This is a genomic window from Paenibacillus sp. FSL R7-0048, assembly GCF_038004505.1.
GTDB classification, from domain to species: domain Bacteria; phylum Bacillota; class Bacilli; order Paenibacillales; family Paenibacillaceae; genus Paenibacillus_AQ; species Paenibacillus_AQ odorifer.
On sequence record NZ_JBBORF010000001.1, the window covers coordinates 4,433,547 to 4,491,217 of the forward strand.

Consider the following 57,671-nt stretch of genomic DNA (forward strand, 5'->3'; position numbering starts at 1 on the left):
TGCTGCTGTTATATGCGGTCCCGAGTAACTCCAATTTGATTTGTTCTACAGATATACGGTCAAGTGCCCGTTTAACGGCTTCCATGGATTGCAGCTACCTCCTTCTTTTCCACTAAACTCACAAACTCTTCTAAGCTACTGCAAATTCTAGGGAGACCGAGCATACGACTTAGCTCCATCAATTGGGTCTGGGCCAGACCCGCACGCCGTAAAAGAAGGCCGTCAGCGAAAATTTCATCCTTCGTCCCATCCGCAATTATCCGCCCTTGATGCATTACAATTATTCTGCTGGCCCATTCAGAGACAAGCTGCATATCATGAGTTGCTATGACGACCGTCTTCACATGATTACGAAGCGTCTCCAGCACATGTACCATTTCTTGTTTGGTCGAAATGTCCAGATTAGCTGTCGGTTCATCAAGCAGCATGATGGCGGGTTTAACCGCGGCACCAATTGCCAAGGATACCCGGCGCTGCTGCCCTCCACTTAACAGTCGGGCATCCCGTTCAGCCAGCTCGCTTAAGCGAAACGCCTTTAGCATCTCATCCACTCTTTCATCCGTATCTGGTAGTTTCCGCGCCTTCAGATAATAAGCGATTTCCTTACGCACAGAATCCTCGATAAACATTTCCTCCGGATTTTGGAATACATAAGCTACCGTACCGGAGAGACGTTCAGGCGGCAACCCGTTCACCGTCATTTCTTTAACCTTTACGGTTCCAGCTGTAGGTCTGACAATACCAGCAATCAGCTTCATTAATGAAGATTTACCTGCTCCGTTGTTGCCAATAAGAGCAATGGACTCTCCCTGCCCCAGTTCTAGCTGAATTCCATTCAGTACAGGATGCAGCACCTTATGAATCGTACGGTAAGAGAGGTGAACATTCTCCAGCTGAACGATAGAATTTTTTTCTTTTGCAGCTATAGGGAGCAGCTCTTGCATACGTCCGATTGGAAGTGTCTCCTTGGCATCCTGACGAAGCGTCATACGGGTACTGCCTTCCTCAGCATTTAAGGGAAGCAGCTTTGACTTCTGATCATCAGGCTGTAGCAGCCAAGCCGCCCGGGTCACATCCGGTGGGTAAATGCCCAGCTCTAGCAATTCTTGTACAGATGACAAAGCTTCACGCACAGGCTTCTGCCAGCACATTTTACCCTGATCCATCAGGACAACATTTTTGCAATAATCCGCAATAAATTCCGCATGATGCTCAATCACTACAATGGTCTTTCCATGCTCCTCATTCAAACGCTGCAAAATATCATAGATATGACGGGCATGCTGCGGATCCAGCTGGGCTACGGGTTCGTCGATCACCAGAATTTCCGGATCCATAGCTAGTGCTCCGGCCAGAGCGAGCAGATGTTTTTGCCCACCACTTAACTGCCAAATAAATTCATGCCTCAAGTCACTAAGTCCGGTTAGCGCCAGCGCACGCTCTCCCCGTTCCTTGTAATCCGTAAACCCATAATTTAGAGGTGTAAAAGACACATCATCAAGCACTGTCGGTCGTACCAATTGATTCTCGAAATCCTGATAAACATAACCGATACGTTTGGACAGCTCTGCTACACTTTTTCCATCCGCAGATTGGCCGCAAACTGTCACCTCTCCACTGAAATCACCAGTGTAATAATGTGGAATTAAGCCGTTAAAGCATTTGCAGAGAGTAGATTTCCCGGAGCCATTACTGCCGATGATCGCAATAAAATCCCCTTCTCCCAGTCGTAAGTCTACGTCTTGCAGTACTGGTTGTTCAGCTCCCGGATACGTAAAGTTAATTTTGTTCAATTCAAGAATTATATTACGCATCTGCTTGACCCGCTTCCTGTCTTTTTCGTGCCGAACGCCGAAGCAGTGCAATAATCGCCGTTGCCGCTACTACAGCCGCCACCAACATACTGAGCCAAATCAAGGTCTTTTCATTCGATTCCGCCCCTGCAAGCTCAAAATCACCGAAGTTCCAGCCCGATTCCGATAACAATTCCGAACCCACCGCTACCATCACTAGAAAGGTTCCGGCAATGACCAGCTTAGGAGATAGCCACGCTCCTGTTGCATATTTCATATTCCGCTCACGCGGTTTCATGCCGAGTAATGGTTCAATTTTTCCATATAAACGCGGAACCAGATACATGGTAGGAATTAGCGCGAACAAAATGCCGGAGAAAAGGACATCATTCAGGAACCCTACTCCCTCAATTACAACGATACTTTCTGCCAGCCCTTTAACAGCCTCTAGCTCTTCTACCCCTACCCACACCTTCACAATATCTATAACGGAGCTAAAAAACTGGTGAATCGCCACGCCGGTAATCGCAGCCACTCCAACTTGTCTTCGATTTTTCGGATCAGACACCATACGGCCTGCGGTATACATCGCCAGTGAGAAGGTAATGAATTTCTCCAGCTCCCCTAAACCTCCAAATTGGCCTAACATCAATTCCCCGAAGATTACCTCACCAACAGCTGCTCCGACCGCCGCATATAAGGGGTGAAACAACATACATAATGTCAAAGGAATGAAGGCGAAATATTCAATGGATAATTCAATCGGGCCCAGTTTGATCCCAGGCACTAGCTCGGTAAACATATTGGACAACCCGTAAAGCGACATCGACAGTACAAAAATCATCATTTTTTGTGACTGAGTCAGTGTGTAACGCGTTTTTATCGTGCTCATGAAATATTTGGCCTCCCAATAAGAATTTATCTTCATTATAAGAAGGCCATGTCATCACAGCTTTTTTCATTTGTTAAGTGAGAGTAATATTTTTTTCAATATTTTTAACGTTGTAAAAATATTTACAACATATTCACACGTTATATTCAATCTATCGCATCATCATAGGAGGATTGAGAGATTGTATAAAGATTGGAACCACCGCGCTTTTTCGCCTAATCAACGGATAATTGCCGACTTTATTCAAAAAAATGAGCAACGTGTGGTCTATATGACCGAACAAGAAATGGCAGACGAGCTGCATTTGAGCATCGCCTCCGTTTCACGGTTCTGGAAAGCTGCGGGATACAAACATGCCAAAGATTTTAAAAACCGGCTCCGTTTCCGCTTTGAATCCACACCTTCTGTAAAAATGCGTGATGCCATGCAGCGATCAGACGATACCTCACTCCCTCAACTGCTGCTGGACAATTGTTCACATCATTTGCAAGAAACACGCCGCTATTTAAGCGACGATGTACTAAAGCGTGCAGTAGATGCGATATCTACAGCTCGGATTATTTATGTATACAGCCCTGGCCCTTGCGCCGGATTAGCAGAGCTAATGATCTATCGAATGGCGCGTTTTGGTCTTCAAATGAAAAAAATGGCCCCCAGCGGCCATGAGCTGCTAGAGACCTTAATGCATGCTGACAAACAAGATGTCTTGCTTGTCTTTGGATTTGTGCAAATACTGCCTGAGATTGAAGTCATACTGAACCATGCACGTGAAGCAAATTACCAGGTCATCCTGATCACAGATAGACTTGTCTACCCGCGATCCCAAGATGCAGATATCGTGCTTTATGCGGGGAGAGGTGAGGTTTGGGAGTTCCATTCCATGGTAGGCCCCACTTATATTATTGAGAATTTGATCCTTGGAGTGGGATTAGCGAATAGGGACAGTAGTCTAAGCAAGCTGGATAAATTGCAGCAATTGCGCGCGCAGTATGGGGGGAAGCTCCCACGGAGTTAGGTTGACTGCAAGGATAAGGGGAATTTAATTCATTCCTAAAGCTTCTTTAATTTGTGGGATAGATAAACCGTTTGCTTTCATTTCTTTGATCCAAAGAATGCGCGCGACGGTTTCTTCTCTTTTATATCTGCGTGTTAAATTCTCCTCTGCCTGTTCAAAGGGCAGCATGCCTTCTTCTGTATAATGTTTGAGTGTACTATAACGAGCATTTGTGATTCTTACTAATTCCCCTATCGATACATATTCTGACGCCATAATATTCTCCATGGATCGTTGTCTAGACATTGATAACCAACTCCTTTACAGCGGGCGCTTCGGAATAAGACGCACACCTTGAATTGGCACTTTCATCATTACAAAATGTGGGATCGCATCGTAGAGCAAATTATCAATTTTAAGAGTCGCAATCGATCCTCTCTCCAGCACCTTAACTCATGTCCATAGGACATTAATCTTGTAATAACTGCGTCTAACCTTTGATTAGAATTATCAAACCAGGACTCTGTTTCTATAAAGACAGCTCGTGATCGCTCTAGGGCAGGGAAGATAAGATTGATACTACTGCCGATAAAGGTCTTCGCAAACTTTGTCTTCAATGCTAAAAAACGTTTGATACCTAACTCAACTCCCTGGCGAATTTGTATAGGAAACAGCGCCTTTGCCCATAAGTTACTTTGGTATAGATCATGTAATTTGATATTCACCTCTTCTAATTCGTTCAGCGAGAAGAAATCATGCATACATCCACATTCACGAAGTAGCCATAGCATACAAATGACCTCATCTGTTACTGGGCCCTCTTCCAAAATCTCTGCCCGCATATTCTCTGTAATGCTCGTGTACGCCTCCATATTACTGCGATAGGCTCTAATTTCAACTTCAGCAGAATCAAAATACATGTCGCTCCCTATCAGGCTTGGTATATCTTCAAGCAAATTCATTGCTTGAAGATAATCTGAAATCGCGGTTTCGAACTTTTTTAATTGATGGTTAGACTTCCTCGAAGCCTTCTTTAACCACCAATTTAGATCACCCTTCACCTCAGCACTATTATGAAGTAAGGATTGTAGAACAGTTTCTCTGTAGAGTGTTGAATGAGATTGATCAAGTGCTTCCTTGTGCAAAGTTAACTTGTTCTAAGATTGTGTAAAACATCCCTCTAAGTAAAGCTCCAATATAACCGCTGCTGCCATGCAGCGCAAAGACACTTTCTTGACAGTAGTCATCTGAAGACTTCTCTGTGCATTAAGCGCGATCAATGAAAAACTTGGTGCTAATTTAAGATCCATCATAACCATCCACCCCTATCCATTAATTCGTATTTACAGGATGATATTTATTCCGTATGGTGAGCGTTTGATTAACTTACTACTTACTACTTACTACTTACTACTTATCACTTACAATACACCATCTTTACAATAATTGTCAATGGTCTGGAATAACGTAAAGAAGGCCCTGCCCTTAATGGTCAAGCCCCGATTTTACAGGCACCAAAAAAAAAGACCCTAGGCTATAAGCTGCTTCCGGTAATCAACCAGGGTATCTTAGAAATAGGAGGATCAGTTCTAACGGGAATTTATGTAGCCAATGAAGCAATTGGAGCATCCGGCTGGTCACAAAAAAGAAGTCGCCTTGTAAAGCTAAATAAAGAAGGCTGGCCATGTGAGCCTGCCTTCTTTATTCACTCAGATCAATAAGTAATTTGGTTAACTCTAGATTTTCAACCTTGTCTTCTTTGACGACAAAGGCAAGGGAAGGATGATAGAATCCTTCGTCAAGCTTGATAACGTTCACCCAATAGTTAACAACACCATCTACTTTCTTTTCGCTGCGGGATGCCTCAGGGATAGCTGCAATGATATCCTTTTCACTGCTTCTGATACCGATATTTTTATCCGTCCTAAGCGAAGAAAGAGAGTTAATCGGTATATCAACTACGCCTCCGACTGGCTTAGTTTCTCACTACGGTAAAACTGATCGTCAAATTATCTTTTTCATATAACCAGCGCATGTTAAGAGGTTCCCCCACTTCCGTCATCCGTTTCGAATGAATTCCCGCTCCGCTTTTTTCAAATGCTTTAATGAATTTTCGAAAGAATATGGAATCTTAGTCCTAAGTTTAGAGAGTTTTTCAACCTCTCCCATAGCGATAGCTTCCTTAATAGCAGGAACCAACTTCGCTTGAATAATGCCCCAACTTTCTGCCTGAAGAAGTTCGTCTATCAACATATGCGGTTTGGAATATTGTTCAATTTTTGTTCTCCTCTTCTCGATTTCTACCCTCTAATAGCTCTATCTTTATTTTTTCAAGACATAGCTTCTCCCTTAGAGTGTATAAGTTCATCCTTATGTTCTAATACTTCTATTATCATAGCGGCCCCCATTCTGAATCCGAGAGTATAGGCGGAAGCGGATGAGATAGAGTTCTGCATGCCACTCAGATCCAAGGCTTGTTCAATCATAGTAAAGTCTTCTATAGATAACTTTGCTTTTAGGATGTCCATAAACTCTGAGATTAGCTTGGAGTTCTGTATATACTCGGGATCGCGTAAACACAAAAGTTCACTTGGACAGATTTTCCCGTAATATAAATCCTCCAAAAGACTCACCAGTCATCCCTCCCAAATCATCTCTTCAATCATCTTAGCGAATTTATCGCTAAAAATCAATAGCGAATAATTCGCTAAGATATGCTTGCCTTGGAGGTGTTTAGTATGTATCAACGTATCCGAGATTTGCGTGAAGATAAAGATTTAACTCAAACCCAAATGGCAGAGTATTTGCAATGCAGCCAGAGGATTTATAGTAATTATGAACGCGGTGATGTTGATATTCCCACGGCCATTCTGATTAAGCTAGCAGATTATCATAAGACGAGTACTGACTATTTACTAAACAGAACGAACCAAAAAACTCCTTACTCAAAAAGTTAAATTTAAAGAATGAGTAGATATCGCAGTTTTCAAAGGATTTCATTCTTATGCTGATGAGCATTGTACACAGGAATCCGTGATTTACGCGAAGACAAAGATCTGACACAGCAACAAATAGAGGAGCTTTTACATATTACACAAGCCACCTACTCCCGCTATGAAAATGGAAATTTGGATGTTACGAGCGCCGTTTTAATTACGCTAGCTAATTTCTATAAAGTAAGCATCGACTATATTTTAGGTCAGACAGATAATTCTAAATGCTATCCCAACAAAAAATAATCCGCAGCACAAACAAGCTCCTGTGATAATCACAGGAGCTGTTCACGTTTAGGCTAAAAATAGCCTGAAATTAGGGGATGCTCTTAGATACGCTCAGGCCAGCAAGGTACGGGCTACCTGATCCACAATGTAATTGATACCTGTCGGTCCGTAGCAGCCGATCCATGTAGCGGCATCTACCGGGTATATATACGGCCGCTCATCGGAATCCAACATCCCTCGGACGCTTTGCTCTGTCGCAGATACCCCCTCCTGCATCATCTCGTTACTAAGTAAAAAATAATGGCTGGCATGCACAGCCGGCAGTCTATCAACTGTAATATGATAAGCCGTGTCGGAAGTGTCTGCGACAAATAGAGGAGCTGGCAGACCAAGATCCCGGTACAGCACGGCACCTGTGCGATGGGAGGCAGTATGCACCCGTACCAGCGACTCACGCGGACGGATCAAGGCCACGCTCTGACCCGCCAGCGCCGTTGCAAGCTGCTCAGACAGCAATGCTGTTCGGCGCAGGTAATCCGCAATAATACGCTCCACCTCTGTCCGCTTGTCCGTCAATTCACCGAACAGGCCCAGAATCGTCTGCCAGCTCTCATTCCGTTGAAACATTAGGGTTGGCGCAATCCGGCTTAACCGTTCATAATGCTGAGCATGCACCTCAGTACAGACAATCAAATCCGGCCGCAGCCGTTCGACAGCTTGCAGGTCCGGGTACTCATAAGTTCCGAGCATTTCCGTTGTCTTAAGCCTTTCCCTGATATATTGGGGGAATTTTAACGCTGCACTGCCCGTTCCTACACTCCCTGCCGGAGATATCCCAAGCGCAAGCAAATGGTCTGCATATTGAACGTCGAGTACGGCGATACGTCTCGGAGAAGCGGTGACGCAATATTCGCCTCGCATATGACAAATTACCGGGCCTTGCAGCGTCTCGTACGATGAGGCCAGGCGATCCGGCAGCCCAGAATATGCTGAGAGAGCACCGATCCCTGAAGCGGCAGTGCGCCTGTAGATCTGCGGGGGAACTCCATGATATTTCTTAAATGCCCTGCTAAAGTAATACATGTCGCGATAGCCCGTTTTTTCTGCAATTTCGCCGATGGGAGCATCCGTATGACGCAACATCCGCTCGGCACTCTCCATCCGCAGCTGGATTACATATTCCATCGGTCCTAGTAACTTCTCCTGTTTGAATCGCCGCTGTAACTGTCTTGTACTGCATCCGGCAAGCGCTGCCAGCTCCTTAAGCTCCAGCTCCTGACGATAATGCCCCGCTATATAGGCAGCGACAACATCCACCATATCCGCCTCTGTGCCTTTCTGACCACATTCATACTCCATAATAAGCTCGTAAAGCATTCCTTGCAGTAGCGCATTCGCATGGAAACGCTCCAGCCCTTCGCCCCGGCTCCATTTGGCTTCGATTTGTTCCGCAGTCTGATGCAGTTCAGCCAGGAGCACAGGACGGTGAACAAATGAAGTTCGTAATGGGTGATTGCGCTGCGGAAACAGAACATGGGCAGCCCCCAACATTGGAAAAGCCTTGTATATAATAACAGTATAATGAATGGTTTCTGATCCAGCAGTCAAAGTAAATGCTGATCCCTTGACTGCGTGACAAGCGAAATAGGCCTGGATATGGCAAATTTCGCCATTCATCACAAGCCTACCTTCCCCGCCGCCTGCCAGCAGCAACACATTGGCTGTTAATCCGGTTTCGCTCATAACGCCGCCGGGTGGCAAAGTACCGCTACGCACATCAAGCATCTTGATCGTTGTATCACTCCATAAACTTGCCTGTTCTTTCAGCGGCATTTCTCTCATCTCCTGACAATAGCATCCTCTGTTAAACGGGCGCACTCGAATAGGATTACATGCTTTAGTGAAAGCGCGTCCGCAACATAAGTGAGTGCGTTGCTGTTGTCATTTTAATTGAGATTCATTCTCATTGTCAATTTTCGGACATTTTCCGCAATATTCCGCCGACATCCTGTAATAAAAACAGCAGGTGATACGCTTGTTTTTTGCAACCGGAGCCAGGTCATTGTTCTCTGTGAACCGGGTAAACGGATTGCGGATTGCGCCGAACAATTGTCCGGGAGCTATCCGGGTCAGGAAGGCAAAATCGGCTTGCATTCGTTGCCTCTCTTGCCCAAATTCACCTATTCCAGGAGAATACAACGGGGCAATGCGTACCATAATATTCTCCCAAAGTACTGCCATGGAGACGGGACCAATTGCAGCAAGCGTGTGCAGCAGCGGCGCAAGACGTACCGCGAAAATTTCCTCTACGATCTCTTCTCGCCACGCTTCCCTGTCTTCCGGTGCCGCCGTCGCTCGAAGCCCGTTCAGCGCAAGGAAAGGAAAACGCGTATCCCCTTTAAAAGCTGAGGAAGCCGGATTATAGAGGAAGCAGTTCTCCAGCGGGATGGAGACTTCCCGGTTATGAAGGGTCATAGCGGTCAGCATCGGCGCGATCCACAGATAACCGATCCGCTTGGCCAGCATGGAAGCGGCAACCTGCATATCAGGCGCACCGATATAACCCTTAAGCCAGCTTACATATTCGCGGCATGCAGCTTCTTCGTGCAACTGGCTAAGGGCAATTGTCCGAACGTTTCCTTCAGGCGGTTCACCTACCCACAGACGGTATTCCTCCGCCATTTGCTTCCAGGTGGCAGACGACAGATAGTTGTCCATTTTAATGCGATCCCAACAGCGCTTCCGCGGTTTGATCTACAATAATATTGAGGGCAATTGGCCCATAATAAGCGATCCATAGCGTTGAATTCATATTGTATACGCGGTTATTTTTAACGGCATCATGAGATTTCCAGACCGGACTGTTCGCCATTGCCTCTGCCTCTTTGGCAAACAATTCATCCGATAACAGGAAATAGTGATCTGCTCCGATATCAGCGATGGTCTCCATCGAAATTTCAACGGAGGTATCATCTTTGATCTCCTGAACGAATGCAGGGATATTCAATCCCAAATCCTCATAAAGAATGCTTCCGGTCCGATGTTCGGGACCGTGTACGCGAATACCTTCCGGTCTTGGGCGAATCAGAGCTACCGTTTCGTCGCCCAGCTTCGCCGACAGCTGCTCCCGCAGTCCAACGATTTTGTCCTCGTAGGCTTGACGCACTACCTTCGCCTCCGCCTGCTTGCCCGTTATCATACCGATGGTAGCCGATGTATCCCGCCAATCTTCATAGAAGTCGAGTACTATTGTGGGCGCTATTTTACTGACGCTGTCATACACCTGCTCCTGAAAGTCGGTCATCAATATAAGATCCGGATTCATCGCTACAATAGCTTCAAGATTGGGCTCATCGCGTGTGCCCAGGACCTTCACATCACCCAATTGTTCACTTAAATATTCTGGAAACTTTGCATCTTTCGCTCCAGCCACAACGCTGCCTGCCGGATGCTCGCCTATCGCTAACAATTGATCGACGAATTTCACATCAAGCGCGGCGATGACCTTCGGCTTCTCAGTCAGCGTATATTCGCCCTTCATATGCGAGATGGTAACCGGGAAGGCTGCAGTCTGAGCCTGTGTCTCAGATGTAGGTGACGGCTCGGCTGAAGCAGATGGCAGTGCGGCAGTGCCCGCATTTGCTCCACCTCCAGTACCGCAAGCCGTTAGCACAAGTACCAGCGCCATCATCCATATCATTAATAGTCCTGCTTTTTGGGCAGCTTCTACCTTTCTAACGGTTGCTTGCCTCTTCTTTGTTCTTTTCATGCTGACTCCCCCTTATGTATGATAATGATTTTCATTATCAGATCAATAAAGCGAGTATAATCTATCTTCATACTCTATTTCCATGTACTTTTGCGACATTGCAGCCGGATTAATGCGACATTGCACACCATAGGAACGACTCAGGAGAATCGCGACTGACTACAAAAATTCCACAGAAGCACCTAAATCCCTAATTTTAACAAAAATTTCTTTGCTCCTGTTCTGAAAATAGCCAACACAGTCGATGATAATCTCGCTCAATTCAAACTTTTCCTTCTCCAGAAACTGATCATCGAGCAATCTGGCTACTTCAGAAATGGTTCTTCCATTGCACTCCCTGCTTCTTCCCAAAATGAAAAAAGGTATCTTTGTATTACACAAAGATACCTTTTTTCATTAAAAGCTTACGGCTCAATCCCCCACACAAGCTGACCATTCATATACCCGGTGACCTGTTCATTGTTGATGAACTGACTGCTGGATGCCTTGAACGAATAATCATTAGCCTGGTTGTAATTGGACCAGTCGGTTTTGGAGAAACGGGTTTGAATTTCTGCGCTCTGACCTGGATTAAGTGTTCCAGCCGAACTCGGGAAACCAATTTCCAAAACATAATCGGCACTGGCAACAGGAGTCGCCAGCTTAACGAAATTGCCGGTTACATTCGCATTTCCGATGCTGGCCCAGTCGATCCAGAAACTCTGATCTTTCTCGCCATCAATCGTATAGTAATACCGGACCTTCACATCACTTAGTTGAATCGCTGAATCACCGGTATTGACTACTTTGATTTTGGGTGAAATCCCGTTGGTGGAGGCACTTGTGTTGCCATTAAAAGCTTGGACCGTCAAATCTCCAGTGGGTACTGGAACACTACTATCCGCTACGTTCACTGTAAGAACAGCATTATTTCCTCCATTAAAATGAAAGGTTAGGGTATTCTGTCCCAGCGGCAGCGTGGAAAGATAGGATTTTTTCAGAACAACAGCAGCGCTTGATGCCGTATAATCCTGACTCGCTAAAAGTGTGGAATTTCCATTTGTGATACTTGCAAGCTGGTGTCCATTTAAAGTAAGGGCTACGGAAATATCCTGGGCTAGATTCGCTGCTTTATCAAATGCAGCGCTCACGGGCGCAATGGATGCGCTTGGCGTGGAATCGACAATTTTCACTTTTAATACGGGATCTTGTCCTTTATTAAAATCAAAGATGATCGAATGCTCGCCAACCGGCAGTGTCGCCAGAAATGCTTTTTTGAGCAGCAGCGTATTTCCACTCAAGGTATAATCCTGAGTCGCTGTCAATGCATTGGCGCCTGTCCGGAGAGCGGTTAACGTATTGCCGTTTGAATTCACGGTGATGGCTTTGTCATTCTGATTGGAGGCATTTTTATCAAATTCGACGTTTGCAGGTGTGATAGACGCACTTGGAATTGGATTGTTAACCTTCAAATCAGGCAGCTCATCGAGCGTGATTACATAATTGCTTTGGTACAGCGTTGTTAAGGTGGCCGGATAATTAAAGGCGGAACTCATGAGATGCTCACCATACCACGGTAAGAAATAGAGCCAGCCCGATTTTTCCTCTGTCAGATTCTGAACGCTTGGAACAGTGTCGTTCTCCGTCATGGCTACCATTTTCGTACCGCCGGTTAAATCAACAAGCTGATAGAAAATCGAGGTAATCGCGTCCTCATTGGGCACACCAGACAAACCGTCATAGCGGTTATAGATCGTGTTGTATTTATCATAGCCTACAATATCCACCTGATCATCGCCGGGATACCATGCGGGAGAAGTGCTGTACACATAGCTGTTGTAGGTCCAGATCAAATTGTGCAGACCGTACGTTTCTGTAAGTTCAGTATAGAGCAGGTCCCACAACTGCTTGTACACCTCCGAGCCTGCCGAAGCCCACCAGAACCATGCACCTTCTCCATTCAATCCACCGTTGCCCTCCGCCTCATGGAAGGGTCTGAAGATAACCGGCACATTGTTATTTTGCAGAATCTGCAGTTGCTCCGCCAAATCCCCAATGGCCAGTTGTACATATTGGTATTCTTTCGTACCTGGAACTACCGCATTGGCTGTATTAAAATTGGTTTCTGTCGGCTTGTAGGTGGCTTTCTTCCAATCTACAAATTCCCCGAGCTGATAGGCGGTGAAATCTCGGGGTACAGTGATATGCCAGCTGTTTGTCGCGATCCCGCCCCGGTTATTCACCCAATCGATCATCCGGGCGGTCGTACCATCCTCCCAGCCGTAAAGCGGATTGTAATTCATCAGATCAAATCCGCGGATCGCCGGATACTTTCCCGTTAAATTGTGAATCCAATCAAACTCCAGCTCGGAATTGCCGTCATTTCCGCCTCCGTAAATCTCCTGCTGACCAGAGATCATATGATTGCCGTAAACCTCCGTTAAATAATTCATCAGAAGCTGAGTTTCCGGAGTGGCTTGAGTATCGCTGAGGACAGGTTGCACATCCAGGGGATCAAGATCGGCATAATCCACCGTGAAGGTATCAAAATAAGCGAAACCCCAGCCAGCCTTCAGTTGAATAGTGTTGCTGCCTTGATTCAGCTTGTGATAGCCAAAATCGAAATTCGACCACGTGGTCGTATAGGGCAGCATATACGACCCCTTCGTAACGCCGTTAGCGGCCAAAGATTGAAGCCTGCCGTCAGCACTGAGCTCCTGCATATAACGTGTGGAGATCGTATACATGCCAGTTTCCGGAACAGTCACTGTGAAGGAAATTGCACCGGAATTCTGCATCCAGACAAATCCGCTTCCAGAGTATCCGGGTTTGGGCTGTCCGTAAATTTGGGTCGTCACTTGAAGATCGGAGGTGAGCTGAGCGTTTTCGCTTTCAATTGTGAAAAGTGCGTTGTCTGCATGAACGGGCGGCGCTGTCATCAATCCAAGTAGCAGAGTAAATGCCAGCATCATTGTGATTGCCTTCTTGAGCAAATTTTTCATTTCCACCTTTCCTCCCTATGTTAAATATGGTAAATAAAAGTTCAATATACCATCTCTTGGATGCGCTTTCATAGATAAGATAGCATATATTCCATATTTTGTAAATCTATCAAATCGAGAAAATTTCCACAGGCAAAAAAACTCCCACCAATATTTATTAGGAGGAGTTAAATAACATTGGCTTCTTACAACTTAAAGTTTCGTAGCGGCTTTCCGTACCGTACCAAAACATGCCATAAGAGTTTTAATTCTTGAAGTACTTCTTTTTCGGTTCCTCGGTCCCGCCATGCTGAAGGATCATGCTTTAAGTGCATAGCAGCAGATCCAATCATGCTCGCATCAATATAACCGTGATGAGCAATACGCTTAGCCAAGGAGGGCATCGAAGGCCCTCTAAAATCTGAAGGCACTTCGTCTACCCACATCGCGAATCCCATGTGCCAATAGAGTTGGATGGCATACTGTAAACATATTTGCTCCAGGACTCGCCCTGTTGGAGTACCCTTGAATGAAGGATCGGCAACTAAAATTTCCACATCTTCCTTTAGACGGATGTTTCCATGAACTTGCGCCTCAATATAGTGGTTAAGATTACGTTTAGCTTCACCCTTTGAAGGGTCTGTAAACGGCATTGTGAGGTTGACCCGAAGATGGTCAACTAATTTTTGTGATCGAAGATTTTTTTCCCCTAGAGCGGAATCTCTTAAGAAAATCTCCTCTAGTAATGCCGCCATCATATCATCAAATTCTGCATATGTCCCTTTCTGTACAGGGTTTTGATGCGAATCCATATAGGTGTATGTACTGCGATAAGAAACCTCAGGGGATAGGAGGAAATAGCAGGAGCCAAAGCGCGGAGCTGGCCCATCCGAATGACGCATCAAATCAAGAGCGCCATATTTAGGGCGTTCGCTATTCGAAGCACCCTCTTGTTGGTATGCCCCTCCAAATAGTCTTTCCTCCCACAAATCACGTGGACCGCCAGAATAGGCTGATACACTACCACTGGATAACAAGGTCTCAAATTGGCTCTTGTACACGCCTTGCTCCAATAGCGCCTCTGCAACACTTTTCTTTACCGGATCTAGTCGATCTGGATGGAAATGTAGAGCAATCTTCGCATGTGACTTTATTTTGACCACAGCATCTTCAAACTCTTCCCGATCCACATTAGACATTTGAAGAATTTCATGGATGGTCTGAACTGCTTCACTTTTTCGAGTTCGCGCGTAATTCGTAACATATTCTAAAGCCGATAATTGTGACTCCGATAGTTCCTCAGTGAACTGAGACTCTCTTTTTTTATTGGCATTTGCATCGCCTTTCCACTCCATTGCTTATTCACTCCTTTCTAGACCCAGTACATAAGAAAAGAGACTTGATTTCTCCTCTCACTGTATCAAACGCTTCTTCACTTAAAACTTCATATCCTTACCATCGCAGATTCCGATAACTTTACATGGATCTCGAATGATATAAATTCAAGATCGAATGTTGATGGCTTGAACATCGTATGCGCGTTATGCGTAATCTTCCTTTTTCGCAGGAGTAATCAACTCGATTTGCTCGTAAGGTGCTGTCAAATAGGGACTCAAAACAAATACCATTTAGTTAACCGTCAGTGTCACAACCACTCAACCATAATTAGAGCGTCTCAGCCAATTTCTGAATCTTTGAGTGGGAAATTAAATATACATTGCCTATAATGTCGATTTTGCTGCCCTTCACACGTACAGCACCATCTTTGTCTGCCGCCACATAAATATCCATTTTATTCGATAAAGGAAAACGCCCCTCAATTAGCGCGGTGTTATCATGATCAAAATGAGCTTCAAAAGAAAAGTGATTAAGAGCCATACCTTCACAAACAGTGCATTCATCCACATATTCATCAGACATGTTCATCCCACCAGCACTTGTTCCCATTACAACAGCATTGCTTTTTTTAATCAAATCCGATAATTCATATTCCGTCAAAAGGTGCTTTTGGTCCCGAGCGCTTCCACCACATAAAAAAACGACAGAGGCGTTTTGAATTAATCGCTGGGCATCTTCCTTCTGCGTGCGGTCATCAATGAAATGATATTCATCAAAAAAAATGTTAGCCTGATTAAACCATGTCCTTTCAAAAACACTATCAATATTAACTTGTTCATCACTAAAATCAGACGATTCAGCGCTAATCATAACAAGCGATTTTCTGTCTGTTATATCCTCATGCAACACATTGACTAGCTTCTCAGAAAAGCCCTTATCATAAAACCAATCTAAGTAATAGTGAGTTTTCATCCGTAATTACCTCCATATGTAATATCTAAATTTATCCATTATGTTTATCAAAATTCATAGCGCCAGGCAAGAGAAAAATGTCTATAGTAATATAAATTTAGAGGCATAATCAAGGTTTTTTATCTGCGCTAGATCCACATTAAGCCTATCCGGCGAGGAAATGGGCCACGTATTTTTGTTCTGCACCGATTATCTTCACCTCCTTTTATATCATGGACATCGTACCATATAATGAAATTCAATAAATCTTACAAATTGATTAAAACAAAAAAATGCCAGCATCATTAGTACCTTCGGTGAATAGCAAAAAGACTTACTCGAGGTATCGATCCCTTCAAGTAAGTCTTTATTTCTAAAGTTATAAAGATACTAGTCCCTTAAACGAAAACATACTCCCCATCACCAATCGAAATCGTCTTCCCTTTCAGCTCTAACGAATCCGTTTCAAAAACCACCTGCTTGAATTGGTTCTCGTCTCCTTGCACGAAAGCAAATGATCTATCGCCAATCTTAAGGCTGAAGGTATCATCCTCTGACTTCGTAACAGGCAGTCCGAATATGGTTCCCCAATGGTTGGCTGCAGCTTCAGGATCGGAGACATGGAATACAGCACGCACGATTTCGACTTCTCCCGCAGGATGAGGTTTAATGACTCCAGATGATGTTAATCTTTCCACTCGCTCTGTATCCGTTCCGCTCCATTGAATGATGAACGGATAGACCAGTCCCCCAAAGTCACCAGCAATGGTCATCATCCGCCACTCTATTAATCTTCCCTCGTTATCTAGACGCTTACCATCGATAATTGGAGATAATGATAAGCCTGCTGCTTTCAGGGAAGCCGCTACTTCTTCAATATCATCCGTCCGGATGACTACTCTACTTAGAACTTCATGTTCTGGTAGAAGTTTTACTGCATCTTTCACCACTAAATTATGTTCAGTTGCCTTTGCCAGCTCAAGATTCTCAATGCCCAGAAATTCGAGATAGGTTAGCCCAAAGTAACTTAAGGCATTATAGGTTCCCCAATCTTTATGAGAGCCTCCCTTAAAAGCAACCAATCCATGAGCTCCAAAGAGCTCAACCGGTTTGGCCAAATCATTGACATAGTGAACTAAATGATCCCATTTCATCGTTGCCATGCTTACTTCACTCCCAGCTCAGTAGTACGTTTTACGGCTGCCAGAACACTTCTTTGCAGACCCGCTGCGAAATCACTGTTGTTTAATTCGTACAAGCCATGCATGCCGACACCGCCAGGTGAATTATTAATATCCAGCAGCTGTCGTGGATGCAGCCCTGTCTGTTGCAGCATTGCTACCGAGCCCATCATATTCTCCAGTGCAACCTTCCAGGCTTGCTCACGCGGCAGTCCGGCAAGTACACCTGCATCCACGAGAGATTCAATGAAATAATAGATATAGTTAGGACCCGCCACACCAAATCCAGTGAAAACATCCATTAACGCCTCATCCAGATATTGTACTTTTCCAAAGCCGAGTAGGAAATGCTCCACTTGATCACGAGTAGCATAAGCATTTAACGCTACACCACTATAGCCATATCCTGTATCGGTCAAAGTATTGGGGATAACCCGGATAATGGGCCGTTCAGCTCCAAAATGACCAGCTAACTGATCATTCGTCACACCCGCCACAATCGATACGATTGCGGCAGAAGCTGTAGCGAATTGTTGTACGTTTTGACCAAGGGTAGTTAAATCATCCTGTGGGCGAACTGCCACTACAATCACATCTGCTGTAGACAGGTTATGCTCTTGCGAACTCTCCGTATCTACACCGTATTTGGTATTCAAAAACTGCAGACGCGTTTCATTAATATCCGATACACTAATTTGATTTACAGACAAGGTGTTATTCGCTATACATGCGCGGATGATCGCTTCCGCCATCTGTCCGCCACCAATAAAATGAATCTTTTCTTTGGTCACTCCGTTCACTTCCTTAATTAATTGTTGTCCCAAGCTTCAGGTAGAATGAAACCATCATATTTTTCTAATCCAAGAATATATTCTTCAAACTCTTTGGATTCATAAGCAGCTTTCAAATCTTTAGCCCACTGAGAATTTTCATCCTTTTTATTAACCGATACGATAATTCTGTGTTCCATAGGTGTGTTTTCTATTTTCAAAGCATCCGTAATCTTTCTGTCCGAATTAGCAATATAATTACCATTTACAACGCCATAATCAACATCTTGAAGGGAGACAAGGATTTGAGCGGGGTCCAATATTTTAATATCAATATTATATTTATCCGGTTCCATACTATTAATATTAAAATCCGCTACGCCTGCCCCTTCTTTAATTTTGACCCAACCCAATTCTTCCAGAATACGCAGTGCACGCTCTTGGTTTACCGGATCGTTCGGAACAGCTACGGTTGTACCGTCTTTAACATCGTCTAGCGTGGTATGATTTACAGAATAAAGACCTTGTGGAGCACCTGGAACATAAGCAATTCCGACCATATCTGCATTGATTTCTTCGTTAATGGCCTCCATATAAGCTGTACTTTGGAATATGCTTGCGTCAATGGAGCCTTCCTTCATTGCTGGATTGACCTGCATGTTTTGCGAGAAGGTTTTAATGTCAACGGAATACCCTTGTTTCTCTAGAATCGGTAGAATCGATTGGCGGAATTGTTCCTCATAGGTTCCGACACCAAATCCAACGGTAAGCTTTTTCTTATCTCCAGAATCCCCCGCCTCTTTATTGCCACAAGCCGTCAACACTGCAAGAACACCTATCATCATCACTAACATTAACTTTTTCATACTTACTTCCCCTATTCCAATATAGATTTTTTAAATTGTGCCAACGCTTCATCCGTCACATTGAGTGGGATTGCGCAATTTGGAGATAGAATAAACGGCTGGTCTTTCATTAACTTTAATGCATCTTCAGCCTGCTGCTTGATTTGGGCAATATCGTTTACCGCAAACAACCCATGATCGACTCCACCCACTTTAGTAGCCTTGAGATTTGCCTCTAACCCTGGATTCCCCTCGGCTACCGTATCCCAACTGATCCCGTCAATCCGATAATCGTTAAACTTCTCAGGCTGGGCGTAGGCTCCACAAGTATGAAGAATGTTTTTTCCATAGCTCGCTGCTTCTAAAACAATAGAATCATAAGGTCTGGACAGTTCGTCAAACATAGCTTCATCAAATAATCCTGGGTGAGCTGTGCCCGTCACTGCGTAGAACAAACCGTCAGAACCCGCTTGCTGTAACTCTTGTACATAATCGGCTAAGGTTAAGGAAATCGCATGTAGCGCATGATGTGCTGCCGCTCGATGTTCTTTAAACAAGGATTCCAAAGTTACCGGGTGCTCAATACCAAACACCGTTTTAGTAACGTAAGCAGAACGCCCTACAATAAATAGCAACACTGTTAATGGTGAAAATACAGTTTGGATTAGCGGGGTGTCTGGTAACCCTTGACGAATTTTTCTAACCGCATCTAAATGCTCTGCCAAAGGGGCTGACTGGACTGCCTTTTTGACGTCGATATCCCACAGACTAGCCGCTGTTGGAATAGCCGTCGTTTGCTGTCTCGGAAATACGGTCTGATAATCCGTAAAATCGTATTGATTCCCCCAAGCTTCCGCCAGATAAGTCGCTCTTGGATTAATCTTGACCCAATCCCAATCATATTTTTTCGTAAAAGAAATCGTAGTTTCTGCTAAATCATCTGCAGTTTGTTCTTTGTCGATAAAATGGCGCCAACCACTTCCGATTGGACGATCCGCCCGTTCTCCAGATAATAATGCGTTAAAACGATCTTGCTTACTCCATTCACTCATCTGTCGAGTCCCTCCCAGAATATGTAGTAACTAGTAACGGCGAATTTTTCTTGCTAGCGTGTTGCCTAAAGATTGAATACCTTGCACTAAAATAATCAGGATAATCACGGTGGCTACTACGACAACAGTGTCAAAGCGTTGGTATCCATATACAATCGCCAAGTCTCCCACGCCGCCTCCCCCTACCGTTCCAGCCATTGCAGTTGCACCTATCAGACCAATCGTCGCTGTAGTAAGAGACAGGATTAAGGATCCAACCGCCTCTGGCAATAAAAAGTACCAAATGACTTGAAAAGGAGTGGCTCCCATCGCCTCAGCGGCTTCAAGGATTCCCGGATTCACTTCAAGCAGTGAGTTCTCTACCAACCGTCCTATATAAGGTGCGATATAGATAATCAAGGGTACGATCGCTGCGCTTGTCCCAATTGAAGTATGAACAATCAATCGTGTGAAAGGCACAATCGCAACCAGTAAAATAATAAAAGGCAATGAGCGAATGATGTTGATAATTGGATTTAGTACGGCGTAAAGCGCTTTGTTCTCCAAAACCCCACCCGGACGAGTGATGACAAGCAATATCCCAAATGGGATCCCAATCAGGGAACCAACAAACAAGGAGAACCCTACCATTTGAATTGTTTCTATAATCGCCTGCAGAAATTGATCACCTGTTACTGTGGTCGAAAACATTAGATTCTACCTCCTCTACACCGACTCCATTTCTTGTTAAGAAAGATAATGCATTGTTAATCTCTGCTGCCTCACCATCGAATTGAATGATCACTGTTCCCAGTGTTGTTTCTTGAATCTCCGTCGTATTCGCAAATAAAATATTGACCTTTATATCGCAGGAGCGAATCATTTCAAACAGGATAGGCTCAGAGGCACTTGCTCCCACAAAATTAAGCTTGTACAGCTGACTTCCGGGTTCTGTTTTGATAGATTTCCGCACGCTAGAGGTCATGCTATTTTGAATAACCGTCTTCACGAAATTTTGCGTGGTCAGATGTTTTGGACTTCCGAATACATCTAGAACACTTCCTTGCTCAATAATCCGGCCTTCTTCCATGACCGCTACCTTGTTACAAATTTCTTGAATCACGGACATTTCATGTGTAATGATCATCACGGTAATGTTGTATTCAGCATTGATTTTTTTTAATAGCTGTAAGATAGAATGTGTGGTCTGTGGATCTAAGGCAGAGGTCGCTTCGTCACATAAAAGGATAGACGGATTCGAGGCAAGCGCTCTGGCAATCCCGACACGTTGCTTCTGACCACCTGATAGCTCACTCGGGTAACTCCCCGCTTTGTCACTTAATCCAACAAACTCTAGCAGCTCCATTACCCGCTGGCGGATTTCATTTTTATTCTTTTTTAGGAGAACTAGAGGGATCGCCACATTATCAAATACTTTTTTAGATTCTAATAGATTAAAATGTTGAAAAATCATTCCGATATTTTTCTTAGCGGTACGCAACTCTTTATCGTTGTATGTTCCCAAATCACGTCCAGCGACCATAACTTGTCCTTTGGTGGGTCTTTCCAAATAATTGACTAAACGAATTAATGTACTTTTCCCAGCACCGCTATAGCCGATAACCCCGAATATATCGCCTTTTTCGACCTTTAAATCGATTCCTTTAAGAGCATCAATAGTGGTCCCTTTCCGAGTGAACGATTTGTAAACATTCTTTAATTCAATCATTTCCATTCCCCTCAATCATCTTTAGGATTAAGCTTCCTCTTGCAGCTTCACCAGCGCTTGTTCTGCCAATAAAGCGAAGTACTTAGCAGCTGGCAATATCGCAGCTTCATCAACATCGAAACGAGGGTGATGTAAGGGATAGGCTGGACCTGATCCTATATTCACAAAAGCACCCGGTATCTGTTGTAAATAAAAAGAGAAATCTTCTCCACCCATCTGTGGAGGAATATCATGTACTTCATAGCCAAAATCTGAGGCGATCTCTTTGGTAAAGTCCGCCCATTCCCCATGATTTATCGTTGCGGGTGGACCTGGATACCAGTGTAACTGGGCCTCTGCCCCAGCTCCCGCAGCAATCCCTTCGATAAGACGAGTCATTTGTATTGGAATATTGCGGCGAATCTCTTCATTGTAAGTTCTTACTGTACCTTCTAATTCGACTTTTACCGGCAATACATTCCATGTGAAGCCTCCATTAATTCGGGTAACACTTAACACTACTGGTTCCGTGGTGCTGTTTTGGCGACTTACGATGGTTTGTAGTGCGGTAATGATCTGAGCTGCAGTTACAATCGTATCCACACCTTTTTCAGGATAAGCAGCATGAGCGCCGACACCTTTTATTGTAATTTCAAACCGGTCAACACCGGCTGTTAAAGCTCCTGTTCTTGTTCCAAAAGCTCCAGTAGGCAAGTCAGGTGAATTATGGAGACCAAATATAGCCGCCACATCCTGGAGTCCTTCCGAGGCTAAGACGCTTTCCGCCCCATGCCCTGTTTCTTCCGCGGGTTGAAACAATACTCTAACCTTTCCAGGTAGTTCATTTTCACGAGCCTTTAATAATAATGCAGCACCTAAAATAGTAGCCGTGTGAAAATCGTGACCACAGGCATGCATCTTTCCTGGGATCTCTGAGGCAAAGGACAATTCAGTTTGTTCCTCTATGGGAAGTGCATCAATATCACAACGAATGGCCACTATGGGTCCGTGACCCTGCCCGATCTCTGCGATGAGTCCGGTTTGTAAAGGCAAGTCAAGGATGTGAATATTGGCTTGGGTCAGCCATTCCCGTAATTTTGTTGTGGTTTTAAACTCTTCATACGCTAATTCAGGCTCACGATGCAGGTTTCTGCGAACCTCTATTAATTGATTAGCTAAAGATTGCTCAACCTCATTTAGTGGTTTCATAGGTGATGTCTCCCCTTTCGTTATGCTTCCAGCTTTTCTTCAATCCCTTTGATGCGATCAAGCGCAGTCGATAGACTGCTTAAAATATGATCTTGCATGGCTTTTTCAGCACCATCTTCATTTTTAGCAGCGATCATTTGTAAAATAAGATCATGTTCTTCATCCGCTTGTGTGTTCCAATCCCCATGCATAGAGACGAATCGACAATAACGAAGCGAATGATCTCTTAATTGATTCAGAACCTTCTCGAAGGTTTTTAGTTCGCTGATTTCTGATAAATAATCATGGAACTCAAATCCATATGTAACAAAATTCTGATTATCACCAAGCTGGAACGAGTGTTTCATTTTTGTAATCATCGTCGTTAAATTCACAATATCTTTCTCTGTGGCATGCTTAGCTGCACTTCTTGCAATATAGCCTTCAAGCATGCTGCGAATAAGAAATATTTCTTCAACCTCTTTAAGGGTTACTGAAGCTACCCGCAGTCTTCCATTTGGCTGTCGAACCAGAAAATCCTCGTTCTCCAGTCTCTGTATCGCCTCTCTAAGAGGTGTGCGGCTGACCCCGAGCAAGGCCGCCAAATTTTCTTCATTTACAGGTTGATTCGGTTCGAACTCGCTATCAATAATTTTTTGTTTTAATTCGTAGTAGGTATTATCCTTTGATAACCTTCGTGATCGTATCGCCATTTCTATACTGCTCCTCATCGATAATCTGTGGGGTCCGAATCCCAATAATATATTTGTATAATTGTATACAATTATTAGTTAAGAATGGATTGGTAGTTACATTCCCTTCCATACCGTTCAAGCTTTTTTATACTATATTCCAATTATTCCACCTAGTCAAGTAGGAATTAAAAATCAATTTAATCCCCTCTTTTCAACACAAAAAAACCCTACAACCCTCAGGGGTTGTAGAGCTATTTTTGGATAAATAAATTTCAGAATTAGAAGGAAATAATCCCCGAGGTATGGAGCAGCACTAGGAACACTAGGATCGGCGCCACATAACGGAGCATAAACAGCCAAACACGGAACCAGCGCGCCTGTAGTCCAGCGGCTTCCGCTGCACCTTTCCAGAAATAACCGGCGAAGATGGTAATCAGCAGACCTCCAAGCGGCAGCATAATGTTAGAGGTGATAAAATCCAGCCCATCAAATAGAGATTTGCCACCAATCGTTAGCTCCGGGAACATCCCCAGTGACATCGCTAAAGGAATACTAAGAAGGAAACAGATCAGCGTCAAAATCCAAACCGAACGTTTCCGGCTCCAATTCCAGCGCTCCATTGTGAAGGATACAGGCACTTCAAGCAGCGATACAGCTGAGGTTAGAGCAGCAATCGCCAGCAAGATAAAGAACAAACCGCCGAAAAGCGCACCAAAAGGCATAGCCGAGAAAGCGGCTGGCAAAGCGATAAAAATCAGCGAAGGCCCCTGATCAGGAGCAATACCAAATGAGAACGTCGTCGGAAAAATAATCAAGCCTGCGATAAACGCGTATAACAAATCTCCTGCACCGATTGCGATTGCAGCGGTACCCAGCGATTGTTTTTTATCAACATAAGATCCGTAAGTCAGGAGAATCCCCATCCCGAGCGATAATGAAAAGAAGGCATGTCCCAATGCAACTAGCGCAGATTCCGCTGTCAACACTGAAAAGTCCGGTTTTAGGAAAAAAGATACCCCTGCGGATGCACCCGGTAAGGTTACTGCGCGAATCATTAACACTACAAGGAGTACGACCATACCAGGAATTAATACTTTGTTAAATTTCTCAATCCCGCCTGATACGCCAAGGATGACTACACCCGCCGTAATCAGAATGGCTATCCCCTGCCAAACGATTGGCATATATCCGGAGACAAACGAATTGAATTCGCCTGCATAATCAGTAGTGCTGAATAGTTGTCCATTAAAAGCAATCATCGAATAGTTCAGCGTCCAGCCAGCAACAATAATATAAAAAGAGAGAATTAGAAACGGCGCAAGTACCTGCAACATTCCAGCTGCAAACCAACTTTTCCCGCCTCCAGCCCGCATAAAAGAGGTCGCCGCGCTACCACGCCCGCTGCGTCCGATAGCCAGTTCTGCCAACAGCACCGGTAACCCTATCAGCACTAAACAGACGATGAAAAGCAGGAAAAAAGCTGCCCCCCCATTTTCTCCTGTAATATAAGGAAACTTCCACATATTCCCTAGCCCAACCGAGCTGCCGATGGCGGCAAAAATAAAGCCCGCGGAAGAGAAGCGTTCCTCCTTCTCCGAGAGAAGATTTTTGTTACCCTTCATTTGATTCATTATAACGCCCCGTTTTCTTTTTTAGACCTCATTATAGCTTAAGTAACAAAGCACGTCATATGGAAATTTTCTGACTATTTTTATAACCACTCGAATTTTCTGTTTGTAAACGCTTATATTATTCATTCGGCCCTTGAATCTCATTATATCCACTAATGTCGTGCCCCATTGCTTCAATGAAACGAATTGTCTATATCCTGACAATATTTTCAACGAAAAAGACTCCCACTAAGGGAGCCTTTTCTAAACATTATTTGCGGACAGAGAGAATGAACCTCTCAAGCTTAGCTGTATCGGTTATGCTCCGATTACATTCCAGATTATCCAGACATACGTATTGACCCACAGCAGAAATATTATCCGGCGAAACGTTCACATTCTTGGTCTTAACATAAAAGAATGCAAGCTCTTGATGCCGATTGCAGAACATGCAGTACCCTTTTTTGTGCGTTGGTGTGATTCTACCCTCAATACCAATGAACTGTCCTTCGTACGGATAGATAATGAATAATTTATTACTGGCAATATCTATCCAACTCAAATACGTTATGTTGCGATAGTCGATGAGTTGTAGATCAGGTACTTTCAGTTTCTTATTCTTAGGGAATAGCTTCTGAATCTGCTTCAGCGTAATCGTCGGATATGACTCTAGGTATGGTTCTAATTCACTAAGATATCTCTGGAAATCTTCTGCAGTTTCGAAGGTCGATATTTGTTCCAGCATCTGCTTGTGATTCTCCGTAAGAGAAGGAAATGCCTCAATAATGTTCGTAGCAGCACTATATCTTACAGTCTCCAAGACTCTACGATCCGCAACGGTTCGCAGGGTATGCAGAACAAATTTCGTTTGTTTCTTAATTAAGTTATATTGATGGTTTCTAATAAATGGTGTACACATCGCTTTTCAGCCCCTTATTTATATTAAAAGTTCATAAGGTGCAAAGCCCATTTATAGAAACGATAAAATTAAGTTGGGCGATATATCCATCCATCGCACCTCACGCAAAGTATCGCCCTATATTAGGCTTTGCGTGAGGAACTTCTAGCTAATGGGCATTTCAACATTAGCACTGTACCACCTCCGAGCATATTTCATGCCAAAAGTATAGCACCGTATTTTAGAAGGCGCAATTCATCTCGGGTTGCTTATTTGCATGCCATACCTACAAAAAAAAGGGAGCTACATGGACTAGTCCAGTAACTCCCTCTTTTTTGACTATTCTTTTACAGCGCCGACTACGATCCCTGTCACAAAATAACGTTGCAGGAATGGATAAACTAACAATATCGGTAGCGCACTTATGAAAATCTGTGAAGCCCGTATGGTCCGTTGAGACAAGTTAGCTACAGCTGACGGATCAAGCTTGGACATATCTGCCTGAACGATAATGGTCTGCATAAACGTCGCCAGTGGCAGCTTATCCGAATCTCTGATATAGATTATACCGTCAAAGTAAGAGTTCCAATGGCCCACCATCATGAATAGGGAAACTGTTGCAATGACTGGTAAGGAGACTGGTAAATATATTTTCAAAAAGGTCTTAAAATGTCCTGCTCCATCAATAAAGGCTGCTTCCTCAAGGTCCTTAGGTACACCACGGAAGAAGTTCAGCAGCAAAATGATGTTAAACACGGCTACCAATCCAGGTAAGATAAGTGCCATCAAAGAATTCATCAGCCCGAGCTTTAGAATCAGGATATATCCCGGAATCAGACCCCCACTGAACAGCATGGTTACGACAAAATACCAAAGATAGATATTACGCGCCCGGAAAACTCTAGTTTCCTTAGAAAGAGCATAGGCTGCAACCGTATTTACTACCAGTGCAAGTGCTGTTCCTAGTATTGTCCGCTCTACCGACACCCACAGGGATGTAAGAAAATTAGTGTTGTTAAAAGTTTTTGCATAGGCCTCCAAAGTGAAGCCAATTGGCCAAAAGGTGACCAACCCAGCATTGGCTGGGGCGGACGCACTAAGAGATACCATGAGTAAGTGATACAATGGCAGCAAGCAGAGCACCGAAAGGATAGTTAGGAGCACATTATTGAATATGCTAAATATTCGATATGGAAGGGTTTTATGGTACATTTGTTGTCATCCTTTCTAGAAAATTCTGTACCCTGCAAATCTATAGGCAAGTCGGTATGAAATAACGATTAGAATTAAACTAATTGCTGATTTAAAAAGATTAACTGCGGTCGCAAAGCTGAATTGTCCGCTGAGAAGACCTTCTCTATACACAAAGGTATCAATGATATCCCCTTGTTGATAGATCAAAGGACTATATAGGTTAAATACCTGGTCAAAGTTGGCGTTCAATACATTGCCCAGTGCCAAGGTCGCAATTACAATAGCAATTGGAATAAGTGCTGGTATGGTAATATACATCGTTTGCTTCCAGCGACCTGCCCCATCCACTTCAGCAGCTTCATAAAGTGATGGATTAATGCCGGATAGCGCAGCTAGGAAAATGATCGTGTTGAAACCAAATTCTTTCCAAACATCACTGGCTATGATGGTAAATCGGAACCAGTTGCCGTCCCCTAGAAAAAATATCGGTTTTATGCCGAAAACGGACGAAATAAACTGATTCACAATCCCTGTTTGAGCTAGGATATCGATCAGAATTCCGGAAAGGGTAACCCATGACAAGAAATGCGGTAGATAGACGAGTGTTTGAATCGATCTTTTAAGGCCCATATTCCTTACCTCATTAAGCAACAAGGCGAATATAAAAGGAATAATCAGGTTCAAAACAATTTTGGAGCAAGCAAAAAACAGTGTGTTCCAGGTAATTTGCAGGAAATAATCGTTCTCCCACATGTACCTAAAATGTTTAAGTCCGACCCATTCGGAATCAAAAAATCCTAATGCAGGCTTATAATCCTGAAATGCCATGAGTATTCCTGACATGGGGATATAAGAAAAAATAAAAACCATAATTGCCGCCGGTAATACCATGAAGTGGAGCACCCATGGTTGTTTATAGCCTTTTTTTCTTTTTCTTTTTATACTTGGTTTATTTTCCAGGCCTACCTGCTGTATTGAATTAGCCTCCATAGCTCTCTCCTGTTCCCAAAAAAAATATTTTGTGTGTGATGGGGATCTCTGCTATAAATAGTATCAGGCGTTTCTCAGGTTTGACTATATAACATTGTTAGGCTTGATATGGTTTTATTAGGACATCATCTGGAGGGTACATTTATGAATATTTGGAAGCGCTTTACATCCCTGAGAGAATTAACACAATCCCGGTTTAGTTTGTTTGCCAAAATAAACTGCCTGATCATACTCTTGTTCATCCCCATCATTATCATGTATACCTTTTCAAATAACGTCACATACGATGTTGTAAGCAAAGAGCTGCAGGTGTCCAATACGAAGCAGCTCACTTTTCTGTCCAGTCAAATTGATTCGCGTATTAATCAGATGATGGACTTCACCCTTATCCTTTCTAGAGATCCCAATGTCAGAGCCTTCAACGGATTAAACATTTGGGCTGATCGATATGATCAGATGCAGACCCGGTATGTCATTCAGGAAAAGATGGTGCTTCAATCTGGGGTTGCAGATATTTGGCCTGCCAGATATGCCGTACATTCACAGCAAAATAAAGATGTCATCTCCAACTACAATCGAGCATTTGGGTATGATGAGGATTACTTAAAAAGAAATATGAGTGGAAAATGGACGTATGGCGATCACAGCTTGGAATCTAAAGATGAGTTAAAATCCTTCTACTGGTTCTATACAGATTCCTTAGCTCAGCCGGGGATGTTGACGGGAAGCAACTTGGTGATTGAGGCCAGCTTCAGTTATGAGAATATTCAGAACATGCTGGATACGTACAAGGAAGGTGGACAAGGTGATCCTTTTCTCTATCATAAAGGGAACTCGCCAATTCTGAATCGCAGTGCGGACAAGCAGCTATCTGAAGAACTCATTCGTTACCTGGATAAACACTCACCTGAGAATACTACCCAGGATGTAGTCAAACTCAGTGGCAAGAACTACCTGGTCAGCTCTGTGAAGTCCTCCTATTTGGATTGGAATTTAATAGATGTTGTCCCTCTATATCAAATCCTAAAACCCATTTCGCTCAGTCAGGATTTGTTCTATATCTCGATGATTTTGCTGTTTGTTATGGGAATTTCCGCTTCCATATTACTATACAGAAATGTTCAATATCCTATCAAAAAGCTAATTAAAGGCTTACGGCGCGTGCAGCGTGGAGATTATTCTGTACGTCTTCATAACGAGGGCCGGAACGAGTTTTCGTTTCTATTCCATCGCTTTAATGATATGTCCCATCAAATTCAAGACCTGATAGAGAATGTGTTCAATGAGAAAATCCGTGCCCGCGAAGCTACACTTAAGCAACTGCAGGCGCAAATCAATCCGCATTTTCTCTATAACTGCCTTGGTTATATTATCAATATGGCCCAAATGAAGGATGAGGACGCTGTCGTCTCCATGGCTTATAATTTAAGTGCTTACTACCGTTATACTACCCGAATGGAACGGGAAACCGCGTCACTGGATGAAGAAATCAAGCTGCTCGTCAACTATTTGGATATTCAAAAGCTGCGCAATGCCAGAATTGATTATCATATCGAAATCCCTGAGAACATGTTAAGCCAGTCTGTGCCACGTCTAATGCTACAACCTATTGTGGAGAATTCAGTCATTCACGGAGTGGCAAAATCGTATTCTTCGGGTGAGATCAGCATTACTGGTGAGATTTCGAACGGCTTCTGCAAGATCTACATTGATGACGACGGACCTGGCTTGAATCCGGAGCAGCTGGAAGCTTTGAATCGTAAAATGCAGGAGCCATTGCAGGAAGAAATGGGCTGCGGGCTCTGGAATACGAATCAGCGGATCATGCACCTGTTCGGTAATCAATCCTGTCTAACCTTTAAACCATCCCCTCTTGGAGGTTTCCGAACAGAGATTATCTGGGAAATCCCTACGGAGGATGAATATTCTAAATTTAAGAATCATCAAGGAGAATAACAACATGCAAATGATTATAGTAGACGATGAAGCACACTGGGTAGATAATCTTGCCATGACTAAACCCTGGCATACGCTAGGCATTGAACAGGTGCATAAAGCGTATTCGGCACGTGAAGCGCTACAAATTATCGATACCAACCCTATTGATATTGTGATCTCGGATATCCAAATGCCCGAAATGACGGGAATTGAATTAATAGAGCGGATAAGAAAACGTGATAAAAAGATTAAATGTATTATTTTATCAGGCCATTCGGAGTTCGATTACGCCAAAAAAGCACTTCAGCATAATGCCGTCGATTACTTGCTTAAGCCACCTACCGATGATGAAATTATCGGTGCAGTCAAAACTGCCATCGAGCAATTGAACACAGAATGGGAACTTATCAGTTCGCTTAAAAGAACCCAGTTTACCCTTCGTGAGAATCTGCCGCTTTTACGTGGTCAACTGCTGCTTGATGCCTTGCAAGGTCATCAATTTCAAGCTGGCGAATGGGAACGGAAGCTCGTAACTTATGATTTGCCCTTCCATTCTGGCGATTGCGCTTTGATGCTTGTACGCATGGAAGAAGAATTTAGCCATTATAACAATAATGATCAAACCTTAATTGAATATGCCATCATCAATATGGCTGAAGAGATTATGGGTGAGTTTATGCAGGTCTGGGGCGTTAAAGAGGAACATGGATATCTTGTGTTTCTGCTTCAGCTTAAAGAGAAAGGATCCGACATCGGCAAAGAAACCATCCTAGAAAAGCTTTCTTTACAGCTTCAGTATAAGGTTAAGCAATTTCTGAAAGGTTCCCTGTCCATAGTAATCACCGAGTGGTTCCAGTTTCCCGAGAAGGTGTCGAGCCGTTTCCGTCAGGCTACAGCTTATTTCCGGCAGATCGTGGGAGACGAGCGCGAATTCGTAATGCGGGTCAGCGAATTTGAACCTTCCACTACCCAAGGACCTTTGGATGCCCTTTACACCCCGCCGACACTAATACACCTGCTTGAAAGTGGGCATTGGGATGCTGCGCAAGAGAAACTACTCGCTGTCTGCGCGGAGCTGGATGAGAAATGGTCTGAATCGTGGGAGCATTGCATGGAGGCCGGTTTTTTAATCACTGCATCCTTCACGAATCTCGCACACCGAAATGGGCATACTCTAGCTAACTTAGCGGGAGACGATCTCGGTTGGTTGCAAAGCGGTGAAGCGTTCTCGACCATCGGTAAACTTAGAAAATGGTCCCTGAGCATTCTGAGCAAATTGAAAGAGGGAACGTCTAACGAAATTAAAGACATCAGGTCTGAATATGTGAAAAAGATTCAAGATTTCACAGACAAAAACCTGCATTTAGATGTTTCATTACGGGTTCTGGCTGACCATGTAAACCTCCATCCGACTCATTTATCAAAAATTTATAAGATTGAAACGGGTGAAGGAATAAGCGATTATATCTCGCGCCTGCGCATGGATCGCGCCTGCCATAAGCTGAAGACTACCTCTAAAAAAGTCTATGAAATCAGCATGGAGATTGGCTATATGGACCCTGCTTATTTTATAAAAGTGTTCAAACGACAGTTCGGAGTAACGCCGCAGGAATATCGAGACAATAATAAATAGCATGATAGAGTCCTATCGAAACTAAAAATCTCATATAGATGCCATCCCCGACTAGTTGTTAAAGTTACACTTGTAAAGATCATACACAGTAGGGGGAATTAAAGAATGATCAAGTTCAAAAAAATGTGGTCGTTGTTAACGGTCACAGCACTTATCACACTCACAGCCTGTGGCAGTGGCGGCGGAAATAATGAAAACGCCAAACAAAACAATACCACATCGTCTGAGACTAGTTTATCTGAAGCAGATGCTGCTTTTGAAAAAGGTAAATACGATCCACCCATCGAGTTCAGTTCGGTATTGATGCCGAAGAAATATGTTCAAGGTGATACCAAAGAAAACAATGTTCACGATCGCTGGATGCTGGAAACACTGGGCATGAAGCATAAAGATACTTGGTATCCTGCCAATGACGATCAATACAGACAAAAGCTTCAGCTTGCCATTGCTTCTGGCGAAAAGCTGCCTGACTTCGTTTCTGTACCAACCAATGCAGTATTGACCAATCAACTGATTGATTCCGGTCAGTTCATTGCTATCGATGAGTTGTTCGACAAATATGCTAATAAAATTCTAAAAGATCATGCTGCAGCACACCCAGAACTTTGGTATCCATTCACAAAAGACGGTAAGAAATACAATATGCCGATCCTTGAATATACTGATAATGACGATACTCTTCTCTGGTTACGTGAAGATTGGATGGAAAAGCTGAACCTTCAGGCTCCAAAAACAATCGCCGATCTTGAGAATATCATGGACAAATTTAAGAACGAAAACCCTGACGGTCTAGCACCTAAAGATGTTTTCCCACTTGCGATTTCTTTGAAAAATAATACAAACACCTGGATGGGCCAACTCGACTGGTTATTCGGTGCTTACGGTACGATTGAGGAACAATGGAATAAAGATGCCGACGGCAATCTAGAATACGGTTCCATTAACCCTGGTGCTAAACAAGCCCTTGCTAAGCTTAGTGAGTGGATGGACAAAGGTTATATTCACACAGACTCTGCACTTTGGGATGAAGGTAAATCTGCTGAAAGCTGGACAAAAGGCGCCGCAGGTATTCTACCAGGGGCAAACTGGGTTCCAGACTGGCCGGCTCCCGATCTTATGAAAAATGTACCTGGAGCGAAGATCAAAGCTTATCCGGTTCCAGCAGGTCCAGACGGACTCATCGGTACCAAATGGCAGAACTCTGGGGTAAACGCTAGTATCATGATTAACAAAGATGCTAAGCACCCTGAAGCAATTTTCTTATACTACAACTACTTGCTTGATAACCTAGCTAATCCAGCAGCTGGTAGTGAATTTGAATACGGCTTTGCTAAAGGCTACGATTGGGACATGATTGATGGAAAGCCTACTAGTGATAAAGAGAAGATTAAAGACTTCTCCAATGAGTTTCCTTTCTTAACTGGACCGGCTCGTATTCCTGATCTGTTCATGAAGACATTGGTTAAACTTGCTGATGGTGAAACCCCTGTAACTCCTTATGAAAAACAAATGGCTGAGTTCCGTAAACCGGAAAACTGGGCCGCTGCAAAAGTTGTTATGTCACAAATAGACATTCGTAGACAGAACTATTTCACTGGCGCTGCGACACCAACGATGGTATCCAAATGGAATCTGCTTCGTCAATCCGAAATGGAAACCTTCAACAAAATCATTTACGGTAAGCTTCCTGTAGATGCCTTTGACTCCTTTGTTTCCAACTGGAAAGCAAATGGTGGTGATCAAATCACCAAAGAAGTTAACGAATGGTTCAAGTCTGTATCCACCAAATAGACTAAAGTAAATAAAAACAAGCCAGAGCGTGATCCTTTCGCTCCGGCTTATTTTTTTATGAATTCCTCATTAACTTTCGCTCGCTAGAATCCCTTTCAAATACCCCGTCAACTCTTTTGCCGCTTGTTCATGAGCTAATGCTCCCGGATGACTTCTTGCCCCTATGGTCTCATCCGTCATATTTGGAAGCTGCAATACAGAAACCTGCTTGTCCCCTGTTTTCTTGCTATAAACATCGACCGCGCGGTAGATCGCTGGCATCATCGGGATACCAAGCATCCCATATGCCCATACGAGATGTGCATGTTGATTATTTTTTCTAAGCTTCATCAGAAATTTCTCAGCGGCATCGACAAAAGCTTGTATATCATCCTCATGATAGGTCCCGTCTTCATTTAAGCGTTGTTTATGGCTCTCCCCTGTTACCTCATCTTTCCATTCTGGCGATTGAAAGGCGCCCCCATCATTTGTTCCTAGATTAACTACCACAACATCTGGCTGCCAGGTTTCAAAAGAATGTTCTTGAAAAGCTCCTAAAGCTTCGTTTTTTGCTCCAGTTAGAAGACCACAAACCTGCTCATAACAATCAGGGATATTACCGTGCGGATTATTATCCCAGCTAGTAAGGACTCCCCAGCCACTTTGAGAAATAACTCTATATTCTGCATTTAAAGCATCTGCTGTCATTCTGGTATAGTTGTTGATGGCGCTAAACCACATTGGAATCCAATCTTCTTCAGCCTTGGCACCTATACTTCCTTCTCCGGATGTGATGCTGTCACCTATGAACTCTATCTTGTGGGGTTTGTCCGCAACAGGCAGGAATTTTCCATCCATCTTCACCGCATGTATCTGCAAAGAGCAGCCAGGGTCTCCACTCATTGCCTGCACATCTTTTACAATACGAATATTGTTGACAACACGATCATTCATGCCTCTAAATACACAAATCCAATACCTGCCTGCTACTAACATTTGTCTGCTAACAGGAACGGAATTGATCAGGATGCTAATCCAGGGTTCATAAACATCATAATCTGCTTCTACTTCAAGCCATAGCTCAGAACTTTTAACATTTAATTCGACCGCACTGCCTGTCCAAAATAACGTTAGTGGAGAAAGTGACCCTGTTGTTCTGCCGTGAATTTTCAGATGTTCGATATCAGCTAATGTATGTACCTTTAAGTTTGTATTCTGCTTCATAAAATCCCTCCTAATTTACCGCTAGAATCCTAATCTATACTTCTACTTCACTACTTCTTCAATACTATCTTATAATCCTTTTCCAAATAGCATATACTCTTCCTCTGGTACAATAGAATTAAATGAGGTCATGAACAAAGGTGGGATTGAAGTTGAAAGTTATACCTAACTGTATTACACTTGGCAGAATTATTTTGGCAATAATGCTGTTATTCTTCGAGCCGCTAAGTTCGGCCTTTCTTGCAATTTATATCCTTTGCGGAGTCACCGATCTGATAGATGGTCCAATTGCCCGAAAATCAGGCACAACAAGTAATCTCGGAGCAAAGCTGGATTCTGCTGCCGACACGATACTAATCGGGATCTGCTTATTTACTTTGTATCCATATCTGGGTCTTACCCTCGAATTCATCCTATGGATCTTCTTGATCGCGGCCATCCGCATAACATCGACAGGGATTGCCCTCCGCAGATTCAAAACTTACGCAAGTATCCATACCTACGGCAATAAACTCACCGGGCTTCTCTTATTTGTAACTCCTATATGGCTTTCCCATAGTAACCACACCATTTGGACAACCATTGTCTGTATAGTTGCAACCTTATCCGCTGTGGAAGAATTGATCATCCAAATCACATCCACTCAATTACAGCTGGACAGAAAAGGATGGTTTTATAACCCTCCTAATCAGGAATAATGAAAGATACCGTAGTTCCCACCCCAGAAATACTTTGAATCTTCAAGCCTTGTCCATATAATTGTGTTAATCTCCGATCTGTATTAAGGAGCCCAATTCCTTGATCCTTAAGACTTTTTGGTTGCAATAACTTACTGACTTGAGCTTCATCCATTCCAATCCCCGTATCAGCAATGATAAAATGAACAGCCTCCGCATGTGTCTCGATGTGAATACGCAAGGTTCCACCTTTTGCCCGACTTAAGATCCCATGCCGGACGGCGTTCTCGACCAGTGGCTGAATGGTCAGCGGAGGAATTAGAAGCTGTAGATTCGCGTCTACCTCCCATTCAACCTGCAGCCTCTCCTCAAAACGCTGCTGCTGGATATATACATAATTCTCGACCAGCTCCAGCTCTTGCGACAGCGAAACAAGTTTGCCTGCATTTAAGAAGTCAAAGCTGATCCGCAGATAAGTAGTGAATGCATCTGAAAGATCTTTCATTTTGACAGTGTCAAAATCACTCAAGGACATAATCGAATTTAATGTATTAAAGAGAAAATGTGGATGGATCTGCGCTTGTAAATAAGCAGCCTCCATTCTCAAACGATCATTGACTGCTTGCTTCATAGAAGTGAGCGACGAAGCACGATACTTCAATTCCATGGCATCTACTGGCTTGGTTACATAGTCATTAGCGCCAGCCAAGAAACCTGCATAGACATCCTCCTGCTCACTGCGAGCGGTCAATAGAATAATAGGAAGTTCATACATCGTGAACCGCTCGCGTATCAATCTTGTCAATTCATATCCAGACATGCCCGGCATCATCACATCAGCGATAACCAAATCGAACTGCTCATGATGCAACATATCCAGCGCCTCACGGGCTGAAGTCGTTGTATCAATCCGATAGGCTCCATCTGATAAAATATTTTGCAGAACTTTTAAATTGACCGAATCATCATCAACCGCTAGCACATGTATGATGTCAGCGTCTGTATCGAGCTTCGAGAGTGCCTCTACTTCCTTTGTGTTATAGGTGGCAGCCACCATAGCTGATTTCTCCGCAGTTATCCACGTACTGAATGGTGACAATGGATCCGAATCTTTTTCTGTATCAACATCTGGAATAGATGACTTCAGGCTCCCTTTAGCTACAGGTAATTTGAAGCTGAACTTACTTCCCTGACCCGGCTGCGATTGCAGCAATAATTCACTGCCATGCAGTTCGACCAGCTCCTTACAGATACTAAGCCCCAACCCAATGCCGCCTTGACCGTAAGCCCCTTGTTCATAGCGCATAAAAACACGCTTTTTCAAAGCTTCATCCATACCTACTCCTGTATCCGTAACATGTATCCATACATCCCCACCCACTTGTTCTGCGGCCAGTTCAACACTTCCCTGTTCGGTGTACTTTAGTGCGTTATGAACCAAATTAATCAGAATCTGCACCAATCGCTCCTCATCAGCATAAACACGCGGCAGATTCTCATCTATAGACATTCGAAGCTCCACCTTCGTCCCACCGGTTAAGAAACGTAACATATCCAGTACACCTTCAGCCAATGACCTCACTTGCAGCGCCTTTATTTTCATCACAATCCGCTTATCCTGCAATCGCACAACATCAAGCAAGTCATTCAGCATAAGCGACATCCGGCGACTGACCATAATTAGCAATTCCATGTCACGCTGGCTCTCTTCATCCAGCACATGTTTTTTTCTTGTTAACACACTTTGGGCAATATTCATAATCCCATGCAGTGGAGTGCGCAGCTCATGTGACGTATTGGCTAGAAAACGGTCCTTTAATTTATTGGATTCCGCCAATTGAGCGTTCAGTAACACATTTTGATGGGATTGATGAAAATATCTCCTAAACCAATAGGCGGAAAATGCGGCAAGGGCAGCAATTAAATCTACGGGATAAAACATAAATTGTGAGCTACCGGCATAGTAGACAGCCCCCCACAACATATTATTTAGTACTGCTAACACTGAAAACAATAAAAATAGAGCACCTTCAGCTCGTAAGGCTACCATCTTCCAAAAATAATATACCGTCCAACACACTGGAACGTAATACAGGATCATGTAATACCCTTTTCCGATGATATATAACACTGCCTCTTCAGGACCTACAATAATAAATAAAGTAAAAATGAGAACTGACAGGATGTAACTATAAAACGCCTTGCCTTTCCGTCGATTCCCCAATAGTTCTCTTCCCATCAATAAAAGGAATAAACAAAACCCTATATACGAAAGAACCTTTAACCTCAGCATCCAGGCAAAATCAACATGAAGAAACCTGAACAACAGTCCATTATGTTCAACCCCAATGGATACAGCCGCAGCGACCATCATTAGGAAAAAAATAATCAGCTCTGTTTTTCGTACATCCATCAGATAGATAATCAATAAATACAACCCATGTAGAAGAAGCATGACCCCTACGACTAGCTGCAAGCCAATGGAATTCCAGTATATAGTGTCTACCCCATGTTGAATGCCAAACTCCACGGACCGAATTATGCCCCCTTTTAGTGGAGACTCATAGTTTGACGTCCGAACAAACAGATCCAGATGCTTCTGATCTGTAGGTGTATAACTGATTAAGAATGCTTTCGTCACATAAACATGCTCTTCCTTCTCGTCAGATAACACTCCAAACCGTGAGAGAATTGTTCCATTAATCTCCACTTCAGAAGAAGTATAGATGGATTGGAACCAAAAGCTAAGTGGCTCAGACAAGGGACGATCTAGCAGAATCCGCAAATGATAAGTTCCGTATCCATACGCCTTCTTTTGCTCAGCAGAATTGAATACAGAATTCCAGTTACCCGGCACCTGAAGCATCTGGCCTTTTAAAACACCATCCACATTGGCGGCATTCACCCATTGTTCAGGATAAAACTCCCATTCTCCATCCAATGGAAAGGAGCTTAGTGATTCAAGGTCTACTCCCCGCAAATCGAGCACACCTTGCTCCACTACAGGAGGATTGGACAGAGTAAAATGATTGTACCAGCTCCAGCGTATTGCAATCAGCAGGCAGATGAATACTACTATGTACAACATATGACTTAACTTAATTTTATTCTCCGAAGTTCTCATAGACTCCTCATTCGTCAATAGTATTTAATAGTGCTATATCCCTATCTCCAACTTTGAGCAATACAGTATGATTATACTATATTAAGAGGCCTATAGACGTATGTAATCCTATGTTCAGAGGAAAAAAACCAACCATCCCAAAGAGCAGATGGTCGATTCCTTTATTGTGATTTATTGATTAAAGCAGATCGCATCGCCGCGAACTTACTAGGCATTACTCCCACATTTGTTTTGAACGTCCGACTGAACAGATGAATACTAGAAAACCCCACATCTTCGGCAATCTCCGTTAGATTTTGCTTTCCCTGAATGATTCTCAATTTAGCCTGCTCGATACGAACATGCTTCAAATAATTATGAATGGTCACCCCAAGCTGAGTCTTGAACACATACGACAAATGATTGGCAGTCACACCAACATGCCTACTGATAGATTCATTACTTAACTGCGGATCTTGATAACACTGGTGCATGTGATGAATGGCGCCTTCAATTAAAGGCCATCCTTTGGTTCTCTTCCCTTCCGTTCCTTTGGACAGGTTCTGATTTCTAAAGAACAGAAACAACAATTCCAAACAGATAGACTTGTTGATTAATACCCCGCCGTACGTTGGATCTAGCAGCTCTTTTTGCAGTTGCATGAATCTTCTCTTCAATTCGATTCGATCTGGGAGCTGCAGATGAGATAGCGGATAAATATCAGCAAGCTGCATTTCACTTGGCATGATATCCTGGATCCCGGGCCTAAGTCCATCCGCTTGATCCGATGAGCTTTTATCCTCGTTATCATACAAATCAAAATGAAAGATATACTGCACTAAGGGTAAAGCCGAGGTGGACCTAATTATATGGGGCAAGCATGGATGCATGAGCAGCACATCCCCTTCTCGAACCAGGAACTTCACCCCATTCAAGAAAAACTCCGCCTCTCCCTGATCTATATAGGTATACACGTGATCTTGATCCAACCATTCACCTGCTAGTAAGGAGGATTCCATGACTTTGGCTACTCGAACATAAGGGGAAATGCAGTTCATCCACGACTCATTCACCTCGAATCTTCTCCTTCTTCTGACATTTTATTGATCTTATTTTATATCCTAACCGGAATCTTTAAGTGATCTTCTACATAATCTCGGCAGATTTCCATGGTATTGTACGGGCTATTTAGCGATTCGTCCACTTCGAGTGTCATCCAACCGGAATAATCAATTTCATTCAGCGCTTCAATAGTTGCGTGTAGATCAACAGATCCTTTGCCTAACTCACAAAAATGAGGAAGCTGTGTATCAAGTGTAGCGGCAGACCTGTCTGTCAGGTCCTTCAAATGAACATAAGCTACCCTGTCCTGATACGTTCGGATGATAGATGCCGGGTCCATCCCCGCTCCGAGCAGATGTGCTGAATCCGGGGCAAGATATACCACCCGCGGATCTGTCAGGCTCATCACAATCTCAATTTCTTTCTCGTCTTGCAATTCCGTCCACAAATGCGGATGAACACATGTCTTTACCCCTAAGGCATAGGTTCTTTTCGCCACTTCATTCATCGTGGCTGCGGCAACCTTCAATTCTTCCAGCGATGAGGGTTGATCCCGAGTGCCACCTGGCCCTAGGACAAGGATGTCTGCTCCACACTTCGCTATGATTTTAGCAAGTCGCACATTGTAGTCAATGATACTCGAAGTGTTCGCGGCATTGCCGAATTTTTGCTGCTGTCCCCCAGCCGTACCTCCATACAACGCAGTCATCTCCAGCCCGTACCCAGCCATGAGCTCTTGTAATTGTTCTGGACTTTCTTCATATTGAAGTGCAAAAGACGCCCACGGCTCAATCCCTGTGAAACCCAGTCTGGAGACTTCCTCCAACGCTTTGAAATGCGCTTGCCCCCAAGTGATGGTGTGTGCAGCGATTCTACCTTTGAACAGACTCATCCTTAACGCTCCTTCCAATGTGGGATTCGATGGGGTTAGATTTCCAGTGATGAGAATACTTTATCGAAGCCTGCTTTGGAACGAGAAAATAGTTCAGATGAACTTTGTGATGAAGCTGGCGCTAGCACTTCTTGAGCGATAACGCCCTTGTATCCGATCTTTTTCAAGCTTCCCAAGAATCCAGTAAGATCAATGGATCCTTCCCCTGGATACAATCGATCGGAATCTAGCAATTCCTCTATCAGCAGAGGTTTAGCATCATTAATATGGACATACGCAATTTGATGCGGTTGTAATTTCAGCAGGTCCTCACTCGTTAATCCATTCGTATGCCAATGATAGGAATCCAGTAACAAACCGATATTTCTCACTTGAATTGTATCCATCCAGTCCAACGTATCTTGCATCGTCCAGATTAGCGGATTTGCCCATTGTGTACGTAAGTGATGAGGACCAACGAACTCTAAGGCTAGCGAAATACCATAGGCGCCTAATATTTCTGCACATAGTCTTAAACGTCTAGTGGCTGCAATCATGAACGGTGCGACCGGAAGATCTGTCGAAGGCAAAATATAGGTACAGCATGTGGTGCAATTTAATGCAGCAGCGGCCTCAGCCATCAGCGTAAGCGATTTCAGACTTTCCCTAAAGCTTTCCTCTGTCGTGCGCCAATCTACCTCTAAACCAAATGATCCTAGCATGATGCCATGACTTTCCAGTAATTGGACAGCCCCATCCTTGCCATACTGCTGTACCAACTCTAATGGATTGACGTCTATGGCCTGAAACCCGAATTGGCTCGCAAGTCTGATATATTCTTCATTAGAAGCAATTTCTCCCAATCCCGCTGTTGTTAATCCTCTTATCATCGTCGTTCTCCCCCTTTATGACCAATCAAACAGTACGCCATTGTACTGATCTTTGTTGGTTCTTAATCCCTCATAGGCTTCGCTAGCTTGCTCCGGCTTGATGACATGGCTAATCAAAGGTTCGATGTGCAGCTTCTGTTGTTGCATAAGCTCGAAGACAATGCCAGAATTACGCACCAAGGAATGTTTCACAAACGAATTAGGCTCTGTTGGATAACGCCATTCGTGAGCGCCTTTAAATGTAATGCATCCCCGGTTATACAGATGGCAGTAATTAAGCACATCCGTAATATCTGTATTGTATTCTCCACGCGGGCTGCCCAAAAAGATGATTTCTCCCTGTGAGCCGATGTATTGAAGACTATCAACTCCAACTTTGGAAACACCGGTTGCCTCAATATGACTGGAAACACCCTTGCCCTTAGTTAACGTCATAATCTGCTCTTTCATCAATCCTTCGCCACTGTCCAGGGTGTAATCCACACCGCATTGACGCGCAGTCCGCAGCCGTTCTTTGGACAAATCCATACCAATTACCGTAGCCCCCTGCAAACGCGCCAATTGAGCTGCAAGATTGCCTACCAATCCAAGACCTGTCACACTCACTTTGTCTCCAAGTTCGATATCTGACACACGTATCGATGTAAAAGCTACCGTAGCCATCCGGGTAAACGGTACCCATGTCAAGTCTAGCGCATCCGGCACTCGAATGAAAACATCATGAGCCCCGACAACTTGATATTCGCTATGATTCCCGTAATGAAAAACCACATCGCCCGCTTGAAATTCCTGAACACCTTTACCACATTCTACGATACGACTGACGCTTGCATAACCTGGACACAGCGGGAGTTTTGCCCAATCCTCTTTGCCAGATAACATTGCCATCTCCGTTCCCGGACTAATCAGCGAATAAATCAATTTTACGAGTACCTCATGGTCACCTAAAGCCTTAAGTACAAGCTCCTCTTCAACCGTTTCCACATGGTGTGGGCTCATAAACATTATCTTTCTATTTTTCATCCTCATTACCTCCCATGATCCTCAAACTTTCTATTTAAATGTATGCGTTTTTACACATCATGTCTTTGACTGCAAAAATGTTTTTTTGTCTAAAAGTAAGATGGGAGGTAGAGTTTAAGTGAGGAGACGACATGTCATTCCTTTCATTTTTCTTCAAAGATCCTTATACTTGCTTGGAGAAGCATTTCAAGGGAGAATGAAAAGTATGGACATAAAAAAATTACAATACTTTATCGCAGTAGCAGAGGAACTGCATTTTAACCGTGCAGCAGAGAAGCTAAATATGACGCAGCCTCCCTTAAGCCAGCAAATTCAAGCTCTGGAGAATGAGATTGGTGTGAAACTATTAGAACGGAATAAAAGACAAGTTCGTCTCACGTCAGCAGGGGCGGTATTTCTAGAGGAAGCTAAATCCATTCTATCTCAATTGGAACGCTCTATTAAAACAACACAATTAGTCGATCAAGGAATTATCGGACATTTGAACATTGGATTTATAGATTCTGCAGCTGGTGGAGTACTGGTTGATATGTTAAAAATGTTTCGGGAACGTTATCCACAAGTCCAACTCACATTACATGAGATGACGTCTGCTCAGCAGTGGCAGGCTTTACATGAAGGAACGATTCACATTGGATTTGTACGTTATACAGAGTCGGGCAAACATATCGAGCATCGTCCCTTAGTCAATGAATCGCTTATTGCCGTTTTGCCAGAGCAGCATCACCTAGCTCATTTACCGGTGTTATCCATTCGCTCTTTAGCTTTAGAGCCGTTTATATCGTTCCCACGTCATTTAGGAGCTCCTTTTCATGACCTCATTATGAGCTTCTGCGCCCAACACGACATGTATCCGAATGTTGTACAGGAAGCTATTCAGATGTACACCATTGTAAATTTGGTAGCTGCAAATCTTGGAGTTTCCATAGTGCCCTCTTCAGTTGCTATTTTTCAGCGTGAAGGTGTCGCATTTCGTCCCTTTGAAGAAAGCACACCATCGATTCCCCTTTATGCCGCTTGGAGAACCGATTGCGATCGTGCCTCCTTATCCGCGTTACTAGAGATCATAGGACAAATGAGTTCAGAAGCTATTAATGGTGAATAATATAATATTCAGCCCGTTTTTCTAGGATCACGTTCAACGAGTCCTTCTAGCACCCTATCGATTTCCAACATCACTTCCCTATCCAGACGAAATCCCGCAGCTTTGGCATTTTCTATAATCTGCTCAGGTTTGGATGCCCCAATAATTGCAGATGAGACTTGTGGATTTTGCAACACCCATGCTATAGCCAACTGCGGAAGCGTCAACCCAACTTCACTGGCGATGGAAGAGAGATTCGAGACCGCCTCAAGCACCACAGTCCGAAGCCACTGACCCGCCAATTTATTCATAAATGGTGAGCCCGCAGCTGTTGAAGCACGAGAACCCTCTGGCAATGGTTGACCTGGCATATATTTGCCTGAAAGAATCCCTTGAGCAAGCGGCGACCAGACCACCTGTCCAATCCCTTCCCGCTCACAAGCTTGAACTACCTCCGTCTCCATCACGCGCCATAACATCGAATATTGAGGTTGACTAGCCACTAATGGCACCTTTAATTCTCTCGCCAAAGCAGCACCTTCTGCTATCTGATCCGCCGTCCACTCACTTATCCCGACATAGAGAACCTTACCTTGACGTACCAGATCCGAAAAAGCCAAAAAGGTCTCTTCAAGGGATACTGATGCGTCAAAGCGATGCGCATAATAGATATCAATATAATCGGTCTGTAATCTGTTCAGTGAAGCATGGCACGCCTCCATAATATGCTTGCGAGACAGACCTCTTGCGTTACGTCCCGTCCCTGTGGGATGGCACACCTTGGTACACAATTCGATATCAGCTCTGTGCACTCCTTTTAATGCTTGGCCCAGCACCATCTCAGCTTTCGTATCGGAATATACATCTGCAGTATCAAATGTTGTGATCCCTACATCCAATGCAGCGTGAACACAAGCATGGGCAGTATCATTGTCCACTTGAGCACCATGTGTAATCCAATTACCATAAGCAATCTCACTTAGATGTAAGCCACTCGTTCCTAATTTGCGATAGTTCATTTTATACCCTCCTTTAGATAACAATCTGATTGTAACAAAGAGATATTAATACGAGAAATACTCTTTAATATGCGGTTTAATTCAAAAAAGATATTACTGAGATCCTTAAAGATAATAAAAAAAACGCCCTTTAGGCGTTTTTTTCGGTACATATTCTGTTTCGAAACTCTAACTTCGCCTATACTCCGGTGAGTATTAACCACCAAGCTTTGTTACCGCACCACAACTAACAGTACAATAATTCCGAGCCAAAACAGCCAGCTTACTGGGTGACCGAAATTTAATCCCCAGCCGACTCCGAGCCTTTTCTTGACGATTAGGTTTGGATCTTTACGATTGAAATAAATCATACCTAATCGCCATTTATCATCATCATGGACAGGTCTGACATTGGAGCTATCGGCAGATCGCTCCAAGCGGCTTTCGCCCTGACCAGCCCAGAACGTTAAGGCCAAGGCGTATAGGATGACAAGGGCTATTATGATTAGGATAATAGGGATAGCGAAACTCATGTTAAGCAGAGATATCATGTTTAGTTGCACGACGGAAAACAGGATAACCATTAAGAAGCTTGCTGTAAGCATAAAATATGACCAAGTACGGCGGTAAGTTGCGTCTTGTCTGATGGAACGGTTAGGATCATTGGGTTGAACCTGCTGCTTTACTCTGCGAATACTCCAATTCTCAAATATGAACAAAATTGTTATGAACACTTGCATGATCGTAGGCATAAACACAGAACTAAAAGATTTAGCTGCATAGCGGTCTACGTTCCAACTGCTGTTGTAATGGATCGGAATCTGATCAGGAATCAGATCGTAGTTGCGCAGCACAGTTACAATACTAACAACAGTAATTAAAACATGAATGAGGAACCAATTATTAGACAAGCCAATGTTTCTTTTCCGAAATCCAGTGTCCACTGCCATGATCGATGGTTCCAGAGCAATAGGCAGCATAGGTAGTAAACTTTTCATTTTGAAATAATAGCTAATGTTTATGACTAGGGAGATTCCGACCATGGCGAGTGAATAAGTGATAATGATCCAACTTTGTTGCTTGGAATGTTCATCACCGTATATTAGACAGAGGATACAAACAATGAATAGGATGGTATGCACGGTAGCACTAATCCTAGCATATGACTTCCGCATCTGGCGCAGAGGCTCACTATGGAATTGTACAGGGCTGACGGTGACCCCAAAACTAATCGTCTCTCTTGTTAAATAAGGCATGCTTACCATGAGTACAATGGCAGGTACAAATACAAAGATCATTACTATAACAGGCATTATCGTCATATCATTCGCCTCCTCTTATACATAAGTGTGTATTTAAAAACTCTATAACCCTTATAGCATAGGCGATTCAGCGCTATGCCTTTTTGCGTATGATGATCCTATTAACTTAGATAGGTGATCGACTTGAACATAAATTTTATTATAATCGATTTTAGTGACTATAGGGGTGAAATTAACAATTTATCCAGTTTTTTTGCTGCGCAAAGCTACTCATCTGAAAACTGAATTATGGCAAGTACATCTGTTTGAAATTCTGTGTAGGTAAAGGACTCGCCTCGTATCTGCAATGGTGCGGATCACTGCGTCAGAGTATAAATAAGTCCGTCCATGCAGGAATCATTGGTATGAAAATATTTCCGATTTTTCGCAAAAAGTTCTTGAACGGTTTATCATTCTTCTTTTTAAGCTGCGCCTTCATTTGTGCGCTTTGTGCTTGTAATTGCTCAGCCGAAGTCGCTATTTTCCTAATACTCATTTGACTATATTGAGCAATCTAAATTTTGTATCACTTCTATGATTCCACACGTTCCTTTTATTGACGAATTTTTCTTTCAATATTAAACTATAAATAAGAAATTAAATTCCAAAAAATCGTTTTTTTCATTTATTAAATTTATCCCAACATTACGGCGCAGGAGGAAATGAAGATGACGACGACACCAAACATCATCGTAATGAACCATCCAACTAGAGAGCAGCTTGAAAATATTTACGATATTTTAGATGAATGCTTTTCCGTAGGCCGAGCTTATTTCCAAGAAAGATTAGACCTAGACACCACATATGATCCAGATACAACATGGTTTGCGATGGTTGACGATAAGATTGCATCTAATGTACAAATTTTTCCGTTTCATATTAGAGTCGGTCAAGCGATCTTGAAAACGGGTGCAATGGGGAGTGTCGGTACAGATCTAAATTACCGCGGGCTGGGGCTTGCACACAAAATTCTTCATGCGCAGACCAACTATATGAAAGAAACCGATTATGATATAAGCTTACTTTTGGCTAGTAAGCATGCGTTTTATGAAAAAGCTGGCTGGAGACTTATTCCCGAGACTGCTTTCGCAATTGAAAAACCAGCAAGTTTGGAGCAGCAGCAAAACAGTGATGAAATCATTCCTTTTGAAGCCTGTTATCTCGATGATATCCGTTTCATCTATGAACAATTCAATAAGAATCGTACCTACACCGTGATCCGAAGTAAAACGTATTGGAATGATTTATTGACCTGGCCGGAATGGAAGAAAGTTGACTGCTTGCTCCTTCGCAGAAATGGAAAAATCGTCGCTTATGGCATCATTGAAAAGAAAGATACTGAACAAGTATTTATTAATGAATTATTGTATTTGAACGAAGCCGAAAACGGCGTTGAAGCTTTGTTTCATGCCTTATGTCAGCTGCGCCAAAATGCAAAGCAAATATTAGCGATGCTCCCAGAGGACCATAAGCTATATTCCTATTACCAACAGCATCAAGCAAATTCAATTCAAATCAATATGGCGATGTGGAAAATGATCAATCTCAGTTCAACTTTCCATAAGCTTCAGCCTGAATTAGAAGATCGCCTAAACCGTAGCAACATAATTGCAGGCCAGGAGCTGCATATTGCACTTCGCAGCAATGAGGACTGTATCTACTTGGATTATAAGCAAAAGCAGCTTTCTGTCTCCGATGCTAGTAATCATACCAATCCCTATACTTCAATAGAAGTAGATGAACGCGAGCTAATGACTTATATCATGTTCGGCTATAATGAAGCAGGCGCAGCAAAGGACAGTACGGAGCACGCTAACATCCTTCAAGCTCTATTTCCGAAACAACAAGCCGTGTTTTATTTGACCGATAAATTTTAAGCCATTTTTGATTCCTACCATTTTAAAATAAGGGTGTGTCGCAAGTCCAACTGCTCGGACTTATGACACACCCTTATTTTTCCATAGCGATAAAAACTAGTCGTTGTTCATTTTTGATCTTCCTAACAGGACAGCACCGTAGGCTGCATCCTTAATCGGCAAAATCAGCTTTGTTTGCGGGTAGCTCTGTGCGAGCTTTCGCTCCAAGGCTTCTTTCACAAAGCGAGACTTTTGCAGCACACTTCCTGCAATCGCAATCGGACTTTCATATAGCTTAAGCCGTTCAATAACAGGCACAACAAGCTCATATAGATTGGCTGCACATTTCTCCGCTAACGCTATTGCATGTGCATCGCCCTTCTCGCATGCGGTTGTCATAATCGGTGCGAGCTGCGCAATATCTTTTTTCGTCGTATTTTTATCATAAACAAAACCAATAATCTCTTTCACAGTGCTTAAGCTAAGCTGATCATATACCATCGCTGGGATGACCGTATCGGTTATTCTTCCGTCCTCCACTTGAACTAATGCGGATAATAGATCGCGCCCAATGCTATAACCGCTTCCCTCGTCATCAATCAAATGACCAAAGCCTCCTGTGCGATGCTGCTCTCCTTTTTCATTGACCCCGAAGCAAATCGATCCTGTACCGGCAATGAGAATGATGCCTTGCATCGCATTTTGTGCCCCGTATAATGCGGTTTCTTGATCGCCTGTAATCGTTAATGGCCCGATATAACCGTTATTTCTCACATGCTGCTCCAAAAAATTGATGACCAGCGGATTACTTATTCCTGCCGCACCTATACATATATGAGCAACTTCTTGTAAATAACCGCAGTAGAGCTTCGTTTGACTAAAAATTTCCTCAAAGGAGGCGGCAATAGCATCAGCATCACCACCGTTATAATTAATAGGCCCTACAGTAAAGGTGAATAAAGAGTCTTCCTGGTCATGCGTAATGGTGACAGCTGTTTTCGTGCCACCCCCATCAATTCCAACGATAAATGCCATACCTATGTCCCCTTGTTGTACTTTTATCTACATCTGTATCGTAATCTTGGCGGTGGGTACAACCTCACCATTTAGGATTGGAAGGAGTGATTTGAATGCATCAAGTGTATACTCAAATGCCGCAATTCCGCAGAACTCGCCTTCGATTAACGGTAAATCATACGGGCGACCTAATGTAATGGCCGTTACTTTGCAGCCTGCTGCCAGCAGCTTCTGAACAAGCGCAAGCTGACCTTTGTTTTCACGCGCATTGAACAAGCCGATAACAATATGCTTGTAGCCTTGTACCTTTGGCAGCGCAGCGTTGATTTGCTCCTCGCTCGGGTCAATGTCGATAATCTCATAAGCTGTATTGAAATGCTCCCCCATATATTGCGGAAAGCTAAGAGCTTGATTCAAGCTGCTGGACGCAAGATCGGTGCGGTATGAATAGGAACCCATAAATAACACTTGCTCGTCACCGGTATGAATGGGCTGGAGCTCACCTTTCATGAGGCAGATCGTTTCCGTACGCATTAGCTCATTTGCTCGGCGATGTACATCGCAGCCAACTAGTTCATAATCCAGCTCCTCAATCGTCGCATATTGTGCTTTATAAGCTAAAATTTTTGTAACAGCTGCATCAATCAGCGCTTCATCCAAATCACCGGTGGCTACAGCTTCTTCGATCAAATGAATCGCTTCCTTCACTGTCTCAGGAGTATGACTAATGAATATCAAATCAATACCTGCTTTAACAGCTCCTAACGCTCCTTTTGCCGTACCATAGTATCGTTTGATCGCGTCCATTTCTAAACAATCCGATACAACTAACCCTTTATATCCTAATTTTCCTTTTAATATCTCTGTAATAATGGTATGAGACATAGTTCCGGGCACACCGGATTTTTCAATTTTCGGAAATAAAATATGTGCACTCATAATCGCTTGAGCGCCTTGCTCAATTGCGGCCTTAAACGGCAACAGCTCAAGCTGCTCTAATTCCTCAAGTGTTTTTTCAATGGTAGGCAAGCCAATATGTGAATCGACATTTGTATCACCATGACCTGGAAAATGCTTAAGTGAGGACATGACGCCTCCATCGAGCAATCCCTTCATCATTTGAATTCCATACTGGGATACTGTTGCAACAGAATCACCATATGAACGAACATTTATGACTGGATTCAATGCATTATTGTTAACGTCCATAACTGGAGCTAGATTAAAATTAATACCTAATGCTTTCAATTCTCTGGCAGTCATTCTGCCTGCTGCATACGCATTTTCAGGTCGTCCTGAAGAAGCAATTGCCATGGCTCCAGCAACATTGGTCGCGTCTTTAGGCATACGAGTGACTCGACCGCCTTCTTGGTCGATCGTAATAAAACCCGGGATACCAGTATGTGTCGTGTACCATTGCTGCAGCTCAGTAACAAGCTCGCCTAATTGATATTTATTGTCGATATTATGTGAGAATAAAATAATATTGCCGACTTTATAATGCTCAATAACTTCCTTCAGCTCAGGAGTGATCTCGGTTGAAGGGAAGCCTGTTACGAACATTTGTCCAATCTTTTCGCGCAAGCTCATATGTTCTATTGTTCTCATCAATTATTCACCTTCCTCTAGCGATATAAATGATACTGCTGTGTTATTTCTGCAAATTGCTTGCTTTCCGCTGCAAACTGTTCAAGCAGCTGCTTGGCTTGCATATTGTCCGTACGATACATGTTGTCTCCCCCCAGCAAATCGATAAATGGACGAGAGCCCTCCTTCACAGGAGGCAGGAATGAAAATTGCTCGTACAAATCTCTTATCGCAAATAATAAGGTTACCCCAACTTCTAAAGGCCTCAGCACTTGGAGATCTGTAATGTGAATTTGTACCCCGCCGCATAGCTCGCCACAATGTTTAGATGACGTTGGCTTGAAATGAACTGGACGAAAAAACACACCCGGGATACCTTTTGCATTCATCTCATCTGCCAATTGCTGCGCTTGAATGAACGGAGCACCAATCATTTCAAAAGGGAACGTTGTTCCACGTCCTTCGGAGCAGTTTGTGCCTTCAAATAAACATGTTCCTGTATATAATAACGCCGTTTCATATCGTGGTATTCCAAGTGAAGGATGAACCCAAGTTAATCCTGTATCCGGGAAGGACATGCTCCGTTCCCAGCCTTCCAAACGAACGACATGCAGCGATGCATTCCAATTCATTTGATCATTTGCCATCGTTGCTACCTCACCTGCTGTTAAGCCGTATCGTACGGCTAGCTCGTAATTTCCAACAAATGATTTGAAGCCGGGCTTCAAGACATTCCCTTCTACCGTTACCCCGTTAAGCGGATTAACACGATCAAGAACAACAAATTCTACACCTGCATTTGCACAATCTTCAAGTGCATACAGCATCGTATAAATAAATGTGTAATAGCGAACACCAACATCTTGAATATCGTATACAATGATGTCTACTTCATTCAGCATTTCTTTTGTTAAACGCTTGGAGTCTTTACGGTACAAGCTATAGACTGGAACATTCGTAAAAGGATCCATGTAAGTGTCTACTACTGCCCCTGCATCCAAATCTCCGCGAACGCCATGCTCAGGTGAAAACATCGCAGCAAGATTAAAATTTTCATGTAAAATAGTAATCGTTGATGCAAAATCCTTCGTAAGACCTGTCGGCGCTGTAATCAATCCTACGCGCTTACCTTCGAACAAATAACGATAATTCGTTATAGAATCAATCCCATTTAACACCATATGAAGCTGCCTCCTAGCTGCTTTTTCGCATAAATGGATAGAACAAGGGAATGTTTCCTGCAATACATAGAAACACTCCCTCTTAGCTAGTTGAATAGTTACCAAAGACTAGACTGCCTAACCTTCACCGTTTCAGCTGGCACCATAAATGCTTCTGCATATGTCTTTCTTGCTTCACAGCCGCGAACAACTGCTAGTGCTTTATAGTAATCCATGTATTTGAAAGATTTGCTATTCGTCACAAACCAATGCTTGCTTAAAGCATCTATCCATAGATCAAATGCCGCTTGATCGAAATCCACATATACGTAAGGGACATAATCAACCGCATCCTCCCAGTTTTCGGAGTAATATAATCTTGCTGCAAAGTGCGCGGGGAGCGCTCGTTCAAAGGATGATAGACTTGCGAAGAAACGGGCATCATTTACGATATGATGCGTTAGCGCATGGTCCTTATGCATACTGTTTTTCCAGTGTGTAATAATAATGTTAGGCTTCACGCGACGAATTACATCACAAACCTCCATACGAATTTCTTGATTGTCAGGCAACTCTCCGTCACAATAATCATCGAATACAATGGCTTCACCACCTAGCATATCCGCAAAAACCTGTGCCTCTTTCACTTTTTGCTGACGATATTCCTTCATATCCTGTCCTGCCGGGACCCCTCGTTCACCCGCAGTTAACGCTAATGTCACAATGCGATCTCCCTTTAAACTATGACTAGCGAGCACACCACCAGAAGCTAGCTCCACATCACCAACATGCGCTCCAATTGCTAATACTGTGAATTTTTCGCTCATCTTTAAAGTTCCCTCCGCAATATAGAAAATTGTTTTTCAATAGTAAAGCCCGCTTTTTGATAGATTCGAAGAGCCGGATTATTATTTCCAGTGAATAGAGAGATATATTGACAGCCCACATTTTGAAAAGCTTCAACCATTCGGAAAAACAATACACTGCCAAGGCCATGCCCCTCATGCTCTGGGTGCACTCCGATACCGCAAAAAAATGCTCTTCCATCAGGCTGCGAAATAATTGGACCTGCAAAGCCCACAACCTCGTTTCCGTACACAGCTACTACAAGTGGTGCGCCAACCTTCACATAAGTAACAACATCCTTCTTCCACTGCGGATTTTGCAGGGCAGCAAGCGTTGCTTCAAGCCCTGTATGTAAATCAGGGACATAGGACGTAATGTAATAGTCCTTGCTATTTGCATTGGTTTCCTTATCTATAATATCTTCGGGAACTATAAAGCTTCCGAGTTTTAAATACATGCCGCATTGCGTCGCTCGATCTTCGTAGCCTCTAGCCATTAAAGCTTCATATAATGGCTGATCCTTACTGATGCCCGGGGCATTATTATGCTCATGCTGAGGTGCACTTGGTATACTCCACTTCAGCTTAACAGGGTTGAAAAACAATACATCCGCTTGTCTTTTCCCAAGTTCTTGGAATCTTTTTTCTAAACGCAATAGAAAAGCATCGTAAAGCTCCAGAGAAGCCACATGGTTATCTATAATAACACTCGTAATATAACCCGCCACATCTCCAAGAGGGAGATCGTCACCGCAGCAGCCAGCTGCAAAACCAACAATCCCTTTTTCGTCACAGCCTACCCATATACAGTCAGCGTCAAAATAAGGATGGTCGATGAATGTATCTTGAAACTCTCGCTCTGTAAATGGCTTATAATCATATTTTGTAGCCTCACGATTCCAAAGCTCTACAACTGCAGAGTGATCTTCAATTGAAAAGGGTCTGATTTGCAACATTTAAGCCTCCTGTGAACGTCCAATATAGGGCCAGGAAATTTTGCCCATTACTACTGGCTGTGAAGCTCCAGTTACTAGCGGGATATTGTTGGGTAAGCGCTCCATCGTGTAATACGCTAGCAGAGCAAAAGCAATCGCTTCCTTAGCATCACTATTACCACCGATATCCTCCTGCGTCAGCACCTGCACGTTATGCGGTGCAAATAAGTGCTGTAAATCACGCAAAAGCGTCTTGTTATAGCTTCCACCGCCGCCAATTAGCAATTGCTCAGCCTGATGCTGCGGTGCAATATACCGTTCATAGCTATCGACGATGCTCCAGGCAGTTAAAAACGTAGCTGTTGCAACAACATCTTCTGCTTTCCAGTGATTAACCTTCATCATTTCAATAATTTGTGCCACGTATTGTTGGCCAAACCGTTCTCTGCCCGTCGATTTTGGTAACGGCATCGTATAATATTTATCCTGCTGCATCCATTTCAATAGCTCATCAATCACTTGACCGCCCGCACCAATTTCGCCATTAACATCCATTGTCATTGGTATAAATAATTGCGATACAAGGCCATCGATAATCATATTTCCAGGACCCGTATCAAAAGCAAATACCTCATCCGGTGAGGCATTTACAGGCAAAACAGTCACATTGCCTATTCCGCCAATATTTTGCATCAGAAGTGTTTTCTTTGGATTGTTAAACAATAAGTATTCGGTAAATGGTACTAACGGAGCTCCTTGTCCACCCATTGCCATGTCAGCAACTCGAAAGTCTGATACGCAAGGAATTCCTGTGCGATTGGCGATAACTGCACCATCCCCAATCTGAACGGTACAATGCAGATTATAGCCGCCCATAACATTCTCTTCCGGAGCATGATAGATTGTTTGACCATGCGATCCTACTGCGAATATTTGCGAAGGCGAAAGGCCGCATTTCCCTATAACGGATAATGTGGCTTGGGCGTATAATTCGCCAAGCCACATATTCATTGCGCCAACCTTATCAATCGTAGCGCTAGCGGGATCAAAAAGCTCAAATATGGAGTTTCTAACTTGCACCTCAAAAGGAGTGTTTTCAAAAGCCAGTAATTCAATCTCTACTCCATGCTCTTTTTCGGCTGATGGGAAAAGCTTAACTACTGCTGCATCAATACCATCTACTGATGTACCTGACATCAAGCCAACAAAGTATGTTGCATCCACTTTTGATTGTTTGTCCATTAACCTTTCACCGCTCCAACTGTTACCCCTTCAAGGAAGTATTTTTGTAAACTGAAGAATAAAATAAACATTGGAACTGCTGAAATGGTTGCCCCCGCCATCATCGGTGCAAAGTAAGTTGTATTCGCAAAGCGAAAGTTTTTCAAGCCGACCTGAATGGTTTGCATATCCATCGTATTCGTTACTAGGAACGGCCAGAAAAAGTCATTCCATGCCGCCATGAACGTTAGGATTGCTAGTACTGCCATAATTGTTTTAGATAGAGGCATAATGATATACCAGAAGATTTTAGGCTGGGAACAACCTTCGATTTTAGCAGATTCAATAATTTCACCTGGAATGGAGGACATGAACTGCTTAACCAAGAAGATATTGTATACCGTTACTATGCTCGGCATAATCAACGCAGTGTACGTATTTTGTAATTCAAAAATATTTACGATCAAAATATATAGTGGAACCTGAGTAACTTGAACAGGAATCATCATAGATCCCAGCAAAATAGCGAACAAAATGTTTTTCCCTTTAAATTTCATTTTTGCAAAAGCATATCCAGCAAGAGTAGCAAAAAATACGTTAGATACCGTGATACACGCTGCCACTATAAAAGAGTTCAATAACCAGTCCCATGTATGTGGGCTAAAGTTAAAAAAGAATTTATAAGATTCAAATGAAATCTTCTTTGGTAGGATAGAATAGCTCATTGCACCAGCTTCTACCGGATCACCGAACGAGGAAATGACCATAAAGTATATCGGGAATATGGTAGCTGCGGCGAATAGGATAAGGAACGTAATGTTTGCACCATTACGTATAAACAGATACCCTTTGCTTCTTAAGCTATTGTTGTACAAACCCATAGTATTCTGCTCCTTTTCCTAGTATTCTACATCTTTACCTATAAACTTGAATTGAAGGAATGAGATAAATCCGATAATCGCTGCTAGAACTAATGATTGTGCCGCTGCCTCACCAAACTCAAAATATGTGAACGCATTGTTAAAGATTAACAAACCTACCATTGTTGTTGCATGGTCTGGTCCACCGCCTGTCATAAGATAAGCGTTTTGGAATACTTGGAAGGAACCGATAACACCCGTAACAAGTAGGAATAGCGTTGTTGGCTTAAGGAAAGGGACAACGATAAACCAAAGCTTTTGCAGGAAAGACGCGCCATCAATTTCAGCTGCTTCATAATAGCTGTTATCAATAGCGAGTAATGCGGCTATATAAATAATAATTGCTGTACCATGACTTGATAACCATGACATTAACACAAGTGAGAACATTGCAGTTGCACTGGAACCAAGCCAGTTTTGATTTTCAATACCTAAAAAACTCACGAGCTTATTGGCAATACCTGATTTTAAAGGATCGAAGATCCACAGCCACACAACAGAAAGCGCTACACCAGATGCTACGGCTGGCAAGTAATATAGTGCTTTAAAGATCGTTTGTGTTTTTTTCTTGAAAGGAATAATCAAAATTGAAATTAAAAATGATAGAAGAATATTAAACGGAACAGTTAATAGCGTATATACTAACGTGTTTTTCAGTGCTTTCCAGAAAAGTTCATCTGAAAACGAGTTAACGAAGTTATCCATGCCGACAAAAGTGGATCCTAATGGACCATATTTTTGTAAGCTGATAATAAAAGCATTGATGACTGGATATGCGGTAAATAAAGAAAACGCAATAAGTGCTACTGCGATAAACGCGTATCCCCAACCTGAGTCACTTTCGAGCTTCAATTTTTTTCTTTTAGTCAACGTTTGATTCATTGGGTCGCACCTCTCTTCTAAAAACAGTACAAGCTCTAGCTAATTTAGAAGGAAAGCTGTACGTTCTAGCTACGCACAGCTTTCACATGTCAGCCTACGACAGACTAGTCAACTACAATACCATCTTTACCGAAAGATTTAATTGCAGCTGCTTTAACTGCATCATACATTTCTTGTGGAGCAATCTCATTAGCAAGTAAGGCTTGTAGTTTAGGAATAATAACTTCTGTTTCAATTTTTAATGCTTCAGCAGCCAGATCAGTAGGAATATCTGTACGAGCCGGAAGCGCTTTGGCCATCATAGCTTTACCTGCAGCAACGTTATCTTCGTTACGAGGGAATTTTTCAAGTACTTCTGCATTACGTGCAGATTCAGTAATTGGTGATAAGAACAGCTCATTACTGTAGTTAGCAGCAATTGAACCAGAAGACAAGAAATTCGTTGCTAGGGCAATATTTTTGATGTGCTCTTCAGATGGAGCTTTTTTACCACGAAGTGCGATATAACCATCAACGATTGAAGTAGGGACATAATCGGCACCGTTGAATGTTGGGACTGGAAGTGAAATATAATCAACTTCAATAGAATCTGCAACAGCTGAACCATCGTTCGCTTTAATCTTCTCATTGTTTAGACGAGCAGAGTTTTCAAATGCAGATAAACCTTTACCTGTGATCATCGTTTGGCCCGTTAGGAACATGTTCCACCGTTTGCCAGCATCGATAGAGCTTAGCTCTTTAGGCATAGAACCATCGTTGATCATTTCGCGAATAGATGTAAGTAGCCCCAAGAAGTTTTTGCTTGTATACGTATATTTAAGATCTTTATCGAAGTAATCTGGTAAACCTGCAGTTTTAGCAAGAATAGCTAGATAGTCTTTAGATGCTACACCAGATGTTGCGAACACGAAACCATAACGAGTAGTTTCACCTTTATCATTTTTCACTACGCCTTTAGAAATTGCATTACGGAACTCTTCATAAGTCCAACCGTTTTGTTGAATGCTTTTCCAATCAATTCCGGCTTCTTCAAGGAATTGTTTGTTACCACCGATAGTGTGGATTTCCATATATGCTGGTAGGCCGTATTGAGCGTCACCTAGTTGGAAATATTTCAATGGAACTTCGTCATAATCGGCCTTGGCTTCATCAGAAAGGGCACCGTTAAGGTCGATTAGTACATTAAGTGCTGCATATTTCGAAATTCCTGAAGCACCGATAAAAGCAATATCTGGAGGAGAACCTGCATTTACTTGAGTATCAAGTTTTTGCGTCATATCTTCCCAGCTCGCTGGTTCGATTTTCAAAGTCAAGTTAGGATGTAGTGTATTAAATTCTTTTTCCATATCAGCAAAACGTGTTTGATAGTTCGCTGATATCGGAGGTAAAAGTGCTGTAATCGTATCCTTTTTAGGCTCAGAACCACCGTTACTAGTTCCTGTATTACCGGAATCTGTAGAAGTTGTAGCGTTATTTCCGTTTCCACCGCAAGCCGATAATAGTGATACCATCATGATTCCTGACAAAAACAGAGTTAATCCACGTGATCTTTTTTTCATCGAAAACAGCCTCCTCAATTATTAATAGCATCCATCCTGTTATTCCACTTTTCACACCTAAACCATTGATGCGATTGCCTGTTTCAA

51 protein-coding genes (2 of these 51 cut by a window edge) are annotated in these 57,671 nt (G+C 43.1%); 9 read left to right on the top strand and 42 right to left on the bottom strand.

What is annotated here, in order from left to right; all coding sequences use genetic code 11:
• The 3 genes in view from NSQ91_RS19790 to NSQ91_RS19800 are tightly spaced (each overlapping or abutting the next) and all read right to left on the bottom strand, a layout consistent with a single transcriptional unit that may run on beyond the window.
• Positions 1–85: the start of an energy-coupling factor transporter transmembrane component T family protein gene (locus NSQ91_RS19790; RefSeq protein WP_339187586.1), read on the bottom strand. 749 nt of this gene lie to the left of the window's left edge; the window shows 85 of its 834 coding nt (coding positions 1–85); its start codon is at positions 83–85; its stop codon lies off the left edge, out of view.
• On the bottom strand, positions 72–1,814 hold the full coding sequence (locus NSQ91_RS19795) for an ABC transporter ATP-binding protein (RefSeq protein WP_340919482.1): 1,743 nt from the start codon (positions 1,812–1,814) through the stop codon (positions 72–74). The genes NSQ91_RS19790 and NSQ91_RS19795 overlap by 14 nt, the downstream gene beginning before the upstream one ends.
• The gene (locus tag NSQ91_RS19800; protein ID WP_076127114.1) at positions 1,807–2,685 is read right to left on the bottom strand and encodes a cell division protein FtsQ; all 879 of its coding nucleotides are present in this window, start codon (positions 2,683–2,685) and stop codon (positions 1,807–1,809) included. Before NSQ91_RS19800 ends, NSQ91_RS19795 begins: the two co-directional genes overlap by 8 nt.
• Positions 2,686–2,866: 181 nt before the next feature.
• Here NSQ91_RS19800 and NSQ91_RS19805 point away from each other — a divergent pair, with 181 nt between their 5' ends.
• Positions 2,867–3,700, top strand: coding sequence for a MurR/RpiR family transcriptional regulator (locus NSQ91_RS19805; protein ID WP_076127116.1), 834 nt, complete (start codon positions 2,867–2,869; stop codon positions 3,698–3,700).
• Positions 3,701–3,724: 24 nt separating this feature from the next.
• Here NSQ91_RS19805 and NSQ91_RS19810 read toward each other — a convergent pair whose 3' ends face one another.
• From NSQ91_RS19810 to NSQ91_RS19820, 3 genes are all read right to left on the bottom strand, one after another.
• Entirely contained in the window at positions 3,725–3,985 is a 261-nt protein-coding gene (locus NSQ91_RS19810) for a helix-turn-helix domain-containing protein (RefSeq protein ID WP_036688642.1), read from the bottom strand.
• Between the two features lie 68 nt (positions 3,986–4,053).
• Positions 4,054–4,824, bottom strand: coding sequence for a hypothetical protein (locus NSQ91_RS19815; protein WP_340919485.1), 771 nt, complete (start codon positions 4,822–4,824; stop codon positions 4,054–4,056).
• Between the two features lie 1,185 nt (positions 4,825–6,009).
• Positions 6,010–6,312 (bottom strand): DUF6809 family protein, encoded by a 303-nt coding sequence (locus NSQ91_RS19820; protein ID WP_076127124.1) that lies wholly within the window; start codon positions 6,310–6,312, stop codon positions 6,010–6,012.
• A 105-nt stretch (positions 6,313–6,417) separates the two neighbouring features.
• Here NSQ91_RS19820 and NSQ91_RS19825 point away from each other — a divergent pair, with 105 nt between their 5' ends.
• Together NSQ91_RS19825 and NSQ91_RS19830 are read left to right on the top strand one after the other, a co-directional pair.
• Positions 6,418–6,636 (top strand): helix-turn-helix domain-containing protein, encoded by a 219-nt coding sequence (locus NSQ91_RS19825; protein WP_076100339.1) that lies wholly within the window; start codon positions 6,418–6,420, stop codon positions 6,634–6,636.
• Between the two features lie 60 nt (positions 6,637–6,696).
• Positions 6,697–6,918: a helix-turn-helix domain-containing protein gene (locus tag NSQ91_RS19830; RefSeq protein WP_340919490.1), complete on the top strand. Its 222-nt coding sequence runs from the start codon at positions 6,697–6,699 to the stop codon at positions 6,916–6,918.
• Positions 6,919–7,011: 93 nt separating this feature from the next.
• On the opposite strand, the gene NSQ91_RS19835 is transcribed toward NSQ91_RS19830, so the two are convergent.
• The 18 genes from NSQ91_RS19835 to NSQ91_RS19920 all read right to left on the bottom strand — a co-directional run bounded on the left by NSQ91_RS19835 (position 7,012) and on the right by NSQ91_RS19920 (position 28,028).
• Positions 7,012–8,733, bottom strand: a complete 1,722-nt coding sequence (locus tag NSQ91_RS19835; protein ID WP_340919493.1) for a helix-turn-helix domain-containing protein — start codon at positions 8,731–8,733, stop codon at positions 7,012–7,014.
• A gap of 108 nt (positions 8,734–8,841) precedes the next feature.
• Complete coding sequence (locus NSQ91_RS19840; RefSeq protein WP_340919496.1) at positions 8,842–9,618, bottom strand: IucA/IucC family C-terminal-domain containing protein; 777 nt, start codon at positions 9,616–9,618, stop codon at positions 8,842–8,844.
• A 1-nt stretch (position 9,619) separates the two neighbouring features.
• Positions 9,620–10,669, bottom strand: a complete 1,050-nt coding sequence (locus tag NSQ91_RS19845) for an ABC transporter substrate-binding protein (RefSeq protein WP_340919498.1) — start codon at positions 10,667–10,669, stop codon at positions 9,620–9,622.
• A gap of 404 nt (positions 10,670–11,073) precedes the next feature.
• Positions 11,074–13,650, bottom strand: coding sequence for a glycosyl hydrolase (locus NSQ91_RS19850; protein ID WP_340919501.1), 2,577 nt, complete (start codon positions 13,648–13,650; stop codon positions 11,074–11,076).
• Between the two features lie 185 nt (positions 13,651–13,835).
• Complete coding sequence (locus NSQ91_RS19855) at positions 13,836–14,984, bottom strand: DUF3626 domain-containing protein (RefSeq protein WP_076304581.1); 1,149 nt, start codon at positions 14,982–14,984, stop codon at positions 13,836–13,838.
• A 310-nt stretch (positions 14,985–15,294) separates the two neighbouring features.
• Positions 15,295–15,939: a Type 1 glutamine amidotransferase-like domain-containing protein gene (locus tag NSQ91_RS19860; protein ID WP_076304580.1), complete on the bottom strand. Its 645-nt coding sequence runs from the start codon at positions 15,937–15,939 to the stop codon at positions 15,295–15,297.
• Positions 15,940–16,316: 377 nt separating this feature from the next.
• A complete protein-coding gene (locus tag NSQ91_RS19865) occupies positions 16,317–17,081 on the bottom strand; it encodes a VOC family protein (protein ID WP_076304579.1) in 765 nt (254 codons plus the stop codon).
• Positions 17,082–17,083: 2 nt separating this feature from the next.
• A complete protein-coding gene (gene proC / locus NSQ91_RS19870; RefSeq protein ID WP_076304578.1) occupies positions 17,084–17,890 on the bottom strand; it encodes a pyrroline-5-carboxylate reductase in 807 nt (268 codons plus the stop codon).
• Positions 17,891–17,907: 17 nt separating this feature from the next.
• Positions 17,908–18,735, bottom strand: coding sequence for a MetQ/NlpA family ABC transporter substrate-binding protein (locus tag NSQ91_RS19875; RefSeq protein WP_076141012.1), 828 nt, complete (start codon positions 18,733–18,735; stop codon positions 17,908–17,910).
• Between the two features lie 11 nt (positions 18,736–18,746).
• Entirely contained in the window at positions 18,747–19,766 is a 1,020-nt protein-coding gene (locus NSQ91_RS19880; RefSeq protein ID WP_076304577.1) for a uroporphyrinogen decarboxylase family protein, read from the bottom strand.
• Between the two features lie 30 nt (positions 19,767–19,796).
• Positions 19,797–20,456 (bottom strand): methionine ABC transporter permease, encoded by a 660-nt coding sequence (locus tag NSQ91_RS19885; RefSeq protein ID WP_036688669.1) that lies wholly within the window; start codon positions 20,454–20,456, stop codon positions 19,797–19,799.
• Entirely contained in the window at positions 20,431–21,474 is a 1,044-nt protein-coding gene (locus tag NSQ91_RS19890) for a methionine ABC transporter ATP-binding protein (RefSeq protein WP_036688670.1), read from the bottom strand. Before NSQ91_RS19890 ends, NSQ91_RS19885 begins: the two co-directional genes overlap by 26 nt.
• Before the next feature lie 27 nt (positions 21,475–21,501).
• The gene (locus NSQ91_RS19895) at positions 21,502–22,662 is read right to left on the bottom strand and encodes an amidohydrolase (protein WP_076304576.1); all 1,161 of its coding nucleotides are present in this window, start codon (positions 22,660–22,662) and stop codon (positions 21,502–21,504) included.
• A 20-nt stretch (positions 22,663–22,682) separates the two neighbouring features.
• Positions 22,683–23,354 (bottom strand): GntR family transcriptional regulator, encoded by a 672-nt coding sequence (locus NSQ91_RS19900; protein WP_052097124.1) that lies wholly within the window; start codon positions 23,352–23,354, stop codon positions 22,683–22,685.
• Between the two features lie 260 nt (positions 23,355–23,614).
• Complete coding sequence (locus NSQ91_RS19905; RefSeq protein WP_076127152.1) at positions 23,615–24,967, bottom strand: sodium-dependent transporter; 1,353 nt, start codon at positions 24,965–24,967, stop codon at positions 23,615–23,617.
• A gap of 250 nt (positions 24,968–25,217) precedes the next feature.
• Positions 25,218–25,865 carry a FusB/FusC family EF-G-binding protein gene (locus NSQ91_RS19910; protein WP_076179940.1) on the bottom strand — a complete coding sequence of 216 codons (648 nt, stop codon included), beginning with the start codon at positions 25,863–25,865 and terminating at the stop codon, positions 25,218–25,220.
• Positions 25,866–26,183: 318 nt separating this feature from the next.
• On the bottom strand, positions 26,184–27,056 hold the full coding sequence (locus NSQ91_RS19915; RefSeq protein WP_036688680.1) for a carbohydrate ABC transporter permease: 873 nt from the start codon (positions 27,054–27,056) through the stop codon (positions 26,184–26,186).
• A 15-nt stretch (positions 27,057–27,071) separates the two neighbouring features.
• Complete coding sequence (locus NSQ91_RS19920) at positions 27,072–28,028, bottom strand: ABC transporter permease (RefSeq protein WP_036688682.1); 957 nt, start codon at positions 28,026–28,028, stop codon at positions 27,072–27,074.
• 144 nt (positions 28,029–28,172) lie between these two features.
• On the opposite strand from NSQ91_RS19920, the gene NSQ91_RS19925 reads away from it, so the two are divergent.
• The 3 genes from NSQ91_RS19925 to NSQ91_RS19935 all read left to right on the top strand — a co-directional run bounded on the left by NSQ91_RS19925 (position 28,173) and on the right by NSQ91_RS19935 (position 33,390).
• Positions 28,173–29,984, top strand: coding sequence for a sensor histidine kinase (locus tag NSQ91_RS19925; protein ID WP_076304575.1), 1,812 nt, complete (start codon positions 28,173–28,175; stop codon positions 29,982–29,984).
• A gap of 4 nt (positions 29,985–29,988) precedes the next feature.
• On the top strand, positions 29,989–31,599 hold the full coding sequence (locus NSQ91_RS19930; RefSeq protein ID WP_076182774.1) for a response regulator transcription factor: 1,611 nt from the start codon (positions 29,989–29,991) through the stop codon (positions 31,597–31,599).
• Between the two features lie 105 nt (positions 31,600–31,704).
• Positions 31,705–33,390 (top strand): ABC transporter substrate-binding protein, encoded by a 1,686-nt coding sequence (locus NSQ91_RS19935; protein WP_076127158.1) that lies wholly within the window; start codon positions 31,705–31,707, stop codon positions 33,388–33,390.
• A gap of 69 nt (positions 33,391–33,459) precedes the next feature.
• On the opposite strand, the gene NSQ91_RS19940 is transcribed toward NSQ91_RS19935, so the two are convergent.
• A complete protein-coding gene (locus tag NSQ91_RS19940) occupies positions 33,460–34,593 on the bottom strand; it encodes an SGNH/GDSL hydrolase family protein (protein ID WP_076182776.1) in 1,134 nt (377 codons plus the stop codon).
• Positions 34,594–34,745: 152 nt separating this feature from the next.
• Here NSQ91_RS19940 and NSQ91_RS19945 point away from each other — a divergent pair, with 152 nt between their 5' ends.
• On the top strand, positions 34,746–35,291 hold the full coding sequence (locus tag NSQ91_RS19945; protein WP_076304574.1) for a CDP-alcohol phosphatidyltransferase family protein: 546 nt from the start codon (positions 34,746–34,748) through the stop codon (positions 35,289–35,291).
• Here the strand turns inward: NSQ91_RS19945 and NSQ91_RS19950 are convergent.
• The 5 genes from NSQ91_RS19950 to NSQ91_RS19970 all read right to left on the bottom strand — a co-directional run bounded on the left by NSQ91_RS19950 (position 35,278) and on the right by NSQ91_RS19970 (position 42,219).
• A complete protein-coding gene (locus NSQ91_RS19950; RefSeq protein WP_076304573.1) occupies positions 35,278–38,394 on the bottom strand; it encodes an ATP-binding response regulator in 3,117 nt (1,038 codons plus the stop codon). The genes NSQ91_RS19945 and NSQ91_RS19950 overlap by 14 nt on opposite strands.
• A gap of 161 nt (positions 38,395–38,555) precedes the next feature.
• Complete coding sequence (locus NSQ91_RS19955; protein WP_076304572.1) at positions 38,556–39,446, bottom strand: AraC family transcriptional regulator; 891 nt, start codon at positions 39,444–39,446, stop codon at positions 38,556–38,558.
• 41 nt (positions 39,447–39,487) lie between these two features.
• A complete protein-coding gene (locus NSQ91_RS19960) occupies positions 39,488–40,327 on the bottom strand; it encodes a sugar phosphate isomerase/epimerase family protein (RefSeq protein WP_076304571.1) in 840 nt (279 codons plus the stop codon).
• A gap of 35 nt (positions 40,328–40,362) precedes the next feature.
• Positions 40,363–41,196 (bottom strand): sugar phosphate isomerase/epimerase family protein, encoded by an 834-nt coding sequence (locus NSQ91_RS19965; RefSeq protein WP_076127166.1) that lies wholly within the window; start codon positions 41,194–41,196, stop codon positions 40,363–40,365.
• A 15-nt stretch (positions 41,197–41,211) separates the two neighbouring features.
• The gene (locus tag NSQ91_RS19970) at positions 41,212–42,219 is read right to left on the bottom strand and encodes a zinc-dependent alcohol dehydrogenase (protein WP_076304570.1); all 1,008 of its coding nucleotides are present in this window, start codon (positions 42,217–42,219) and stop codon (positions 41,212–41,214) included.
• A 205-nt stretch (positions 42,220–42,424) separates the two neighbouring features.
• On the opposite strand from NSQ91_RS19970, the gene NSQ91_RS19975 reads away from it, so the two are divergent.
• Positions 42,425–43,324 carry a LysR family transcriptional regulator gene (locus NSQ91_RS19975; RefSeq protein ID WP_076127169.1) on the top strand — a complete coding sequence of 300 codons (900 nt, stop codon included), beginning with the start codon at positions 42,425–42,427 and terminating at the stop codon, positions 43,322–43,324.
• Positions 43,325–43,332: 8 nt separating this feature from the next.
• Here NSQ91_RS19975 and NSQ91_RS19980 read toward each other — a convergent pair whose 3' ends face one another.
• Together NSQ91_RS19980 and NSQ91_RS19985 are read right to left on the bottom strand one after the other, a co-directional pair.
• Positions 43,333–44,322 (bottom strand): aldo/keto reductase family protein, encoded by a 990-nt coding sequence (locus tag NSQ91_RS19980; protein ID WP_076304569.1) that lies wholly within the window; start codon positions 44,320–44,322, stop codon positions 43,333–43,335.
• 212 nt (positions 44,323–44,534) lie between these two features.
• Entirely contained in the window at positions 44,535–45,623 is a 1,089-nt protein-coding gene (locus tag NSQ91_RS19985) for a DUF1648 domain-containing protein (protein WP_076304568.1), read from the bottom strand.
• A gap of 647 nt (positions 45,624–46,270) precedes the next feature.
• Here NSQ91_RS19985 and NSQ91_RS19990 point away from each other — a divergent pair.
• On the top strand, positions 46,271–47,479 hold the full coding sequence (locus tag NSQ91_RS19990; RefSeq protein WP_076304567.1) for a GNAT family N-acetyltransferase: 1,209 nt from the start codon (positions 46,271–46,273) through the stop codon (positions 47,477–47,479).
• Positions 47,480–47,575: 96 nt separating this feature from the next.
• Here the strand turns inward: NSQ91_RS19990 and NSQ91_RS19995 are convergent, their stop codons facing one another.
• From NSQ91_RS19995 to murQ, 10 genes are all read right to left on the bottom strand, one after another.
• The gene (locus NSQ91_RS19995) at positions 47,576–48,493 is read right to left on the bottom strand and encodes an N-acetylglucosamine kinase (RefSeq protein WP_076304566.1); all 918 of its coding nucleotides are present in this window, start codon (positions 48,491–48,493) and stop codon (positions 47,576–47,578) included.
• Positions 48,494–48,520: 27 nt separating this feature from the next.
• Positions 48,521–50,083 carry a glycoside hydrolase family 3 protein gene (locus NSQ91_RS20000; protein ID WP_076304565.1) on the bottom strand — a complete coding sequence of 521 codons (1,563 nt, stop codon included), beginning with the start codon at positions 50,081–50,083 and terminating at the stop codon, positions 48,521–48,523.
• Positions 50,084–50,100: 17 nt separating this feature from the next.
• Positions 50,101–51,243, bottom strand: coding sequence for an exo-beta-N-acetylmuramidase NamZ family protein (locus NSQ91_RS20005; protein ID WP_076304564.1), 1,143 nt, complete (start codon positions 51,241–51,243; stop codon positions 50,101–50,103).
• 98 nt (positions 51,244–51,341) lie between these two features.
• Positions 51,342–52,049, bottom strand: coding sequence for a PIG-L deacetylase family protein (locus NSQ91_RS20010; RefSeq protein WP_076106428.1), 708 nt, complete (start codon positions 52,047–52,049; stop codon positions 51,342–51,344).
• Between the two features lie 2 nt (positions 52,050–52,051).
• Positions 52,052–53,023, bottom strand: a complete 972-nt coding sequence (locus tag NSQ91_RS20015; protein ID WP_076278680.1) for a GNAT family N-acetyltransferase — start codon at positions 53,021–53,023, stop codon at positions 52,052–52,054.
• A complete protein-coding gene (locus tag NSQ91_RS20020; RefSeq protein ID WP_076278681.1) occupies positions 53,024–54,244 on the bottom strand; it encodes an anhydro-N-acetylmuramic acid kinase in 1,221 nt (406 codons plus the stop codon).
• Positions 54,244–55,104 carry a carbohydrate ABC transporter permease gene (locus tag NSQ91_RS20025; protein WP_076127188.1) on the bottom strand — a complete coding sequence of 287 codons (861 nt, stop codon included), beginning with the start codon at positions 55,102–55,104 and terminating at the stop codon, positions 54,244–54,246. Before NSQ91_RS20025 ends, NSQ91_RS20020 begins: the two co-directional genes overlap by 1 nt.
• Before the next feature lie 18 nt (positions 55,105–55,122).
• On the bottom strand, positions 55,123–56,025 hold the full coding sequence (locus NSQ91_RS20030) for a carbohydrate ABC transporter permease (RefSeq protein WP_060622964.1): 903 nt from the start codon (positions 56,023–56,025) through the stop codon (positions 55,123–55,125).
• A 104-nt stretch (positions 56,026–56,129) separates the two neighbouring features.
• Positions 56,130–57,584, bottom strand: a complete 1,455-nt coding sequence (locus tag NSQ91_RS20035; protein ID WP_076190768.1) for an ABC transporter substrate-binding protein — start codon at positions 57,582–57,584, stop codon at positions 56,130–56,132.
• 57 nt (positions 57,585–57,641) lie between these two features.
• Positions 57,642–57,671: the 3' portion of an N-acetylmuramic acid 6-phosphate etherase gene (murQ, locus tag NSQ91_RS20040; protein WP_076278682.1), read on the bottom strand. It continues 876 nt past the right edge of the window; 30 of the gene's 906 nt are visible here — the last part of the coding sequence; the start codon falls outside the window, past its right edge; it ends in the stop codon at positions 57,642–57,644.

Coding starts and splice junctions, on each gene's coding strand:
- NSQ91_RS19795 (WP_340919482.1), bottom strand. CDS start 1,814: ATGCGTAATATAATTCTTGAATTGAACAAAATTAACTTTACGTATCCG.
- NSQ91_RS19800 (WP_076127114.1), bottom strand. CDS start 2,685: ATGAGCACGATAAAAACGCGTTACACACTGACTCAGTCACAAAAAATG.
- NSQ91_RS19810 (WP_036688642.1), bottom strand. CDS start 3,985: ATGTCTAGACAACGATCCATGGAGAATATTATGGCGTCAGAATATGTA.
- NSQ91_RS19825 (WP_076100339.1), top strand. CDS start 6,418: ATGTATCAACGTATCCGAGATTTGCGTGAAGATAAAGATTTAACTCAA.
- NSQ91_RS19835 (WP_340919493.1), bottom strand. CDS start 8,733: ATGCCGCTGAAAGAACAGGCAAGTTTATGGAGTGATACAACGATCAAG.
- NSQ91_RS19840 (WP_340919496.1), bottom strand. CDS start 9,618: ATGGACAACTATCTGTCGTCTGCCACCTGGAAGCAAATGGCGGAGGAA.
- NSQ91_RS19845 (WP_340919498.1), bottom strand. CDS start 10,669: ATGAAAAGAACAAAGAAGAGGCAAGCAACCGTTAGAAAGGTAGAAGCT.
- NSQ91_RS19850 (WP_340919501.1), bottom strand. CDS start 13,650: ATGAAAAATTTGCTCAAGAAGGCAATCACAATGATGCTGGCATTTACT.
- NSQ91_RS19855 (WP_076304581.1), bottom strand. CDS start 14,984: ATGGAGTGGAAAGGCGATGCAAATGCCAATAAAAAAAGAGAGTCTCAG.
- NSQ91_RS19860 (WP_076304580.1), bottom strand. CDS start 15,939: ATGAAAACTCACTATTACTTAGATTGGTTTTATGATAAGGGCTTTTCT.
- NSQ91_RS19865 (WP_076304579.1), bottom strand. CDS start 17,081: ATGGCAACGATGAAATGGGATCATTTAGTTCACTATGTCAATGATTTG.
- NSQ91_RS19875 (WP_076141012.1), bottom strand. CDS start 18,735: ATGAAAAAGTTAATGTTAGTGATGATGATAGGTGTTCTTGCAGTGTTG.
- NSQ91_RS19880 (WP_076304577.1), bottom strand. CDS start 19,766: ATGAGTGAATGGAGTAAGCAAGATCGTTTTAACGCATTATTATCTGGA.
- NSQ91_RS19885 (WP_036688669.1), bottom strand. CDS start 20,456: ATGTTTTCGACCACAGTAACAGGTGATCAATTTCTGCAGGCGATTATA.
- NSQ91_RS19890 (WP_036688670.1), bottom strand. CDS start 21,474: ATGATTGAATTAAAGAATGTTTACAAATCGTTCACTCGGAAAGGGACC.
- NSQ91_RS19895 (WP_076304576.1), bottom strand. CDS start 22,662: ATGAAACCACTAAATGAGGTTGAGCAATCTTTAGCTAATCAATTAATA.
- NSQ91_RS19900 (WP_052097124.1), bottom strand. CDS start 23,354: ATGGCGATACGATCACGAAGGTTATCAAAGGATAATACCTACTACGAA.
- NSQ91_RS19905 (WP_076127152.1), bottom strand. CDS start 24,967: ATGAATCAAATGAAGGGTAACAAAAATCTTCTCTCGGAGAAGGAGGAA.
- NSQ91_RS19910 (WP_076179940.1), bottom strand. CDS start 25,865: ATGTGTACACCATTTATTAGAAACCATCAATATAACTTAATTAAGAAA.
- NSQ91_RS19915 (WP_036688680.1), bottom strand. CDS start 27,056: ATGTACCATAAAACCCTTCCATATCGAATATTTAGCATATTCAATAAT.
- NSQ91_RS19920 (WP_036688682.1), bottom strand. CDS start 28,028: ATGGAGGCTAATTCAATACAGCAGGTAGGCCTGGAAAATAAACCAAGT.
- NSQ91_RS19925 (WP_076304575.1), top strand. CDS start 28,173: ATGAATATTTGGAAGCGCTTTACATCCCTGAGAGAATTAACACAATCC.
- NSQ91_RS19930 (WP_076182774.1), top strand. CDS start 29,989: ATGCAAATGATTATAGTAGACGATGAAGCACACTGGGTAGATAATCTT.
- NSQ91_RS19935 (WP_076127158.1), top strand. CDS start 31,705: ATGATCAAGTTCAAAAAAATGTGGTCGTTGTTAACGGTCACAGCACTT.
- NSQ91_RS19940 (WP_076182776.1), bottom strand. CDS start 34,593: ATGAAGCAGAATACAAACTTAAAGGTACATACATTAGCTGATATCGAA.
- NSQ91_RS19950 (WP_076304573.1), bottom strand. CDS start 38,394: ATGAGAACTTCGGAGAATAAAATTAAGTTAAGTCATATGTTGTACATA.
- NSQ91_RS19960 (WP_076304571.1), bottom strand. CDS start 40,327: ATGAGTCTGTTCAAAGGTAGAATCGCTGCACACACCATCACTTGGGGG.
- NSQ91_RS19965 (WP_076127166.1), bottom strand. CDS start 41,196: ATGATAAGAGGATTAACAACAGCGGGATTGGGAGAAATTGCTTCTAAT.
- NSQ91_RS19970 (WP_076304570.1), bottom strand. CDS start 42,219: ATGAAAAATAGAAAGATAATGTTTATGAGCCCACACCATGTGGAAACG.
- NSQ91_RS19975 (WP_076127169.1), top strand. CDS start 42,425: ATGGACATAAAAAAATTACAATACTTTATCGCAGTAGCAGAGGAACTG.
- NSQ91_RS19980 (WP_076304569.1), bottom strand. CDS start 44,322: ATGAACTATCGCAAATTAGGAACGAGTGGCTTACATCTAAGTGAGATT.
- NSQ91_RS19985 (WP_076304568.1), bottom strand. CDS start 45,623: ATGACGATAATGCCTGTTATAGTAATGATCTTTGTATTTGTACCTGCC.
- NSQ91_RS19990 (WP_076304567.1), top strand. CDS start 46,271: ATGACGACGACACCAAACATCATCGTAATGAACCATCCAACTAGAGAG.
- NSQ91_RS19995 (WP_076304566.1), bottom strand. CDS start 48,493: ATGGCATTTATCGTTGGAATTGATGGGGGTGGCACGAAAACAGCTGTC.
- NSQ91_RS20000 (WP_076304565.1), bottom strand. CDS start 50,083: ATGAGAACAATAGAACATATGAGCTTGCGCGAAAAGATTGGACAAATG.
- NSQ91_RS20005 (WP_076304564.1), bottom strand. CDS start 51,243: ATGGTGTTAAATGGGATTGATTCTATAACGAATTATCGTTATTTGTTC.
- NSQ91_RS20010 (WP_076106428.1), bottom strand. CDS start 52,049: ATGAGCGAAAAATTCACAGTATTAGCAATTGGAGCGCATGTTGGTGAT.
- NSQ91_RS20015 (WP_076278680.1), bottom strand. CDS start 53,023: ATGTTGCAAATCAGACCCTTTTCAATTGAAGATCACTCTGCAGTTGTA.
- NSQ91_RS20020 (WP_076278681.1), bottom strand. CDS start 54,244: ATGGACAAACAATCAAAAGTGGATGCAACATACTTTGTTGGCTTGATG.
- NSQ91_RS20025 (WP_076127188.1), bottom strand. CDS start 55,104: ATGGGTTTGTACAACAATAGCTTAAGAAGCAAAGGGTATCTGTTTATA.
- NSQ91_RS20030 (WP_060622964.1), bottom strand. CDS start 56,025: ATGAATCAAACGTTGACTAAAAGAAAAAAATTGAAGCTCGAAAGTGAC.
- NSQ91_RS20035 (WP_076190768.1), bottom strand. CDS start 57,584: ATGAAAAAAAGATCACGTGGATTAACTCTGTTTTTGTCAGGAATCATG.